The 41,195-nt window shown below is 46.3% G+C and carries 43 protein-coding genes and 1 tRNA gene; 26 read left to right on the top strand and 18 right to left on the bottom strand.

Translation table 11 applies throughout. The annotated features are described in order from the left end of the window. A partial coding sequence (locus AAC052_RS26845; RefSeq protein WP_339816217.1) for a Rho termination factor N-terminal domain-containing protein occupies window positions 1-886 on the bottom strand: 886 nt, incomplete at its 3' end. Window positions 887-1,150: 264 nt separating this feature from the next. On the opposite strand from AAC052_RS26845, the gene serS reads away from it, so the two are divergent. The 3 genes from serS (at window position 1,151) to AAC052_RS26860 (ending at window position 5,190) form a co-directional block, all read left to right on the top strand. After that, the gene (serS, locus tag AAC052_RS26850) at window positions 1,151-2,425 is read left to right on the top strand and encodes a serine--tRNA ligase (RefSeq protein ID WP_317489423.1); all 1,275 of its coding nucleotides are present in this window, start codon (window positions 1,151-1,153) and stop codon (window positions 2,423-2,425) included. A 62-nt stretch (window positions 2,426-2,487) separates the two neighbouring features. Continuing rightward, window positions 2,488-4,626 carry a prolyl oligopeptidase family serine peptidase gene (locus AAC052_RS26855; RefSeq protein WP_339816218.1) on the top strand — a complete coding sequence of 713 codons (2,139 nt, stop codon included), beginning with the start codon at window positions 2,488-2,490 and terminating at the stop codon, window positions 4,624-4,626. Between the two features lie 114 nt (window positions 4,627-4,740). Beyond that, window positions 4,741-5,190 carry a GNAT family N-acetyltransferase gene (locus tag AAC052_RS26860; RefSeq protein WP_339816219.1) on the top strand — a complete coding sequence of 150 codons (450 nt, stop codon included), beginning with the start codon at window positions 4,741-4,743 and terminating at the stop codon, window positions 5,188-5,190. 7 nt (window positions 5,191-5,197) lie between these two features. Here the strand turns inward: AAC052_RS26860 and AAC052_RS26865 are convergent, their stop codons facing one another. The 3 genes from AAC052_RS26865 to AAC052_RS26875 form a co-directional block, all read right to left on the bottom strand. Then, window positions 5,198-6,766 (bottom strand): serine hydrolase, encoded by a 1,569-nt coding sequence (locus tag AAC052_RS26865; RefSeq protein ID WP_339816220.1) that lies wholly within the window; start codon window positions 6,764-6,766, stop codon window positions 5,198-5,200. A gap of 62 nt (window positions 6,767-6,828) precedes the next feature. After that, on the bottom strand, window positions 6,829-7,908 hold the full coding sequence (locus AAC052_RS26870; RefSeq protein WP_339816221.1) for a winged helix DNA-binding domain-containing protein: 1,080 nt from the start codon (window positions 7,906-7,908) through the stop codon (window positions 6,829-6,831). Window positions 7,909-7,927: 19 nt separating this feature from the next. After that, entirely contained in the window at window positions 7,928-8,233 is a 306-nt protein-coding gene (locus AAC052_RS26875; protein WP_317489418.1) for a DUF4286 family protein, read from the bottom strand. Between the two features lie 106 nt (window positions 8,234-8,339). On the opposite strand from AAC052_RS26875, the gene AAC052_RS26880 reads away from it, so the two are divergent. From AAC052_RS26880 to AAC052_RS26925, 10 genes are all read left to right on the top strand, one after another. Then, on the top strand, window positions 8,340-8,963 hold the full coding sequence (locus AAC052_RS26880; RefSeq protein ID WP_339816222.1) for a carotenoid biosynthesis protein: 624 nt from the start codon (window positions 8,340-8,342) through the stop codon (window positions 8,961-8,963). A 98-nt stretch (window positions 8,964-9,061) separates the two neighbouring features. After that, window positions 9,062-9,955 carry a MerR family transcriptional regulator gene (locus AAC052_RS26885; protein ID WP_339816223.1) on the top strand — a complete coding sequence of 298 codons (894 nt, stop codon included), beginning with the start codon at window positions 9,062-9,064 and terminating at the stop codon, window positions 9,953-9,955. Window positions 9,956-10,167: 212 nt separating this feature from the next. Then, a complete protein-coding gene (locus tag AAC052_RS26890) occupies window positions 10,168-10,680 on the top strand; it encodes an RNA polymerase sigma factor (protein ID WP_151996237.1) in 513 nt (170 codons plus the stop codon). 3 nt (window positions 10,681-10,683) lie between these two features. Next, complete coding sequence (gene crtI, locus AAC052_RS26895; protein WP_339816224.1) at window positions 10,684-12,162, top strand: phytoene desaturase family protein; 1,479 nt, start codon at window positions 10,684-10,686, stop codon at window positions 12,160-12,162. A gap of 10 nt (window positions 12,163-12,172) precedes the next feature. Continuing rightward, complete coding sequence (locus AAC052_RS26900; RefSeq protein WP_317489414.1) at window positions 12,173-13,015, top strand: phytoene/squalene synthase family protein; 843 nt, start codon at window positions 12,173-12,175, stop codon at window positions 13,013-13,015. Continuing rightward, window positions 13,015-13,710 (top strand): lycopene cyclase domain-containing protein, encoded by a 696-nt coding sequence (locus AAC052_RS26905; RefSeq protein WP_339816225.1) that lies wholly within the window; start codon window positions 13,015-13,017, stop codon window positions 13,708-13,710. The genes AAC052_RS26900 and AAC052_RS26905 overlap by 1 nt, the downstream gene beginning before the upstream one ends. A gap of 21 nt (window positions 13,711-13,731) precedes the next feature. Beyond that, entirely contained in the window at window positions 13,732-14,577 is an 846-nt protein-coding gene (locus tag AAC052_RS26910; protein WP_339816226.1) for a 4-hydroxy-3-methylbut-2-enyl diphosphate reductase, read from the top strand. Between the two features lie 25 nt (window positions 14,578-14,602). Then, window positions 14,603-15,067: a beta-carotene hydroxylase gene (locus AAC052_RS26915; RefSeq protein ID WP_339816227.1), complete on the top strand. Its 465-nt coding sequence runs from the start codon at window positions 14,603-14,605 to the stop codon at window positions 15,065-15,067. A gap of 184 nt (window positions 15,068-15,251) precedes the next feature. Continuing rightward, entirely contained in the window at window positions 15,252-15,851 is a 600-nt protein-coding gene (locus tag AAC052_RS26920; RefSeq protein WP_339816228.1) for a redoxin domain-containing protein, read from the top strand. A 330-nt stretch (window positions 15,852-16,181) separates the two neighbouring features. Next, window positions 16,182-16,709, top strand: coding sequence for a DUF4190 domain-containing protein (locus AAC052_RS26925; RefSeq protein ID WP_339816229.1), 528 nt, complete (start codon window positions 16,182-16,184; stop codon window positions 16,707-16,709). Window positions 16,710-16,751: 42 nt separating this feature from the next. On the opposite strand, the gene AAC052_RS26930 is transcribed toward AAC052_RS26925, so the two are convergent. Together AAC052_RS26930 and AAC052_RS26935 are read right to left on the bottom strand one after the other, a co-directional pair. Further along, window positions 16,752-19,118, bottom strand: a complete 2,367-nt coding sequence (locus tag AAC052_RS26930) for an FtsX-like permease family protein (RefSeq protein ID WP_339816230.1) — start codon at window positions 19,116-19,118, stop codon at window positions 16,752-16,754. A 234-nt stretch (window positions 19,119-19,352) separates the two neighbouring features. Continuing rightward, window positions 19,353-19,685 carry a helix-turn-helix transcriptional regulator gene (locus tag AAC052_RS26935; RefSeq protein WP_317489406.1) on the bottom strand — a complete coding sequence of 111 codons (333 nt, stop codon included), beginning with the start codon at window positions 19,683-19,685 and terminating at the stop codon, window positions 19,353-19,355. Between the two features lie 129 nt (window positions 19,686-19,814). Between AAC052_RS26935 and AAC052_RS26940 the strand changes: the two genes are divergently transcribed. Next, a complete protein-coding gene (locus tag AAC052_RS26940) occupies window positions 19,815-20,585 on the top strand; it encodes a DUF1223 domain-containing protein (protein WP_339816231.1) in 771 nt (256 codons plus the stop codon). 15 nt (window positions 20,586-20,600) lie between these two features. Here the strand turns inward: AAC052_RS26940 and AAC052_RS26945 are convergent, their stop codons facing one another. Further along, on the bottom strand, window positions 20,601-21,860 hold the full coding sequence (locus AAC052_RS26945) for a dipeptidase (protein ID WP_339816232.1): 1,260 nt from the start codon (window positions 21,858-21,860) through the stop codon (window positions 20,601-20,603). A 276-nt stretch (window positions 21,861-22,136) separates the two neighbouring features. On the opposite strand from AAC052_RS26945, the gene AAC052_RS26950 reads away from it, so the two are divergent. The 6 genes from AAC052_RS26950 (at window position 22,137) to AAC052_RS26975 (ending at window position 25,306) form a co-directional block, all read left to right on the top strand. Then, window positions 22,137-22,406 (top strand): cytochrome b5 domain-containing protein, encoded by a 270-nt coding sequence (locus AAC052_RS26950; RefSeq protein ID WP_339816233.1) that lies wholly within the window; start codon window positions 22,137-22,139, stop codon window positions 22,404-22,406. Then, on the top strand, window positions 22,403-23,266 hold the full coding sequence (locus tag AAC052_RS26955) for a BadF/BadG/BcrA/BcrD ATPase family protein (RefSeq protein ID WP_339816234.1): 864 nt from the start codon (window positions 22,403-22,405) through the stop codon (window positions 23,264-23,266). Before AAC052_RS26950 ends, AAC052_RS26955 begins: the two co-directional genes overlap by 4 nt. After that, complete coding sequence (gene murQ / locus AAC052_RS26960) at window positions 23,263-24,072, top strand: N-acetylmuramic acid 6-phosphate etherase (protein ID WP_339816235.1); 810 nt, start codon at window positions 23,263-23,265, stop codon at window positions 24,070-24,072. Before AAC052_RS26955 ends, murQ begins: the two co-directional genes overlap by 4 nt. Next, window positions 24,065-24,634 (top strand): hypothetical protein, encoded by a 570-nt coding sequence (locus tag AAC052_RS26965; protein ID WP_339816236.1) that lies wholly within the window; start codon window positions 24,065-24,067, stop codon window positions 24,632-24,634. The genes murQ and AAC052_RS26965 overlap by 8 nt, the downstream gene beginning before the upstream one ends. Window positions 24,635-24,708: 74 nt before the next feature. Beyond that, window positions 24,709-24,945, top strand: a complete 237-nt coding sequence (locus AAC052_RS26970) for a DUF433 domain-containing protein (protein WP_317492390.1) — start codon at window positions 24,709-24,711, stop codon at window positions 24,943-24,945. A gap of 1 nt (window position 24,946) precedes the next feature. Next, window positions 24,947-25,306, top strand: coding sequence for a DUF5615 family PIN-like protein (locus AAC052_RS26975; protein ID WP_317489399.1), 360 nt, complete (start codon window positions 24,947-24,949; stop codon window positions 25,304-25,306). A gap of 144 nt (window positions 25,307-25,450) precedes the next feature. Here AAC052_RS26975 and AAC052_RS26980 read toward each other — a convergent pair whose 3' ends face one another. The 5 genes from AAC052_RS26980 to AAC052_RS27000 form a co-directional block, all read right to left on the bottom strand. Beyond that, the gene (locus AAC052_RS26980) at window positions 25,451-26,149 is read right to left on the bottom strand and encodes a DUF2490 domain-containing protein (protein ID WP_317489398.1); all 699 of its coding nucleotides are present in this window, start codon (window positions 26,147-26,149) and stop codon (window positions 25,451-25,453) included. Window positions 26,150-26,234: 85 nt separating this feature from the next. Next, window positions 26,235-26,849 carry a SprT-like domain-containing protein gene (locus tag AAC052_RS26985; RefSeq protein WP_317489397.1) on the bottom strand — a complete coding sequence of 205 codons (615 nt, stop codon included), beginning with the start codon at window positions 26,847-26,849 and terminating at the stop codon, window positions 26,235-26,237. 6 nt (window positions 26,850-26,855) lie between these two features. Beyond that, window positions 26,856-27,209, bottom strand: a complete 354-nt coding sequence (locus AAC052_RS26990; RefSeq protein WP_317489396.1) for a hypothetical protein — start codon at window positions 27,207-27,209, stop codon at window positions 26,856-26,858. A 14-nt stretch (window positions 27,210-27,223) separates the two neighbouring features. Next, window positions 27,224-28,534 carry a ribosome biogenesis GTPase Der gene (gene der, locus AAC052_RS26995; RefSeq protein WP_151996218.1) on the bottom strand — a complete coding sequence of 437 codons (1,311 nt, stop codon included), beginning with the start codon at window positions 28,532-28,534 and terminating at the stop codon, window positions 27,224-27,226. A gap of 173 nt (window positions 28,535-28,707) precedes the next feature. After that, window positions 28,708-28,780: transfer RNA gene (locus AAC052_RS27000), tRNA-Met, on the bottom strand. A 77-nt stretch (window positions 28,781-28,857) separates the two neighbouring features. Here AAC052_RS27000 and era point away from each other — a divergent pair. From era to AAC052_RS27030, 6 genes are all read left to right on the top strand, one after another. After that, a complete protein-coding gene (era, locus tag AAC052_RS27005; protein WP_339816237.1) occupies window positions 28,858-29,772 on the top strand; it encodes a GTPase Era in 915 nt (304 codons plus the stop codon). 203 nt (window positions 29,773-29,975) lie between these two features. Beyond that, window positions 29,976-30,800 carry a hypothetical protein gene (locus AAC052_RS27010; protein WP_339816238.1) on the top strand — a complete coding sequence of 275 codons (825 nt, stop codon included), beginning with the start codon at window positions 29,976-29,978 and terminating at the stop codon, window positions 30,798-30,800. A gap of 2 nt (window positions 30,801-30,802) precedes the next feature. Further along, window positions 30,803-31,621 (top strand): hypothetical protein, encoded by an 819-nt coding sequence (locus AAC052_RS27015; protein WP_339816239.1) that lies wholly within the window; start codon window positions 30,803-30,805, stop codon window positions 31,619-31,621. Continuing rightward, window positions 31,618-32,445, top strand: a complete 828-nt coding sequence (locus AAC052_RS27020) for a hypothetical protein (RefSeq protein WP_339816240.1) — start codon at window positions 31,618-31,620, stop codon at window positions 32,443-32,445. Before AAC052_RS27015 ends, AAC052_RS27020 begins: the two co-directional genes overlap by 4 nt. A gap of 78 nt (window positions 32,446-32,523) precedes the next feature. Further along, complete coding sequence (locus AAC052_RS27025) at window positions 32,524-33,417, top strand: bile acid:sodium symporter family protein (RefSeq protein WP_339816241.1); 894 nt, start codon at window positions 32,524-32,526, stop codon at window positions 33,415-33,417. 15 nt (window positions 33,418-33,432) lie between these two features. After that, entirely contained in the window at window positions 33,433-34,443 is a 1,011-nt protein-coding gene (locus AAC052_RS27030) for a 1-acyl-sn-glycerol-3-phosphate acyltransferase (protein WP_339816242.1), read from the top strand. Here the strand turns inward: AAC052_RS27030 and AAC052_RS27035 are convergent. From AAC052_RS27035 to AAC052_RS27060, 6 genes are all read right to left on the bottom strand, one after another. Next, window positions 34,440-35,612: an AIR synthase related protein gene (locus AAC052_RS27035; protein ID WP_339816243.1), complete on the bottom strand. Its 1,173-nt coding sequence runs from the start codon at window positions 35,610-35,612 to the stop codon at window positions 34,440-34,442. The genes AAC052_RS27030 and AAC052_RS27035 overlap by 4 nt on opposite strands. Before the next feature lie 87 nt (window positions 35,613-35,699). Then, a complete protein-coding gene (locus AAC052_RS27040; RefSeq protein WP_339816244.1) occupies window positions 35,700-36,248 on the bottom strand; it encodes a 2'-5' RNA ligase family protein in 549 nt (182 codons plus the stop codon). Beyond that, window positions 36,248-38,266, bottom strand: a complete 2,019-nt coding sequence (locus AAC052_RS27045) for an OmpA family protein (protein ID WP_339816245.1) — start codon at window positions 38,264-38,266, stop codon at window positions 36,248-36,250. Before AAC052_RS27045 ends, AAC052_RS27040 begins: the two co-directional genes overlap by 1 nt. Before the next feature lie 55 nt (window positions 38,267-38,321). Further along, window positions 38,322-38,825 carry a hypothetical protein gene (locus tag AAC052_RS27050; RefSeq protein ID WP_339816246.1) on the bottom strand — a complete coding sequence of 168 codons (504 nt, stop codon included), beginning with the start codon at window positions 38,823-38,825 and terminating at the stop codon, window positions 38,322-38,324. 99 nt (window positions 38,826-38,924) lie between these two features. Beyond that, window positions 38,925-39,722: a (Fe-S)-binding protein gene (locus AAC052_RS27055; protein WP_317489385.1), complete on the bottom strand. Its 798-nt coding sequence runs from the start codon at window positions 39,720-39,722 to the stop codon at window positions 38,925-38,927. 3 nt (window positions 39,723-39,725) lie between these two features. Then, on the bottom strand, window positions 39,726-41,060 hold the full coding sequence (locus AAC052_RS27060) for a (Fe-S)-binding protein (protein WP_339816247.1): 1,335 nt from the start codon (window positions 41,058-41,060) through the stop codon (window positions 39,726-39,728). Between the last annotated feature and the right edge of the window lie 135 nt (window positions 41,061-41,195).

A 41,195-nucleotide genomic window follows, 5' to 3' on the forward strand; every position in this document is an offset into this window, starting at 1 on the left:
GGTATTCGAAAGAAACCCTGTCACGTATTTCTTCAGTTGTTTTACCGTTAACGGTTTCTACTCTTAGTAAGGCGAAATACTTTTCTCCTTCTTTTGGAGGCCTGATTTGTCCCTTCACCGAATCACCAGTTTTTAAGCCAAATAGCTTAATTTGAGACGGCGACACATATATATCATCAGGGCTAGCCAGGTAGTTGTAGTCTGGAGAGCGAAGGAAGCCATAGCCGTCCTGCATGATTTCCAGCACACCTTCGTTAACGATAATACCGTCAAACTCTTTGATATTGGTGTTATAATTTCTTTTGGGCTTAAATGGAGCACGCTGCTCTTTTTGATCGCCTTTGTCTTCTCTGCCAGGTTGGTCACCTCTGTCTTCACGATTTCTCGTGTCTTCTCTAAGTTCGCCTCTCGAGTCGTTAGATATTTCTTTTTCTACCTTCTTGCCTTCTTCTACCACTTCTTTCGCTGATGTGTCATCGTCGTCAGTTTCAAGATTGAAAGACTGAAGGAGTTCATCAGCACTGCTTACCTCTCTCTTCTTTGGACGGTCATCCGATTTGCCTTCAGCAGGCTTAGCTGCGTCCTTTGCTACCACATTCTCCCTGCGAATCTTCGGTTTGTTGTTAGGCCTTCTATCGTCCTCCCTTGGCGGGCGAGCGGGCTTCGGTTTGTCCTCCGGGGCCGGGGCTGCGGCTACCGGGGTAGCGGCCTTATCTGACTTCTTTATTTTGGAAACTTCCTCTTCTGGCATCACAGCCTGGTGATCGAGGATTTTGTAGACTAATTCTTGTTTTGCAGCTTTTTTGTAGTTGGGAACTCCAAGTTTTTCTGCGATGTCTTTTAATTCTGAAAGAAGACGGACATTAAGGTCGTCAATGCTGTACATAAACTATGAATTGAGATAGTAATATTCTAAATGAAGTGGTTACAAAAAAAAGGTCGAGATTCTATTCCGTTAAAACAAAATTGATAATGAGAAACGGCCTGAGGTTTGTCGGAAAATGACGCCGCAATTATATGCTAAGCATTCATTAATAACAAGTAATTGCTGAAAAAAGACCGCTGGAGACACAAGAGAATTTAAGCGGGAACCAGCCTGAATATTTCTTTGTAAATCTCTTACTTTTGCAAACTTAACTAATTAGGCATAATGTTACAAGTTTCTGAAATACGTGCTAATAAAGAAAAGGTTCTGACAGGCCTCAAGAAAAGGGGGCTGAAAGAGGTAGACGACAAGATCGACGAGGTGCTGGCCCTGGACGACAAGCGGAAATCTCTGAAAACTGAGATGGATGTAGCTCTGGCAGAAGCCAACCAACTGGCCAAGCAAATCGGGCAGTTGATGCAAAGCGGCCAAAAAGAAGCTGCTGAGAAGATCAAATCGCAGACATCGGAGCTTAAAGAAACTTCCAAGAAATTAGGCAGTGACCTGGAGTCTACTGAAGAGCTGCTTACAAATAAACTCTATGAGCTTCCCAACGTGCCGCACGAAAGCGTGCCGGAAGGACGAACAGCCGAAGACAACGAAGTGGTGTTTCAGGTAGGCACGTTACCCAAGCTGCCCGAAAGCGCCAAGCCACATTGGGATCTCATTAAGGAGTATGACATCATCGACTTTGACCTTGGCATAAAAATAACCGGGGCCGGCTTCCCTGTTTACAAGAAACAAGGGGCCAGAATTGTGCGTGCTATGATCAACTACTTCATTGATCAGGCATTAGACGCAGGGTATCTCGAAATGAGGCCCCCCATCGTGGTCAACAAAGAATCAGGCTACGGAACGGGCCAGCTACCGGACAAAGAAGGGCAGATGTACCACGCCACCGCCGATGACTTGTACCTTATCCCAACGGCGGAGGTGCCCATTACCAACCTCTACCGGGACGTAATTCTGGCTGATGACGAACTACCTGTGAAGAATGTGGCTTACACGCCCTGCTTCAGGAGAGAGGCGGGCAGCTGGGGTGCACATGTGCGTGGCCTAAACAGGCTCCACCAGTTTGATAAGGTGGAGATAGTACAGGTAACCACCCCTGAGGCGTCGTACAAAGCACTCGACGGAATGAAGAACCACGTTGAGCGGCTTATCAAAAACCTTGAGCTCCCTTACCGCATTTTGAAGCTATGTGGAGGCGATATGGGCTTCACCTCTGCGCTTACCTTCGACTTCGAAGTATACTCTGCGGCACAGAAAAAATGGTTGGAGGTGAGCTCTGTGTCCAACTTTGAGACTTACCAGGCCAACAGGCTCAAGCTGAGACGCAAGGTGGACAAGAAGACGGAACTGCTTCACACCCTGAACGGAAGTGCGCTGGCCCTGCCAAGGATACTGGCAGCCATGCTGGAAAACAACCAGACCCCCGATGGGATCAAGATTCCGAAGGTGCTGGTTCCCTACACAGGATTCAATATGATCAAGAAATAATTTAACGCATAAGCCTGAAACAAACCTTTCAGGCTTTTTTTATCTCTTTAACCCATTCAACCATGAGAAAATTATCCATTCTTGTCGTTTTAGCCGGCCTTGTCAGCCATTGCTCACAACCTCCAAAAGAAGAGGCCATCATTTACCCAACCACCGAAAAGGTAGCACATGTTGATGAGTACTTCGGCACCAAAGTAGAGGATCCCTACCGATGGCTGGAAAACGACACGTCGGCAGCCACCGCTCAATGGGTGGAAGCGGAAAACAAAGTGACCTTTGGCTACCTGAACAATATCGACTTTAGGGAGGCAGTGAAAGAGAGGCTTACAAAGCTTTGGGACTATGAGAAAGTGTACGCCCCATTTAAACGTGGCGACTACTATTATTTCTATAAAAATGATGGGCTTCAAAATCAGAACGTGCTTTACCGGGTGAAAAATCTTGGAGATGAACACGAAGAGTTTTTGAATCCCAATACATTCTCTGCCGATGGCACCGTGTCGCTTGCAGGCCTGAGCTTTTCTAAAGACGGTTCACTTGCCGGTATGCTGCTGTCAGATGGCGGCTCTGACTGGAGAAAGGGTGTGCTTTTTAATACCACCACGAAAGAGCTAGTTGGAGACACTTTGAGAGACTTAAAGTTCACAGGCTTTTCATGGAAAGGCAACGAAGGTGTCTATTATAGCAGCTACGACAAACCTAAAGATGGCAGCGTGCTTTCAGGTAAGACACAGCACCATAAACTTTACTTCCACAAGCTCGGCGAGCCTCAGGCAAGCGACAAGCTGATTCTGGGTGGAGCCGAATTCCCCAGACGCTACGTGGGAGCTAACCTGACGGAAGACGAGCGCTTCCTGGTTATCTCCGCTTCTGTTAGCACAACCGGCAATGAGCTCTACATTCAGGATTTAACGGTTCCGAACAGCCCGATAAAGCCAATTGTAGACAATGTGGATAAAGACCACTATGTAATTGACAACGACGGAGAGACCTTATTTATCTTCACTAACCTGGACGCTCCTAACAACAGGATTGTGAAGACCTCGTTTGCTGACCCGACGCCAGCCACCTGGGTAAATGTAATTCCTGAAACCAAAAACGTGCTCAGCGCCAGCACTGCCGGGGAGAAGATTTTTGCTGAATATCTGGTGGATGCCAAGTCCGAAATCAAACAATATAACCGGAAAGGCGAACTGGAAAGGGACGTCGAGCTGCCAGGTATTGGAAGCATTTACGGCTTTGGAGGCGAAGAAAGTGACACCGACATCTATTACACGTTTACCTCATTCACTTATCCAAGTTCGATCTTCTCCTATAACATTGCCTCAGGAAAATCCACCCTGTATCAGCAACCAAAGGTCGACTTCAACCCTGAAGATTACACCACCGAGCAGGTTTTCTATAGCAGCAAGGATGGCACGAAAATCCCCATGTTTATCACTTATAAGAACGGACTTGAAAAAAATGGTAAGAACCCCACCTACCTCTACAGCTATGGCGGGTTCAATATCAGCATGACGCCTGGCTTCAGTGTTTCCAGGATTGTGTGGTTGGAAAATGGTGGCATCTATGCGCAGCCCAGCATTCGTGGCGGTGGTGAGTACGGCGAAGAATGGCACCTTGCTGGCACCAAGATGAAAAAACAAAATGTGTTTGATGACTTCATAGGTGCTGCCGAGTATCTGATCAAAGAAGGTTATACCAGCAGCGACTACCTGGCTATTGCCGGTGGCTCCAACGGAGGCCTTCTGGTGGGCGCCACTATGACACAACGCCCGGAACTATTTAAGGTGGCGCTCCCTGCAGTAGGCGTTATGGACATGCTTCGCTATCACACTTTCACGGCTGGTGCCGGTTGGGCTTACGACTACGGGACTTCAGAGGAATCAGAAGAGATGTTCAAGTACATTCTGGGCTATTCGCCTGTGCATAATGTGAAAGAAGGTGTAAAGTATCCTGCGACCCTGGTTACCACAGCTGATCATGACGACAGGGTGGTGCCTGCTCACTCATTTAAGTTTGCCGCTCAGCTACAAGCCAAGCAGGCCGGCGACAATCCGGTGTTGATTCGAATTGAAACCAGAGCAGGTCATGGGGCCGGAAAGCCAACTTCCAAAATTATAGAAGAGGCCGCTGATCTCTACTCTTTTACCTGGTACAACATGGGTGTTGTGCCTGAAGTGGCCAAAAAAGCGATGTAAATAGCCGCTGGCTTGATGTATTAAATGAAAGGGGCATTTTGGCCCCTTTTTTATTTCATTGAGATGAGGATGTCTATACATTTAAGGTAACAAAGAGAATCATACCGTTTAACCATGGAAGTTAACATACGTGAAGGCATCGCTGAAGACCTACCGCAGGTGCTGAAGCTTGTAAAAGAGCTGGCGGAATACGAGAAGGCGCTTCATGAAGTCAACAACAGCGTTGATAAAATGGAAGAAGACGGCTTCGGCGAGCATCCGGTCTTCGGCTTTTTTGTGGCGGAGAAAGGCGCAACCATTATCGGCATTGCCTTGTACTATTACCGCTACTCAACCTGGAAAGGCAAGAGGATTTATCTGGAGGACATCGTGGTGACCCAGTCGGAAAGGGGAAGTGGAATTGGTAAGCAGCTATTTGATGCCTCTATCCGAAAAGGAAAGGAAACCAATTGCACAGGCATGATGTGGCAGGTTCTTGATTGGAACGAACCTGCCATCAATTTCTACAAAAAATACGGCGCAAGGTTTGACAACGGCTGGCTCAACTGTCACCTCGATTTTTAGCAATCACTTATTCTACCAGCTCTCCCTCTATCACCGGAGGCTTCATGGTGGGCGCAAAGCTCCATTTGAAATCAAGCATGACATCTTCACCTTCAAAAGTACAGGTGATTGTCTCTGTATGGGGGCTTTCAATATATCGCAGGGTTAACTCCAGCACATTCTCTTCTTTCCAGGAATAAGCCGCAGCAACTTTGAATGGAGGCAGGCCTTTCAGCGCATTTTTTGCTCTGGCTACCAGGTAGGGGCCTGGTCTTTTGGTTTGCGAATACTTCCACTCTCCCCAGCCAATAGGAATCTTATAGGTGTCATTTTTATACTTCAAAGCCACATCACTTCCAGCCGACCCAAACTGGAAACTTATGCTCTCCATATTTCTTCCATTGGAATCAAGCTTAAATACTTTGCCTGACAGGGCTCCTTCCATAGTGGATGCCAAGTCGGCTGATGGGAGTTGCAGTGAAAGAGAGGCGATTTTTCTCTCAAGAGATGCCACCGCTGCGGCATCAACGGGCAACTCATCGTCGGCCATAGCTGGAAGCAACTGGTCCCAAACCATATTTAAAATCCCCTGCATATCAGATGTTTCCGACGTAATGGCAATGACTGCGTCCCGATCCGGCATCACGATGATGTATTGACCAAAAGCACCGTCGCCCCGAAAGGCATTATTGCGGCAGCGCCAAAACTGGTAGCAATAGCCCTGCAGCCAGTCACTCTTTGCTTTGGTTTCTGCCGGAAGCTCCGGCGACTGCTGTATTTTGAAAGAAGTTGCTTCAGCTATCCACTCCTCTGAAAGGACTTGCTCCCCGTTCCACTTACCTTTTTGGAGCAAAAGCTGTCCAAATTTAGCCATGTCCTCCGTCTTCAGCCTTAGCCCCCAGCCACCTGTGTTGTTGCCTACGGGGTCAGTCTCCCAATCGATCCCTTGAATATGCAAAGGATCGAACAGCCTTGGTTTCAAATAGTCGATGACTTTTTGCCCTGTTACTTTAGTAACAATAGCCGACAACATGTAAGTAGCCATCGAATTGTAGAGAAATTTTGTTCCCGGCTTGTTGATGATGGGCGTGTAAAGGAATGACTTTACCCAGAGGCTGTCGCCAGGTATGGTGGCCGACGGGTCTGGATCCTGCCCCACCGACATGGTGAGCAGGTCTTTGACCGTGAGGGCAGCCATGAAGTCGCTCACGCTATCAGTAACATATTCGGGGAAAAACGAAATAACCGAGTCATTGACAGTCAGCAGTTTTTCCGTGACAGCAAACCCAATGGCTGTTGAGGTAAAGCTTTTACTTGTAGAGTACATGGTGTGCGGCAGCTCTGGGCCATAGGGACTCCACCAGCTCTCGGCGATCACTTTTCCATGTCGCAGAAACATGAAACTGTGGAATTCGTGCTTGCTGGTGTCAGCTGATTCAAGAAAAGCCTGAATGCTGGAGGAGGGTACGCCCTCAGCTTCCGGAACGCCTCTTGGAAGGTCAATAACTTTTTCTTCTACAGGCTTTTCGCAGGCGGCAAGAAAAAGAAAAAAGAGGTATACCCCATAAAGGGCCTTCATGTTGAACTGCTTGATCATAGCGGAAGTGGCATTGAGTGGATTTACCTAATAAAACTACTACTACTTCCTTTGATTAGCAATTATAGATGACTAATGACCATTTTCTTGTTCAGGAACTTGGCATAACGTTGGGCGGCTACCTCTATTAATTTGAGGGTAGATTTCGAAACGGCTTCAAACAGCTTTGTTTCAATAAAAACAGTTTCCTTTTTTATCGCTCTTTTCCACGTACCCTTCACTTGTCCACTCACCGCAATGACTGGCGAGAAAATGCCATTATTTGATATGGCCTTGCTATTGTGGACAGAGGGAAGGGCGGCGGTTCGATCCTTGTAGCTGATGTAATACTCATCGTAAGACGGCAATAAAAAGACTGACTTTGTTTTTTCGACGGCCTCCACTGTATCTGAATCGAACCAATAAACCTGCTCATCAAACTTTTCGGAGCCCAACTGATGTCTTACCATTTCCAGGGCCCTCCTGGCCTCTCCAGCCCGAAGTCCAGACCACCAGCAAAAATCCGCTTCCGTAGCAGGTCCGTGGCTTTTGAAGTAGGTTAGGGCAAGCCTCGCCAGGGACTCCTCTTTGCTAAGCAACACCTTCTTTGGCACTCTTTGGTCAAGCAGGGCATAGGTATGTTTCCCTCTTTGTGATACGCCGCTACAAATTACCTGCTCCAGTTCCGCCCACATCAGAAGATGGGAAGACCGGTTTTCCTTTAAACTTATCCCTTCTTCTTCAAACCCAGCCAAAAGATCTTGCCGGGTCATATGCTGACCGACTTCGAGCTTTTGTTCTATCAGTCTGTTACTTTTAGAAAGTATCTGTGGTGTTAGTCCCAACTCTTTCTGTCGTGATTTTGCCGCAACTTTAATGTTTTGTGCGGTGAGCTCCAGCATCCAGTAAATGTCTTCCGGCGCTACAAGATGCCAGGTTGGTCTGAGGGCATGGGTTCTTAAAATACTGCCTTCGTCGAGCGCCTTTGTAATATCTTGTTCAGTGGCCCCGGAAAGTCTGGAGCCAACCGCCCACTTAATAAAATAAGGATCCTGAGCCTGCATAGCTCCCATCCAACTCACGAGCTGCGTTGCTGACTCAAACCGATTTCGGGTTATCCGCTGATTAGCCAGTCTAGCCATCGTTATGAAGGAATTGTCCATGACCCTACGGCTGAAGAGTTTAGTCCACCTGCTCCATCAGCGTTCGAAAAGCTACGTGTTTGTTTTTATACCTTTCCATGTGAGCTTGTACCAGCGCCGGGGCATAGGTTTCAAGATATTCGTTTACTTGCTTCACAGAGGCAGCAAAAAATTGCACACTGTATGTGGCACTCCCGTCTCCTTCATCGTGAAGGAGCTTAAATATTTTGCTTTCAACAAACATTCCGGTAGCCATAACCTTTGGAATATGAATGGACTTTATCCAATGCAGCCATTCGTCTTCAACTACTGATTCTATATTAACCGTGACGTTGTATAATACCATAAATTCAGCCCTTTGGCAGGGGGTAGACTGTTGAACAAGTTGGCAAATTCTGTACTATTTTCAAACCAAACAAGCAGCGGCAAGTTTACCTTTCTAACTTTGAATAATGAGCAGTAAAAACAAGGCGGCACTGGTAATTGTGGTACTTCATGTGGTTGGCACTATTGGTATGCTGCTACCAGAGTGGGCACCTTTGATGAGGCAACTGACACCTCTCAACCTTTTGATAGTGGCTGCGCTTGTGATCATTTTTCAGCAAAGCAAAACCCCTTCCTTCTACGCCTATGCATTGCTGTGTTTTTTAATCGCCTTTTTTAGTGAGGTAATTGGCGTACAAACAGGCTGGCCATTCGGAAGTTACGAATACGGAGCCACTTTAGGGCCCAAGCTCTTCGGCGTGCCTTTGCTTATCGGCACCAACTGGCTGATACTGGTAGTATGTACAGCTTCCCTTACACGCTCCATCAACAACAAGTGGCTGGCATCACTGGCTGGTGCATTGCTGATGGTGGGATTGGATATGTTGCTGGAGCCGGTAGCTATCATGTCGGACTACTGGAGCTGGCAGGGGTCGGGCATTCCAATTCAAAACTATATTAGCTGGGGAGCGCTTGCCTTTGTGCTCCATAGCATACTTCACCATTTTGGTTTTGAAAACAAAAATGAGCTGGACAAATACGTTATTTTGTCTCAGGCATCTTTCTTTGCGCTCGTTGGCTACCTGGGCTAACAAAGTTTTTCAAACATTTTAGTTGAGCATTAAGTTTGTCTCATCATAAACCGATTATAAGATCACGTGTAAATTAGAGTGCGATAACGTTTAAGTAAGTGAGCAACTATTCAATCAAAGACCTCGAGCATTTATCTGGTATCAAAGCCCACACCATCCGGATTTGGGAGCAACGGTACAATTTTATCAAGCCCAGCCGCTCAGATACCAATATAAGAAGTTACGACGACCTCGATTTGAAGCTTATTCTCAATGTTTCTCTATTGAAAGACAATGGATTCAAAATTTCTCACATAGCTGACATGAGTTCTCAGGAAATAGCCGAGGAAGTTTTGGCCCTTACCGACAAACACCTGCGTTTCCCTGAGCAAATCCATGCACTTACTTTAGCGATGATTGATATGGACGAAGACAGATTCGAAAAAATCATGTCGTCTAACATTCTAAAGCTAGGGTTTGAAAAAACCATGCTTAATATCGTCTATCCTTTTCTCTCCAAAATCGGCGTCCTTTGGCAAACCGGAAGTATCAATCCAGCCCAGGAACACTTTATTTCGAACCTGATTCGGCAAAAGCTGATAGTTGCCATTGACGGACAATATTCGTCGGACCCTTCAAATGCAAGAAAATATCTCCTTTATCTTCCGGAAGGTGAGCTTCATGAGTTGAGCCTTCTTTTTGCCGACTATGTGATCAGGTCAAGGCACAATAAGAGCATTTACCTTGGGCAGTCGCTACCTCTTCAGGATCTGGTGTCAGTTTATAACCTGCACAAGCCCGAATTTATCCTTTCTATTCTCACATCGGTTCCTGGTATCGACCAGGTGCAACGTTATGTAAACAAGCTTTCGGGCCTATTCCCCGAATCAACTATCCTTTTGTCCGGGTACCAGGTAATAGGACAGGATATACAGGCCCCTGATAATGTGGTCATTTTTACACGCTCCGAGCAGATCACGAGTTTTGTTGAAGAACACAGCACCGAGGCTTAGTATTCTCAAAGGCATCTATCTCCTTTCTTTCGAAGAAACCTGAATACACTTTTATCGATAAGTGATAAGCCGCATGCCTTGCTCAGGTTAGCTCACGGGGTCATTCAGTCTCGCAAAGTCATTTTGTTTAACAATAACAAAATTAAATTAAACAAAACATTGTAGTTTGTTTAATAGTTTGTAGTTTTGATTAAACAAAATAGCTGACCGATATGACTGCTTTAGAATTCAATTACACTCTCAAAGAAATGTCAGGATCATTGAAACCATTCGCACTGAAGCTGACCAGGGATATGGAAGATGCGAATGACCTCATTCAGGAAACAATGTTGAAGGCATTCAAAAACCGTGAAAAATTTGCCCCCGGCACCAATATCAAGGCATGGCTATACACAATCATGAAGAACACCTTCATTACCAACTACCAAAGAATGGTAAGAAGGAACACCTTTATTGACACTACTGACAATCTGCACTACATCAATTCATCCGGGAGCAGTGTGCAAAACGATGCCTATTCCAGCTTTACAATGGAGGACATTGAACAAGCGCTGAACAACGTAGATGATGTGTACAAGAGTCCATTCATGATGTATTTCCGGGGATTCAAGTACCACGAGATTGCAGACAAGCTTCAAATACCGATTGGCACCGTTAAAAACCGTATCCACATTGCCCGCAAAGAATTAAAGGCTAAATTGACTCCTTACGCTCACAGCTTCTAATTTATGCCAGCACTGGATATTTGCGTTATCGGCTCAGGTTTTGCAGGGCTATCAGCAGCCACTTGCCTGGCTGATCAGGGCCACAATGTCATTTTACTGGAAAAAAATAAAACGATTGGAGGCAGGGCAAGGAAGCTTGAAGCCGAGGGCTTCATGTTTGACATGGGCCCCTCCTGGTATTGGATGCCTGATGTTTTTGAGCGGTATTTTGCGCTTTTCGGCAAGAAGCCCTCTGACTACTATCATTTGAAAAGGCTTGACCCGTCTTACACCGTGGTGTTTGATAAGAATGACCACATGAAGGTGCCTGCCAAAATGAGTGAACTAGAGGCTCTTTTTGAATCACTTGAAAAGGGTGCCGGAAAAAAATTGCAAGCCTTTCTTTCACAGGCTGAATACAAATACGAAGTTGGTATTAACGACCTTGTGTACAAACCGAGCCGCTCATTGCTCGAGTTTATTGACCCACGACTCTTAAAAGGCCTGGTGAAGATGGATGTGTTTCAAAGTATGTACAGTCACGTCCGAAAATTCTTCACCAACGACAAGCTGATCCGGCTGATGGAGTTCCCTGTGCTCTTTCTTGGCGCTATACCGGAAAACACACCGGCGTTGTACAGCCTGATGAACTATGCCGACATGTCGCTGGGCACGTGGTATCCGGAGGGAGGCATGTATAAAGTGATTGAGGCAATGGTTAGCCTGGCAGAGGATAAAGGTGTGAAGATCCTGACTGACCATGAAGTGGAGAAAATAGTGGCAAAGAATGGGAAAGCTGAAAGTGTGCTTACCGCCAAAGGTGCCTTCAAAGCTGATGTGGTGGTGGCCGGTGCCGACTACCACCATGTAGACCAGCACCTGCTCGACTACGAATACAGAAATTATACCCCAAAGTACTGGGAGAAAAGAACCATGGCTCCTTCCAGCCTTTTGTTCTATATCGGGCTGAACAAGAAACTAGAAAATATTACCCATCACATGCTGTTCTTCGACCAGGATTTTGGCCCTCATGCGAAAGAAATTTATGAAACACCTGCTTGGCCAAGCAATCCTTTATTCTACTTGTCTGCCACTTCGGTAACAGACAATACCGTGGCACCCAAAGACTGCGAAAACCTTATTCTACTCATCCCGGTAGCACCTGGGCTGAAAGACGATGAGGCAACGAGAGAAAAATATTATAACATCATCATGGACAGGCTGGAAATCTTAATCGGGCAGAAGGTGAAAAACCATGTGATTTTTAAACAAAGCTATGCGCACAATGATTTCATAAAGGATTACCATGCTTTCAGAGGAAATGCCTATGGTCTTGCTAATACGCTGAAACAAACGGCGATTTTGAAGCCTTCGTTGAAAAACCGGCATCTAAAAAATTTATATTACACTGGGCAATTAACAGTGCCGGGCCCGGGTGTGCCCCCTACGCTTATTTCAGGCCAGGTGGTAGCCAATGAAATAAAAAAAGACTTTGTCAGATAATAGTAACACTATGAACCACATAGATCTTTTTGACAGCACCGCATTAAAAGTAAGCCAGCTTGTTACAGAGCGCTACAGCACGTCTTTTACCCTTGGGATTAAGACGCTGCACAAAAAATTCAGAGATCCAGTGTTTGCTATTTATGGGTTTGTCAGGTATGCCGACGAAATCGTAGATACGTTTCATGACCACAATAAAAAGGCGCTGCTGGAAAGATTTAGAAAAGACACCTACGATGCTATTGACGAGAAGCTAAGTTTCAATCCGATACTACATTCATTTCAATCCGTTGTCAATCAATACAAGATAGAGAACGAACTCATCGACGCCTTTCTGCGCAGCATGGAAATGGACATTATCCAGAATGAATACAATGAAAGTGGTTACCAGGAGTATATATACGGCTCGGCAGAGGTAGTTGGACTCATGTGTCTGAGAGTATTTTGCGAAGGGGACGACGAGCAATTCCGGTCGTTGAAAGCGCCTGCCCGAAGACTGGGGGCGGCTTTCCAAAAGGTGAATTTTCTAAGAGACATCAAAAGCGATTTTAAGGACAGGGGGCGTACCTATTTTCCAGGTGTAGACTTCAATAATTTCTCACAAATCAGCAAAGCTCAGATTGAATCCGACATTCAGCAGGACTTCGACGCTGCCTACGAAGGCATCAAAAGGCTGCCCAAAGGGGCACGGCTTGGCGTGTACCTGGCCTACGTATACTACCTGACACTTTTCAGCAAGATTAAGAGGCTGCCGGTTGCCAGAATAATGACTGAAAGGATCAGGATACCTGACTCGAAGAAGATCATTTTGCTGTTCCAAACCTACCTAAAGCATAGTTTAAACAGCTTCTGATGTCACTCTATCTTTGGCTACATATTGCCACGATCTCATTTCCCCTCGTCAGGTCATTCGAACCAAGAATTGCCTATGCCTCCAGATGGAAGGCATTATTTCCCGGCATTATTCTAACTGCCGGTTTCTTTATTGTTTGGGACGTCATCTTCACAAAAGGTGGTGTCTGGGGCTTCAACGCCGATTACCTCACCGGGCTGTTTTTATTTCATCTTCCGATTGAAGAGTGGCTCTTCTTTTTCACCGTCCCATTCGCATCAATATTTATTTATGATTGCGTCATTTATTTTGACAAAGGAAATAGGCTAAATGTAAAACTAAGTTGGCTGGCGACTCTGCTGGGTTGCCTCTTGATAATTCTGGCCGCCCTCAACATTCACAGAGACTACACATTCTACAGTTTTCTGTTCGCTGGGCTGCTGTTGCTTGCTCAGGGGCTTTTATTAAAACCTGCCTACCTGGGGCATTTCTTTGTAGCATACCTCATCCATCTTATCCCCTTTCTGTTGGTCAATGGTATCCTCACCGGGGGAGTGACTGAAGCGCCTATTGTTTGGTACAACAATGCAGAAAATATAGGCATACGAATTTGGACGATACCCGTTGAAGACACGGTTTATGCGCTGCTGCTGTTGCTCATGAACATTACATATTATGAATTCTTTAAATCGAGATTTGGTCTCAAACATAATTGAAGTTAGATGGTTAAATAAAGTATGCTGAACCTACGTGTAAATATCGATCCTCATTCTGGCTTCTGCTTTGGAGTGGTGTATGCCATTGAAATGGCGGAAGACATTCTGGAAGAGGAAGGCCGGTTGTTTTGCCTCGGCGATATTGTACACAACGACGAGGAAGTGAAACGGCTTGAAAAGAAAGGCCTGAAGATTATCAATCACGACGAGTTAGGCGACATCAGGGACGCCAAAGTGTTGATCAGGGCACATGGTGAGCCGCCATCAACCTATTCTTTGGCCGTTGACAACAACCTGGAGCTGATAGATGCGTCGTGCCCAGTGGTGCTCAAGCTTCAAAACAGGATCAAGAATTCTTTCGACAAAAAGGAAACGATTTACATCTATGGCAAGCCTGGTCACGCCGAAGTAGTCGGGCTGCTTGGCCAGACCAACAATCAGGCTGTGGTTTTTCAGGACATTGCTGAACTGGACATCCCTTCGCTGCCAAGGGAGTTGACCCTGTATAGCCAGACTACCAAAAGCACTGACAAGTTCTATGAAATCACCCGTTTGCTCACCGAAGCAGGTATAAGAGTGAACCCTAATGACACCATTTGCCGACAGGTATCGAATAGAGATAAAGAACTGAGGGACTTCGCCCGGCATTTTGACAAGATTGTGTTTGTGTCAGGTACAAAGTCGTCGAACGGCAAAGTGCTTTATCAGGTATGCAAAAATACCAACCCCGATACCTACTTTATCAGCAACGCTGCTGAGTTGGAGAAACAATGGTTTAAGCCTGGTGACACGGTTGGCATTTGCGGTGCCACCTCCACACCCATGTGGCTGATGGAGTCGGTAAGGGACGAGTTGCTGACCTATTGATTACCTTTGTAGTGAAATTCTTGAAATGATCTGGTTGCTCTACACCTTTCTTGTCATTGGCACTTTCTTCTTTATGGAAGCAATGGCCTGGTTTACCCATAAATACATTATGCATGGGATTTTATGGACTTGGCACCGGTCACACCACAAAGTGCACGACCATGCCCTGGAGCGCAACGACCTTTTTGCATTGGTTTTTAGTATTCCCTCTGTCGCTTGTATCGTACTGGGATCAGAAATTCCAGAGATACGCTGGCTGATGTTCGTTGGCTTTGGCATTCTGGCTTACGGGCTTTTCTACTTTATTTTCCATGATGTGATTGTGCATAGGCGGATCAAAATCAAGTACAAAGCCAAAAGCAAATACATGAAGCGGATCATGAATGCCCACCACGTGCACCATGAAGTGCACACCAAGGAAGGAGCCAGAGCTTTTGGTTTCTTGTATGCGCCAAAGAAGTACGAGAAGGAAAAAGGGAAAACGTCCTGAAAATCCTCTTTCCTTCTGTTTCAAAATCCCATTTTATCCATTCTTCACATCCATCTCTGACTACTTCCCGAGGGCTAGGCCAAGCGTAAAAATCGAAGCTCTTCTAAAGGCTTAGTTGATTAACTAAATAATTAGTTACTTTCTATTTTATTTGCTACATTTAACTTCACCAATTGTGATATTGATGCGAATATTAATACTAACAGCTCTACTATTAGTCGTACTCGGCAAGGTAAAAGCACAAGACTATGTGATCTTTGAAGAAGAAGACACTATTATTTATTCGTTACTTAATAAACCAGCGCCCAACTTTCAAGGATACAACCTGAAAGATAGTCTCATTAACTTCGGAAGCTATGAAGGGCAGAAAATCTTGTTGCATTTTTGGAGTAAGTATTGCGGATCGTGTCTGAAGGAAGTGCGAGATTTAAACAGACTGGCTACGGAGTTTGGCAATGACGTTAAGATCCTTAGTGTCCTTGAAGAAGGTAAAGCTGAGGTAACCAACGCAGAGGGGAATTTCTTCAACGTAGAACTCAACTCTACCGGTTACTATCAGTTTGCTGACAGCATTCACCATACAAAATTGATCGACTTTGAAATTCTCCCAAATGGCGCTCGAATTCGTGAGATGTTCAAAGTGCCAAAAATGTTCCCGTCAACGCTGGTAATAGATAGTGAGTTCATTATAAAGGAGTTCTCAGATGGCTATCTATTGGATGCAATGAATCCAAAGGAAGGAAACTATTTGCACTTGCTTGAGATGCTAAAGAAGGCTGAGTAAGTATCAACAAATTTAATATAGTGGAACAAACGTCTTTTGCCTGCCAAATAAGGCATATTACTCCATTTCTACTTTTTGGGGTTTTATTACCTAAGTGCAAGCCCAGAAGCTATTACCGGCTCTCTCCTACACTTGCCGGGCACCTAAGAACAACTTTACACTTCCGCATTAAACAGTTTGAAAAAACGAGCTTCGTATGGCGCCAAAAGTGACGGACTATTTACTATTTTGGCTGCAAAATAAATATGCTCAATGAGGCAAGTAGTAGCTGGTTTGCTTTTCTTAGTGATTTTGACCCAATGTAAAGTCCCTAAACCGTATCAATTTCAATTGCCTTTTTCAAAAAAATCTGAAAAAAGTCATTCAAATGATTTTATCCCGGGTGCTGAGGAAGAAGATCCATTTTTTGATACGTTGACCTACTTCGAAAAAGAGCAGGAAAAAGAAGCGCTATATTCTCCGGAGTTCAAAGCCAAAAATCTAAATCTGGGCCTCGCCGGAATGCCATCTGATTCATCCATTGTTCCTATTGACCCTGAAATTCTCAAAAGCGACACATCTCAATTGTCTCCAAAGAACAGCGCTATTCAAAAAACCAGTGGATTGGCACAAATCAGCTTCTTCTCTGCGCTGGCGACCATCGCACTGTTCCTTTTACCTATTTCGTACCCCGCTCTTGCTTCTTTTTTGTTCTTGGCAACAGCCGCCTCAGCCCTAACCACCGGACTGATTGCCATTCAGCGCATTAGAAAGAAGAACCAAAGTGGCTATGGCATGGCTCTGTTTGGAATGAGCATCGGCACCCTTGTACTGTCGATAGTCGGCCTGCTTGCTTTCTATGGTTATGTCTTGAATTAGTAGCCGTTTGGTGATCATTTGCTGATCTGCAACTTAGTCCATTTATTCATCCCTCAAGGCAAGCACCGGGTTTTCCTTCGCCGCTCTTAACACAATGAGGCCAACGCTGATCAGGGCAAACAACAAAACGAGTCCACCAGCAGCCACGAATATTGCCGGATCCAAAGCTATATGGTAAGCAAAGCCCTGTAGAAAGTTGTCCATCAGGTAATACGATGCGGGAATCGCAATGACGAAAGCTATCGCCACAAGTAGTAAATAACCCTTCGTTAACGACACCGCCAACTCGCTCAGCGATGCACCCATTACTTTTCTGATACTGATTTCCTTTCGTTTTCGCCGGATCATGAACGAGGCCACACTAAACAGGCCAAGCGATGCGATGATCAATGCCAGTATTGAGAAAAGTGCGGCAGAAAACCCGATGCGCTCCTGCTCGGCATACATGGCAGCAAACTCCTGGTCAACAAAAAAGTAGTCGAGCCCTTCGTAAGACTGCAACTCCCGCCAGTCGGCCTCCACCCTTGCGAGCACCTCCTGGGTTTTACCTGGCTCAAACCGAATGACTACAAAGTTGAAAAAGTCCTGAATGGGGTAGTGCATAAGCGGTTCGATATCATTTTTTAGTGACTGATAATGAAAATCCTCTGTTACGCCAACCACTTTTACAAGTGTACAACCCGCTTCGCCGCCATCACAAAGGTACTTCCCTTCTATCGACTCCCAGCCCAAAGCCTCCATCGCCTTCTTATTGATGACTGCTGCATTGGAGTCGCTGGCCAGGATTCTGTCGAAGCTCCGGCCTTCCACAAATTTCACTCCGAGAGTCTCAAAGTAGTTGTCGGCTACGTAGGCCTGCTTCATGTGTAGGCCGTTTTGAGTATCATCTTTATCCGTCAACCGATTGTAATTATCCCAGTATCGTCCGGGTACATTGTATCCAAAGCTGACAGAGCCAACACCCGGCACAGCCTTATAATCGTCCTGCCAGAGCTTGATTCGTTTCAGCACTTTCTCCGAATCACTAAAGTTTTCGGAATTAACTGAGATAGCCAGCAACTGGCCATCAGCAAAATTGAGGTCTTGCTCTTTCATAAATTGAATTTGCTTCCAAACCACCAGTGTTCCTGCCATCATAAAAATTGAAGCGGCGAACTGGAAAACCAACAAAGACTTTCGCACGACATCGCCAGATTTCCCCACGGAACCCGCTCCGTTCAGGCCTTCCTTCGGTTTAATGGAAGTGGCATAAAAAGATGGGAACAATCCACTGAGGAGCCCCACGCAAAAGACAAACATCAGAGAGACACCAATGAGATTGAAATAGTCCAGTGTGGTAAGCTGTAGTTCTATTGAGAACCTTTCTTCAAGGCCCGGCAGCATCAGGTAAACGACCAGCCAGGCTAATGCAGCCGCTAAAAAATTCACCATGAGCGACTCAATGATAAACTGCGATATGAGCTGCCGTCTATTTGAGCCAAGCACCTTTCTTATCGTTACTTCTCTGATCCTGACAAGCGCCTGTGCCGTGGCCATGTTGATAAAATTGACCGAGGCTATCGAGACGATTATGACTGCCACTATAGCGAGCAGGTTAACAATTGACGCATTGTCTGTATCCACCGTTCGGTAGGCCGCCAGCGGCAACAAGGCAATGGCAATATCCTGTTGTTTGTTCGCAAAATTATCTGCCACAATTTTCGCTAGTTTGTCATCAATCTTTTCTGGTGTTACACCACTTTCCAACATCGCAAAGGCCGGCATGAAGGTGTTGTACCAGTTGGCCATCTCAGGATCCCTCAGCCATTCAGGCCTGTTGTCCCATCCTGTGAGCACATCAAACTGCATGCTGCTGTTTGATGGCAAATCTTCCAAAACCGCTCCGACCAACCAGGTTTTTTTTGACTGGCTTTCCTGAACCTGCCTGCCTACTGCGGGCTCAAAACCAAACAATTTTTTTGCGACCGTCTCAGTAATTGCCAACTGATCCTTTGTCGACAGCGTCTGTTGAAAATCTCCTTCTTTGACTTTAAAGTCAAACATCAACGCAAAATCAGGATCGACAAGTTTGATGACTTCATGAACTCTTCCATTGTTGGTTTCGAGCCACGGACTGTCCCAGCCGCCGTACCGTGTAGACAGTACTACTTCGGGCAAGCCTTCTTTTAATTTGGGAGCCAAGGGCACTTTGCTTTGAAAGTAGGGCTTGCCACCCGCTTCGCTCTCACCCACTACATACAGCTGGGCACTGTTCGCATGGAAGTTGTCGAACGAGCGCTCAAACCTGACAACCAAAAACAGCAGCACCGAAGCAGCGATACCCAGCGAAAGGCCCAAAAGGTTGATCAGTGTATAAGCACGGTACTTCCTCAGATTCCTGAAACTGACTTTCAAATGATCCTGTATCATAAAAAATGGATTTACTGATGAGGGAATAAATGACTTTAAAAGTTTCGGTCGGATGAGTAGGGCGATCTCCCAAATGAAGAGCCATTTCAAGTTTTTCGGGGAATTTTCCAGAGCCTTTTGCTCATATATTTCCAAAAGATCCCCTTCAATCTCTTCCAGAAAATCTGCTTTACAAATTGCCCTAAAAAATCGCATCGGTAAACGAGGCGGAACAAATTGGGGGGATCTCATGGCTTACGTAAATTTTAAAACTATCGAAGGTATCTCAGACCACAGCTGGGCACGGATGTCTTTGATCTCCTGCAAAGCTTTTTGGGCAGACGCCGTAATTTTGTAATACTTCTTCCGCTTGCCTCCACGCACATTGGAGGTTTCGCCCCATGCGGAATCGAGATAGCCTTTTTCCTCCAGTCTCTTTAGTGCTGTTTGCAACGCCCCCACGCTGGTACCATAACCCAGTCTCCTCTCCAGCTCATTCTTAATCGACACACCATAGGCGTCGTTATGCAATACAGCGATCGTCAGCAACACAATTTCCTCAAACTCCCCCAGCTGTGTTTTCTTCATAGTCTATATTTTTCCAAAATGTAGAGGTTATCATATTAAATTCCTAATTGAAGAGGTTATAAAAGTTTCTTGAGCCCGATTGTCAGCCCCCTTACAGCATGCGAGGCCTCTGCGTTGTACCTTTACAGCATGAAAAAGTGGACAGTTGCCATAGGCGTTGTGCTAGCGACGGGGCTCGCTGCTTTTCTAAGCCCGAAGCCTTTCATTGAAAAAAAGGCTCTAATTTCGACGCCCAACGACGGAGCTTTTGCCCTACTTGAGCTATTTACCTCACAAGGCTGCTCGAGCTGTCCGGCCGCCGACCATCTTCTTAATTCAATTATTGAACAGGCCGCTATCAACGGTGATCCCGTCTTTGGCTTGTCTTTTCACGTAAGTTACTGGGACTACCTGGGCTGGAAAGATCCATATGCAAGTTTGGCCTACAACGTTCGGCAGGGCAACTATGTCAACCAACTAAAGGCTGGCAATGCTTACACCCCCCAAATGGTGGTCAATGGAAAAGTTGAATTTGTAGGCTCTTCCAGAAAGGAAGCGGATAGCGCCATCAAAGCTGCCTTGGCTAAACCCGCCGGTTACTCGCTAAAAGCTTCAGTCTTTGACAACGGCGGCGAGCTCCTGATAAAATATGCCCTGGACAAAGCTCCCAACCAGGCATTGATCAATATCGCCCTGGTAAAAAAGGAGGTACAAAACCATGTTGCAAGGGGAGAGAACAAAGGACGAACACTGACCCACAAAAACGTTGTTGTGGAGTTTCAAACAGTGATGTCAGAAGCAGCTGGAGAAGTTTCACTTTTGTTGCCAAACGGGTTTGAACCCAATGACAATTCCGTAGTTGTCTATCTCCAAAATAAAAATGACCTGGCCATCATTGCTGCTTGCCAGGTCATCTTATAACTTCTTTTGGAGGTGTTAGGCGCCCTTCAGTTCTTTGGATTTATCAAGCACTGCGTTCCAAACTCTGAACACGTTTTGGTAACAAATCTTGGCAATATCCTCTTCGGTGTAGCCCCGCTTCAAAAGCTCGTAGATCAGGTTAGGAAACTCAGAAACATCTTTCAGCCCAGTTGGTAGCGAGTCGCCCACACCGTCATAGTCCGAACCCAGACCAACATGGTCAATCCCGGCTATCTCTACCACATGGTCAATGTGGTCAGCCACCACACCTACCGTAGCAAACAGGTTGATGGCAGAATCAGCCACATATTGCTTCATATAGGCCTGCGCAGTAGAATCTCTGTAGCTCAATCCGTTTTCAGCCAGCCAGTTGGTCATGTGCTCCCGCACCTTTTCGCTTTTTTCCCTTACTTCGCCGGAAAGGAAGCTCGACCCGAAGTTGATTTGGATCACCCCCCCATTCTCGCCCAGCATCTTGATCATTTCATCCGACATATTGCGCTCGAAGCCCGGCGTGAAATACCGGCAAGATGAGTGAGAGGCGATAGCGGGCACGTCAGTCAGTGCCATCACATCATAAAATGTGCTGTCGGACACATGTGATATGTCCACCATGATGCCCTGCTTGTTCATTTCTTTCACAACCTCCTCACCAAATGGACTCAGGCCGTTCCAGGTGTAAGTGGTATCGTAGCTGGAGTCGCAAATCTGGTTGTCTTTACCGTGGGTAAGTGTGATATAGTTGATCCCTCTATCAGCGAAGTACGCCACATTGGCCAGGTCTTCCATTAAGGGAGCTCCGTTTTCCATGCCCATCGGTAGCGATATCAAACCAGCTTTAAAGTTCTCTTCAATTGCCGCTGGCGTCTTGGCTAACGCAAACTTGTCGGGATAAGTAGTTGTCAGCTTTTCCACCATATCAATCAGTGAATCGGCCAGGTTTTTGGCTTCCTGCGTCACACCGTAGCTCGACGGAATGTAAATCGACATCATAGGCGCATCCAGGCCACCTTCCTTTGCCCGCACGTAATCGAAGTTGCCCTCCGGCGTGCGAACCGACACGTCCATAATTTCCTTTTTCAGGATGAAGCCTGCCACCTTCATTCGATAGGGCAAATCCACGTGGCCGTCAGTCAGTATAAATTTATGAGCAAGTGTGTCTGCGTATGCTCTCAGCTCGTCGTCCGACATAGCCGAAACATCCTTCTTTTCTTCCTTTGGAGTACTGCAGGCCGCTAATACAGCAATTAAAAGGCAGTAGACTAGTTTTTTCATTGTTTTAGGTTTAGTTGAGTCATGAAATTAAGAGCAAATGGCAAAGAAACCAATAGTTTGTTGTAGAGAACGAAGTAAAATAGCGCTCGCTCCGCTATTTCATTTAATAAAATGAGAAAATGATTAATAATAGTATAATAATTGAACCGGAGTGAATGTGGCACTTCGAATTAATTAACTTGCCTGAAAGTGGAACCTTGCGCCCAAATCTGTAGTTGGGTCATGAGGTTGAAAAAATCAAAAACAGCCTAAAATTGAATTGTGTGCGCACACAATATGGATAATTCAAATTTATTGCCGATATTTACAGCCAATCAGTTGGCGCTTCGCAACGGTCAGGACAGGGAGGAAGTTTGGATTGCCTACAAGGGATTCATTTATGATGTGAGTCTCTCCAGGCAATGGCGAACAGGACTTCACTACGAACACTGGGCGGGCCAAGATCTTACCGGTGAATTACCCGATGCGCCACACACTGATTCAGTTTTTGATAAATTCAAATGCATTGGGCGCTTGTCCGGGCATGAAAACACCCTTACACAATGATTCTAATTGCAGACAGTGGGGCAACAAAAATAGAATGGCGTTTGATCACGGAAGACGGTCAAATCAAACAGGCAAGCTCTGAAGGATACAATCCTTACGTGCAGGAAGATGAGGATCTTCGAAAAGGAGTGCAGGAACATGTGCTTCAAGTGGTGGGAGCGCACAAAATAACTGAGCTGGCGTTTTATGGTGCTGGCTGCGGAAGCGTAGAAAAAAACAAAAAAGTAGCTGAAGTTCTCAGGCCATTTTTCCCGGAAGCCTCCATTGAAGTCAACAACGATCTCCTGGCAGCCGCCCGTGCGCTTTGTGGTAATGAGCCAGGCATTGCCTGCATTTTGGGCACAGGGTCTAACTCCTGCTATTACGACGGTGAAAAAATTGCTGCGCAAGTACCCTCGCTCGGCTATGTGCTCGGCGATGAGGGCAGCGGTGCCAATATGGGCAGAAAACTGCTGATAGCCGCTGTAAGAAACAGGCTCCCTATATCCCTTCAGGAGGCCTTTGATAAAAGGTTCGGTTTGACAGAAGAAGATGTGCTGGAAAACGTATACAAAAAAAAGTACCCTTCCCGATTCCTGGCCAGTTTCATGAAATTCCTTATGCATCATATTAAGGAGCCGTATGTGTACAAGCTAGTGTATGATTCATTCACCGAGTTTTTCACAGAGATAGTCATGTCTTACAAAGGCCACGACAAACTTCCCGTACACTTCACCGGCTCGGTGGCCTTCTATTACGGCAACATCCTGCGCCAGGCAGCAAGCGATCAGGGCATCACCGTCAAAAATATCATTGAGGGCCCAATAGCAGGCCTGACGCTTTATCATCAGGAGAAAACCTTTGGAACAAGTAAAGTATGAGCACCACCGAAAGCAGTTCATATTACAATCACCTGGAACAAATGTCTGTTCTGGAGCTGCTGACCAACATCAACAAGGAAGACCAAACAGTTCCTTTGGCGGTTCAAAAAGCATTGCCACAAATGGAGGCACTGATCTCTCAGATTGTGCCCCGCATGAAAGATGGTGGCAGACTGTTTTACATTGGTGCCGGCACCAGCGGCAGGCTGGCGATTGTGGACGCCTCCGAATGCCCGCCTACTTACGGTGTGTCTCCCAATGTTGTAGTCGGTATTATGGCCGGTGGTGATATCGCCATCAGAAAATCAGTAGAACATGCTGAGGACGATCCCGATCAGGCGTGGAAAGACCTTGAGGCGTACAAGCCAACATCAAAAGACACGCTTATAGGAGTTGCAGCATCTGGCAGAACGCCCTATGTAATCGGGGGTGTGTCGGAAGCAAAGAAAAACGGATTGCTCACGGGCTGCATTACCTGCAACGCTGGCACTAAGCTGGCCGAAGCAGTAGAATACCCTATCGAGGCGGTGGTAGGACCGGAGTTTGTTACTGGTAGCACCCGCATGAAGTCAGGCACAGCGCAAAAGCTAGTGCTTAACATGATCAGCACCACGGTGATGATACAGCTGGGCCATGTGAAAGGCAACAAAATGGTGGACATGCAGCTCAGCAATGAGAAGCTGGTGCAACGGGGCGTGCGCATGGTGATGGATGAGCTGAAAATCGAAGAACCGCTAGCTGCGAAGCTCCTGCAAAAATATGGTTCAGTGAGAGGAGCAGTCGACAATTACCCCTCGCATGCATGAACTAGAGCCTTTCTACCGGTGGCTTACGTATTACGACCCTTCCACGGATCCCAACTCCCCTTTTGAAGGAAAAGAATACAACTACGACGTTTACTCCGAAACTGTGTACGGCTACTACCTGGCCCCCGGCTGGGATTATATGGGATCCGAAACGCTGTACATGAAAATCCTCTACGCCGACTACGAAGAGGGTTATGTAGTCTTCGAGTTTATTGGGGAGTGGAACGACGCCCTCCACAACGATATCATGCATCTGAAGCGGAACATCGTTGAGCACTTCGAGCTTTATGGTATCAATAAGTTCATCCTCATCGGTGAAAACGTGCTCAACTTCCACGGTTCCGACGATTCCTATTACGAAGAATGGTTTGAAGAGGTGGAAGACGGCTGGATTGCCATGGTAGGCTTTCGGGATTTTGTGCTTGATGAAATGAAAAACTTCAATATCGATTCCTACGTCAACTTCGGCGGAACCCTACAGATCGACAACTGGAGAACCCTGACACCGAAAATCTTCTATCAATTGGTGGCACAGCAGATTCAGCGGAGGATTGGGGAGTAGTGGCCTGCTACGCAACGCTACATCATAACGTAAAATCCAGAACTTTATGTAAATTGATCATTGTTATTAGTAGCATGGAGAAATCGCTTTTACATAGAATTACACTGAATCCAGAGGTTTGTGGTGGCAAACCGACAATCAGAAACATGCGGTTTTCCGTCACAGACTTGTTGAGTCTGTTGGCTTCGGGCATGACCCACGAAGAAATACTTAAGGACTATCCATATTTGGAGGAAGATGATATCAAGGCATGTCTTGAGTATGCCGTAAAGATTTCCGACCCAAGAACAATCATTCCAGTAGTACAGTGACATGCATTGTTTTCTTGTCGACACGCAATTGCCCCCGCTATTGTCTGAGTTGCTGAACGAAAGAGGTTTCGATTCAAAGCACACCGCTGCCGACTTCCCAAATGGTCAATTTATGAACGACAGGAGTATTCTGGATATCGCAATAGAGGAAAATAGAATTGTCATCACAAAGGACAAAGACTTCAAGAACAATTACTTGCTGCAAGGCGCTCCTCCAAAAGTGTTATTTATCCAACTCGGAAATTCTCCCAATAGAGAATTGCTCAGCTATTTCAGGAAAAATTTAGCCCACATTAAATCTCTGCTCGACGACGGTCATTATTTTATTACGCTGGGAAAGGACAATATCGCTGCTTACTAAATCGAGAAAGCACATACAAAATAGACAAGTATCAGTTTCAACGACCCTTCAAATTGCCAACTGGAGAACCCTGACACCGAAAGTCTTCTACCAATTGGTGGAACAGCAGATTCAGCGGAGGATTGGGGAGTGAATCAAAAGCAATTATATCTTGTGATGAAGGCTGATCTGTACTTGTGTTTTTTGCCAGTTGTCGGTAGTTTGTTGCATAATGCCAACCTGAACTCTTGGGCCTGCCTTAAGGTGGTAGCCAATAGCCCCATAGGTTCTATTTCTATCAAAAAGCTCTACTGACCGACCGTTTCCTATCTCTCTTTGGCCATTAATAAAGAGCTCGTTGTATAGTGCCAAATAGATGGTCTTGGGTTCCATCTCTGCTTTGTTCAAGGGAATATTGAGAAATAAATTGTATCGGTATCGTGTACGGAAATCCTGCCCCTCCACAAAGCGTTGCTCGTACCTAAGGCGGTGGTTTAGAAAGATTCGATCACCTATTTTGGAAGGAAAGAGAGCTTCCTGATAAATTCTATGTTCAGCAGAAGTAGTTTGCTCAGGGCCATAAACTCCTGTATGGATACTAGCATAACCAGCTGTAAGAGTGATATTGGCCGATTTTGGCGACCATGTTAGCCCTCCACGAAGCAGCAGCTGCTCCAAATCGCCTATCATGTCCCAGTTCCTGTACTGCAAGTCTCCCTGTAGCCCCCACTGACTTTCGCCAAAGGTTGTATTAACAAAATACATATACCACGCACCAAGCTCATCTTCGTTTACCTGCGCCTGGCTGGTGCCAAACATCACAAATAGGGCACAAATGATAGCTGACCTAATAATTCTCATCATACTAGTAAATGTTGTTCTCGCAAAGCGGTGGCTCGGTTCGACTTTACTAAATAACCTAATAAAATTCTCGTTAACCAACCATTTTTCAAGGGGCGGTGTAAGCAATCCTTTCCACCCTCGCTACTTCCGAAATCAAATACTTTCGCCCCGTCTTCATTTCCAGGCAAATGGACCGAGTACGTTTCTTCCCTTCTTTTTTGAAGTGCCTTGATTCAAGCAGGAATTCTTCTCCAATGACAAGCTCTGCCAGCAATATGCCGCTTTTGTGCACATCGTACCTGGAAAGGGCCATCATGAGGACAGGGTCGGAGCAGGAAGCGGCCTTGGGGTTGGCCAGGTGGCGGCGGAGCTTCAGTCCCAGCTCATCAGGAAATGCTCCCGCTTCTACGATGGGGAACAGCACTTCCTTAAAAGTGTTTTTCCACTCAGCACCATGAGGGGCTATTCGCCGGCCATACTTTTCAAAAGCTTGCAGGTGGGCCACCTCGTGCAGATAGGTAACCGTAAAAGCATAGGGGTTGAGGTCTTGATTGACTGTAATAATGGGCTTCTTGCCCTTATTAAAGCGGAAGTCGCCGAGCTTGGTGGAGCGGCCTTTGACCACCTTTAGTGTGAATCCATGCTTCACCCAAAGGTCAAAGCAATACCGGGAAGCCTTTGGCGGCAGGTATTTTTCGAAAACTGCAAACTGTGACTGCAAGCGGGCTTAAGGTAAGTCTTCTAAGTCTTTTTCAATGGTGATCTTCACATCCTTCAAATCACGGTGGATGCTTCGCAGCTCTTTTCTGATTTGCTCTCTTATCTTCCGCACATCCCTGTCGGACACGTCTACTTTGATCACGATATCGTCGAGACCATCCTCCAGATCGATCCTGATCTCCTCCACATCATCCATGGCATCGTCGAGCGATTCCTCCACGTCGTTGAGGGCTTCGTTGATGATGTCCTCAATTTCGTTGGTGCTGGCTTCTACAGTTATACTGAACCGATTGTCATCACGTCGGTCGCTGCATGAGCTGATCATGAAAGCGACAAAAAGTATTGCTAACAACTTTTTCATAGGATAAAACTACCCTATTTCTGTCTGAAAAACAACGTGATGGGTGAACCGGTAAAGCCAAAGTGACCACGCAATTTATTTATCAAATACCGCTGATAGGATTCTTTGATGTACTGCGGGTTGCTACAGAAAAAGGCGAATGAAGGCGTCTTTGTCGGAAGCTGCGTGATGTATTTGATGTTGATAATTTTGCTTTTGACAGACGGCGGAGGGAATTTTTCTATTTCCTTCAACATAATATCATTCAGCTTGGAGGTCGGAACCTTTTTTATTCGGTTCTCGTGGATTTCCATGGCCAGCTCAATCGCCTGAAAAATTCTCTTCTTGGTTACTACAGACGTGAATATAATGGGCACATAAGCCATATCGCCAAGCTTTTCTATCATGGCTTTTGTAAACTTGTCGGCGGTTTTCTCGTCCTTCTCTACCAGGTCCCACTTGTTCACCATGATCATGATGCCCTTTTTGTACTTGTGGGCCAGGTTGATAATGCTCATATCCTGCGCTTCCAGGCCAAGTGTTGCATCGATCATGACAATACTCACATCACTGTCCTGAAGGGCCTGAATGGATCGCAGCACAGAGAAGAATTCAATGTCTTCCTTCACCTTGGCTTTCTTCCGAATACCAGCGGTATCTGTCAGAATAAAGTCCTTGTTAAAAAGGGTATAGCGGGTGTCGATAGCATCACGGGTGGTGCCAGCCACGTTAGTTACGATGGTTCTGTCCTTGCCCACCAGCATATTTAGGAATGAAGATTTGCCCACATTGGGCCTTCCAAGAATAGCGATCCGGGGAATGTCTTTGCCCGGGTCTTCGTCCCCATCTTCCTCAAAATGCTTTACTACTTCATCAAGCAGTTCTCCAGTGCCCGAACCGCTATTGGAAGAAATAGGAAACATATGTTCGCCCAGCCCCAACTCGTAAAATTCATTGGCAGCAAATATTCGTTCGGTATTATCAGCCTTGTTGGCCACAAGCAGTACAGGCTTGTTTACACTCCTCACCACGTTGGCAAAGTCCCTGTCCCATGGAGTAACTCCCTCGCCGCAGTCGACCATAAATAGAATGACCGACGCTTCTTCGAGCGCTTCTACCACCTGCTCTCTGATGGCAGATTCGAAAATATCATCCGACCCCACCACATATCCGCCGGTATCAATCACCGTAAAATATTTACCAATCCACTCGGCATAGCCGTAGTGGCGATCCCTGGTTACGCCAGGTTCGTTGTCCATAATGGCCTTTTTCTTCTCAATCAGTCTGTTGAAGAAAGTGGATTTGCCCACGTTGGGCCTGCCTACAATTGCTACGATATTTGCCACTGGAAAATAAAAGATTAGTAATAATGAATGAGGAAATCAGCCACGATGGCTCCGCTGAAAACAAATACTATTGGTAAAATTCGTCATAATAATTCAGAAAAGCTCCTCTGGCTTTTTCGCTACCATAACAACGCATAACAAAAAGGCCTCAGCGTGCGCTGAGGCCTTGTTAGTAGCGGGGACAGGACTCGAACCTGTGGCCTTCGGGTTATGAGCCCGACGAGCTACCAACTGCTCCACCCCGCGATATGTTTGTTAAAGGGCTACAAATGTAAGGCAGCTTTTAAGCAAAAACAAGTACCTTTACAGAATAATTCAAAAGAATGTCAAAAAAATCTACTGAACCGCCATCTCCAGCGTTCCGCTCGGGATTTGTGTCTATCATCGGCAAACCCAACGTCGGCAAATCTACCCTCATGAACGCCCTCATTGGTGAGCGCCTCTCCATCATCACTGCAAAGGCCCAAACTACCCGCCACCGCATTTTTGGCATTCTGACAGGCAAAGATTTTCAGATTGTGTACTCCGACACACCCGGGGTAATGAAGCCTCAGTATGAATTGCAGGAGGCAATGATGCGTTTTGTGTACCAGTCGCTGGAAGATGCAGATGTGATTCTTTTTGTTGTCGAGCTGGGCGACAAAATGGATGGCGACAACGTCGAAATTCTGGAGCTCCTGAGGAAGAGCGGTGTACCGGCCCTTTTTGTGATCAACAAAATCGACAAGTCAAAAGGCAGCCAGCTGGAGGACAAAGTAACCTACTTCAAAGAGTTCTCGGGTGATATTCCTATTCTCTGCATCTCCGCCCTCGACAAGACCAATCTGGAGCCACTGTTTGACCAGATATTAGAAAAGCTGCCTGTCCATCCGCCCTATTTTCCTGACGATGAAATGACAGACCGAACCGAGCGGTTTTTTGCCTCAGAGATCATCAGAGAGAAAATATTTCTGAACTATAAAAAGGAGGTGCCTTATAGCTGCGAAGTAATCATTGCTTCATTCAAAGAGGAAGAAAAAATTATCCGGGTGATGGCGGAGATTTTTGTTGAGCGAGCCACGCAAAGGGCGATCATTATTGGTCATGGGGGGCTAGCGCTGAAAAAAGTGGGTATAGAGGCGAGGAAGGACATGGAAGCATTCTTCGGCAAGCAGGTTCACCTCGAAACCTATGTGAGGGTTGAAAAAGACTGGCGGCAAAATAAGCTCAAATTGAAAAGGTTTGGCTATGTGGATTGAATCCCAGCCAAAAAACGACTTCTCCCCCATGCATTTGAGCTACCGAAGGTCAGTCATAATTCACCAAAAATAGATTCCCAAAAATCTTTCTCTCCTACCAACAAACAGAAAAAGATTGCCCTTATCCAACATAATAAAACTATCAACTTTTCCATTTTATAAATTATTCCTATTTTAAGCACTTGCTCAAACAGGAATAACCAATGCTATCCAGAAAAAATAGCCTCATATCGGGTATTATAATATTTATATATTTTTTCCCACAAACATTCTACGGGCAGGAAGTTAATATAGGGAACGCCTTGAGCTCTGAAAATGCGCTTTTGAATATTGGGTCAGACAAGGGCATATTACTTCCCCGGCTTACTTCCGGACAGCGGACAGCAATACCCAGCCCCGCCAATGGATTGATTGTATACGACATCGAACAACACTGCTATTACTATTATAACGGCCGCAGCGGCTGGGAGGCAATGAAGCCGGTGCCTACGGGAACAATTACGATGTGGTATGGGGATATTTCTACCTACTTTCCCGGAGGCGTGGGGGTTAAGCACATGGCAGGGTGGGCGATTTGCGACGGTAACAATGAAAGACCAAATCTGGGAGGCAAATTCGTAGCAGGCTACTCAGGGTCAGGAGACTATGCGACTATTAATGGCACGCCTGGAGGATCTGGAACAGTTGGCCTTGGAGTAGATAACTTGCCAAGCCACACTCACACCATTACTGACCCAGGTCACAACCATGCCGTCACACTGCCTGCAAACACAAGTCATACGCACACTATCAGCTACAGCTCAAGCAGCTTTGGAGCAACTTTCGGTCGGGCAGACGATCATCTCTCCACAATCGCCTACAGAGACGGTGGTACTACTGTTGACTATGACGTCACTACTGGCAACGGCTCCTTCACCGCATCAATGGATCCCGCCAGTGCAAATATCTCTCTGCAAAACAATGGATCGGGTGCTGCCTTCGACAACCGCCCACCTTTCTATGTTCTTGTTTACATCATGAAATTATAGCCATGAAGTTTCCAGCTAAAATTAATCTGATATTTGTGTTTGCCTGTCTCCTGGCCAACTACACCAACGCCCAACAAGGCGCAGCCATAGGAACGACTAACCCGGAGCCGTCGGCCGCCTTTCAGGTAGGAGAAAGGATTTCCAATATCAATAAAGGAGTGCTCATACCACGAACTACTACATCAATTGTTGACCCCACCGATGGTCTGCTTATCTATAACACATCCTCCGGATTCCTTGCCTACTCCCAGGGGGGCGTTTGGACAGATATCACTCCCGTGCCTTCCGGCACCGTAATCATGTGGGGAGGAGATGTCTCAAGCTTGCCAGATGGTTGGGTCCTCTGCGATGGAAACAAGTATGATCTCAAAGGCCAGTTGGACTCAAATGGCATCCCAACACCCAACCTAAGAAGCCAATTTATAGCAGGCTATTCTGGCGGCGGAGACTATGCCACGCTGAACTCCGTCACCGCAGGTGGGGCATTTCACACACTTACGGAGGCCGAAATGCCTTCACATTCACACGCCATCTCATCTGATCACAAACACAGCATAGGTTTTACTCCAGGTGCTCACGATCACGATTTCTCTGTCAGCGACGCCGAAAAGAGCACCGGCGCTATCGCAGGCGCCAGCACTGCACCTGTTGCCGGGTTTCACTATCTCCCGGTAGCTAACCCCAAATCAACTTCGAAGGTAGGAACGGCCATTGGCGTTAGCGGTTCGACCACAGGGATTTCCGTAGGGGAAACCGGCTCAAGTCAAGCCATCGACAATAGACCCCCGTATTATGTATTGGCCTTTATAATGAAGCTATGAAAAAGAGAATTCAACCTCATCGATGGCTACGTGCCGTTGCCTTCATTTTTATAAGTTTCTCCTCAAAGGCACAGGAATCAACAGACTTTCTTTTTATAGGCACTGGGCCAACCCCGCCTTACGAAAAGGCCGTCGTTGTCATTGATGTTCAGGAAAAAAACAAAGGTGTACTATTGCCCAACTACGCTGCCGGAACCAACGACGGCACCAACCATAGAAGCCACCCGTTAGCGGCCGAAGCAGGAATGATGTACTACGACTCTAACGGAAATAACGTGAGTGTATACAATAGCACCAATGGTGTTTGGAATTCATTGGGTTTTCTCCCGGTCAAAAGCATCGTGATGTGGAGCGGTGACCCAAGCGCCCTTCCCGCTGGCTGGTATCTCTGCGATGGTGAACATGGCACTCCCGATTTAAGAGGCAGGTTTATTGTGGGGCTGAACCCAGGTGGTTCAGACTATCCTTCCAAGGGCCCGGGTGGGGGCTCTGACTACATAATGATTAACGAGGCCATGCTGCCGAAGCATTCGCATGGGGTAAACGACCTTGGTCATACGCATGCGGCTACGTTGTCTCATGACCATGCCTATTCTGTCACAGAATACCGCTCCATTATCCCGAACACAAATAAAAGCATGGTGGGGCCGGGGGGCTCTCCAAGCAACACGAGTTCGGTCACCACAAGCTCAGCTTCATTTACCGGCACATTTTCTGTCTCCTCAATCGGTGTAGGAGCATCCGCTGGTGCCACCGGGGGAGGCCAACAATACGACAACCGGCCACCTTATCTTGTGCTAGCCTTTATTATGCGTGTAAACTAGCAAGCAAAAAAAGCTGAATTTGACTCATCAGCCGAACAAACATTTTTCTTCCTATCTTTCGCTTTCCTTAAATACGACATGGAAGCGATCGATAGTGTGCATCTTAATTTTAGTCAGGGATCTGCCTGGGGTCTTAACTTTCTGCTGGCCTTCATCATGTTCAGCGTGGCTATTGAGCTTTCGGTGGGAGATTTTAAAAAAATCGCCCAATACCCGAAAGCGGCCGTTGTAGGTATCATCTCACAGTTCCTCATCCTTCCTCTTCTGACTTTTCTTCTCATACTGGCGTGGGAACCGGCCCCAAGTATTGCTCTGGGCATGATCATGGTAGCGGCCTGCCCTGGCGGCAATGTCTCCAATTTTTTCTCTTTCATGGCCAAAGGCAATGTGGCGCTGTCCGTCACCCTTACAGCCTTTTCGACTGTAGGGGCTATTCTTTTCACCCCGATCAACCTGTCTTTCTGGGCCAGTCAATACGAGCCAACCGCCAGATTGCTGACCAAAGTGGATCTTTCAGTTTTAGATGTGTTTACCGCTGTATTCATTATACTAGGCGTGCCACTTCTCGTTGGCATGACGGCAAAACATAAAGCCCCCGAATGGTGCCTGAAATATGGCAATGTATTTCGTAAGGTTTCACTGGGGATCTTTGCACTATTCGTTGTTGGAGCACTTACCGCTAACTACGAAATATTTTATAAACACATTTATCTGGTTGTCATCCTGGTATTGATCCATAATGCGCTTGCTCTGGGCGGAGGCTATGCCCTGGCCAGATTATCCGGTTTGACTTCCACAGATCGTCGGACGATTGCTATTGAAACAGGAATCCAAAATTCAGGCTTGGGACTTTTGCTCATATTTACTTTTTTTGATGGCTTGGGAGGCATGGCGCTGATTGCCGCCTGGTGGGGCATCTGGCACATGGTATCCGGGATGACAGTCAGTTACCTGTGGTCCCGTTCCAATTAAACTTTAACGATATTCATGCTTTATTTCATTTTTCGGCCAATTGTTAGGGTCGCTCTATGGTTTTTTTACGGCCATTTCAAGGTTTCCGGCCTCGAAAATTTACCAAGGAATGCTCCTGTTATACTTGCCCCTAATCATCAGAATTCCTTTTTAGATGCTATTCTGCCGGCCTGTTTTCAGCCCCGGTCACTTCATTTCCTCACCCGCTCTGACGTTTTCAAAAAAGGACTGATACAAAAAATTCTTTTTGGCTTTCATATGTGGCCTGTCTACAGGCAGCGTGATGGCAAGGACACACTAGGAAAAAATGAAGAAGTGTTTAAGAACTGTAGCCAGCTCCTGAGGAGTAATGGATGTCTGCTACTGTTTCCGGAAGGCGACCAGATCTGCGCACACAACCTTAGGTCACTTAAAAAAGGAATGGCTCGCATCGCCTTTCAAACCGCCGAAGAGTCCAACTTTGAAAAGGAAATTTATATTGTACCAGTGGGGTTGAATTACGAGCATTACTGGAATTTCAATACGGCGTTTCAGATGCGGTTCGGCAAACCAATAAAAGTGCTCGATTTTAAGAAAGACTATCAAGAGAGCGAACAAAAAGGACTCCTGTCACTTACCAAAGCGGTGAGTGAGGGTATGGAGCAGGAGATCATCCAGATTGGCAGCCGGGCCAATGAACATTTTTGGTTCGAAGAGGCGGGCCTTTCAGGGGTGGATTTAACGTCACCTGAATTTTTCAGAAACATAGACGTCGACTCAAGACCTGCGCCAAAGCCAAAGAAAAGAAAAATCAACGCCGTTGCACGTGCTTTACACTGGCCCGTGCTTACACTCCTTGCTGGTTTTTTGAAAAGTAAAATCAAAGACAACAAGTTTCTTGGTGCCGTAAAGTTCGGAATGGGCATGGTCTTCTTCCCGATATATTACCTGATTGTATTCACCGCCGCTGTAGCCCTTTCCGGCAGTTGGTGGCTGGGAGCCGGATTAGTTGTTTTTATGATTCTATCCCTGAAGATAAAAAGCTAAGCTTTGCTGTACTCAAAAGTGCCATATGCGCTGGAAATCGTCACAAGCGGGCTAGCCGAGGCCTTCACTTCACCTATGATTTGCGCATCAACTCCGAAACTGTTGGCAATTTGAATCATGTTCTCCGCTGAACCAGCATCGGTATATATTTCCATCCGATGCCCCATATTGAACACTTTGTACATCTCCTTCCAATCCGTACCACTTTCTTCCTGAATGATCCTGAATAAAGGCGGAACATCAAACATGTTGTTTTTTACCACATGATTCTCAGTGATAAAGTGGAGTACTTTGGTTTGTGCTCCCCCACTGCAATGGACAATTCCATCAATCGCTGCCCGGTGGTGTTTAAAAACCTCCATCATCACAGGTGCGTATGTCCTTGTGGGCGAAAGTACCAACTTCCCCATATCCAACGGCACGCCCGCTACCCTGTCAGTCAGCTTGTATTTCCCTGAGTACACCAGGCCTCGTGCTACTGCAGCATCATAACTTTCAGGATACTTGTCCGCATAGGCCTTTTCAAAAACATCGTGACGTGCAGAGGTGAGTCCGTTGCTGCCCATGCCTCCATTGTACTCAGTTTCATAGGTAGCCTGACCGTAAGACGTCAGTCCAACAATCACATTACCCGGCTTTATCCCGTCTGTTGTGATAACGTCCGAGCGCTTCATTCTGGCAATTACCGTGCTGTCTACTATGATGGTTCGAACCAGGTCGCCAACGTCGGCAGTCTCTCCTCCGGTCAGTGCTATATTCACACCATGGTCTCTCAATAGCTGCAGAACTTCCTCCGTCCCGTTGATGATGGCTGAGATGACCTCTCCCGGCACTTTGTGCTTATTACGCCCAATTGTCGAGGAAAGAAGAATATTGTCCGTGGCGCCCACGCAGAGCAGGTCGTCGGTATTCATTATGACAGCATCCTGAGCAATACCCTTCCAAACACTCAGGTCGCCTGTTTCCTTCCAATAAAGATAGGCAAGAGATGACTTGGTGCCGGCGCCATCAGCATGCATGATATTGCACCATTCAGCGTCATTGCCCAGCATGTCGGGCACAATCTTGCAAAATGCTTTGGGAAAAAGACCTTTGTCAAGTTTCGAAATTGCCTGGTGCACGTCTTCCTTATCGGCCGACACACCTCTTTGCAGGTAGCGCTCGTTCATCCGACAAAAATAAGCGACCCACAAGAATTGTTCGCCCTCTTTAGCCAATTAATTGAAAACATGAGAAAGACGGCCTTTGGATTATGATCAGATAGCAAACTCTCGCAAAAGGATGTTCTTCCTCGTTTCAGGGTCTTCTTTGTAGACAACAATTTTCCGGCATTCAAAAGCATCGGGAACAGACGCACTGGCAAGGAACTTAATCGCCTTGTCGTAGTTGTCGCCCTTGATGTAATTGCCAATGGTAATGTGGTGCCTCAGGTATTTTTCAAAATCTTCGTGCTGAGGTTTCTCTCCCAACAAATAATCTTTGAAGGCCTGGTGAAGACTATTGGTTAATACCCTTAGAGGAAGTGACTTCTCCACATCCACAAAAATAAATCCCCTGCCGGGCGCTGTAATTTTATTCAGCGAAATATCGAACGGAAGAGCTCCTGTCAACACCTTTTCGACGGCCTGCACAAGCGGCTCAAGGTGGCCCGGTTCAACTCTTAGATAAATGAGGGAAATGTGTGGTTCATAATCCCAATAAAAATAATTGCCTATTTTCTCCCTGAGCTGGAACTTGAGTTTTTGGATATGAGAATAGACAGGCTCCGTGGGGAGCAAAAATACCTTTACAGTGTCGAACGCCATTATTCTTGTTCTCCTCCATTTCCCCGTTTAAAATACTTGTCAAACTCATCATCCTGCAGCGATCCCGGCTGGTCTTCGTCTTCTATGATGAACTTTGACTTGTCGTATTTTGTCACTTTAAATTCGGTGCGGCGGTTGACCTGATGCTCCTCCTCAGTTTGTGCTTCTTTGATGATCAACTGAGTTTCTCCATAACCTCGGGCCACCATGCGGGAGGCGTTTATCCCCTGCGAAACAAGGTATCTAACCGCTGATCTTGCCCTTCTATCAGAAAGGTCAAGGTTGTAATCATCAGGAGCCCGATCATCTGTATGAGAAGCAAGCTCAATTTCAATCTCGGGGTTATCTCTCATGAGTTGCGCCAGCTTGTCAAGTTCCAAGGCAGCATCGGCCCTGATGTCGTCCTTGTCCAGATCGTAGTAGATATTTTCCAACACAATCGGCTTCTGCATAATAATTTTCTCGAGCCGGATTTTTGTTTCAAAAGTTACGTTAGTAATCAGCTCAGTAAGTGTGCTTCTGTCAGGCGTTTTGCCTACAGTGCTAAAGTCGATCCTTGTGGTGAAGTAGTCTGGCTTTTCGGCTACCAGATAATAGTTTTCTTCCCCAAAAACCTGAAAATTGAAGGAGCCATCGTCACCGGTGAAGGTTTCGCTAATCAGCTTATCATCCTTTTCATCCAGAAGCCTCACTTTGGTATTGCCTAGAATCTCATCTGTTCCTGTAACCCCTGGTGTGACTGTTGTGCCTGCCAAATGGAAATTGATAATTTTCAGATTAGGGTCGTCATTGACAAAGGTATAGATGTCGTCATCGCCCTTTCCGCCAGGTCGATTTGAAGAAAAGAAGCCTCTGGTAGGGTTAAAAAGGAATAAACCAAAATCGTCTCCTTCCGAGTTGACTGGTGCCCCAAGGTTGTCAACCCTCATAGCTCCTCCCTGCCTCTTCGCCACAAAAATATCCATGCTACCAAGCCCAGGATGTCCGTTGGAGGAAAAATAGAGTGACCCGTCTTCCGCCATATAAGGAAATGCTTCGTCACCCGCTGTGTTGATTTCCGGCCCCAGGTTTCTGATGTCCACCCATCTGCCCCGGTTGTTTAACGTGGCCGAATAGATGTCACTGCCACCCAGTCCGCCGGGCCTGTCCGATGCCCAAAATAGCGTGGTGCCATCGGGGCTCATTGCAGGGCTGCTGTCCCACGACGAAGGCTCGTTGACGTTGACCGGCCTTGGGGTAGACCAGCGACCGTTTCGGTAGCGAGTAAAAAACAAATTAATTTGTTCGGCATCACTGCTTTTTCCCGTGTTGCCTTTGGCGAAAATCATGGTGTAGCCATCAGGCGAAAAAGCAACAGATCCTTCGTTTACTCCCGGGTCGTTAATAATTGGATCCAGTGCTTTGAGCGAAGTAAGGTCAACAACCGCTCCTCTTGTTTTCACACTGTAAATATCCGTAAAACCTGTGCCAGTGGCCTTGTATACTTTTCCGCCATCTCTGTTGGAGGTGAAATACAAATCGCCCTTATTGTACACTGGGCTATATTCCGCAGCTGGCGTATTTACCGTTTCAAGGTTTTTTACCCTGTAGTACGACTCTCTGTCTTTTAAAAGATCAAGCTTCTCAAGGCTGGCCAGGTCATCTTCCGCAAGCTTCTTGATAGATGGCGTTGAGGCTTTCAGCAAATAGTCGTTTAACGCATCTTTAGCATCCTCATATTTCCCTACAGCTTTCAGGGACTGAGCATATTCAAACCAGGCCATTTCGTCATCGATGCCATTCTGAATAGCCGCCCGGTAATAGGGCATCCCCTGTCCAATTTTGTTAGACTTCTTGTAAGCTTCTGCAAGCCGATAATTTAGATCCGGATCCCGTGGGTTTTTCTTCACCAGTGTTTGATACTGGTTGATAGCAACGTCATATTCCGCATTGGCGTATGACTTTTCTGCTTTTTTGGAAACACTGCATCCAGCCAGAAAAAACAATCCCAATACTAGTCCCAAACAGGTGTTTCTCATAACAACTACTATTAAACGAGGTACAACCTTCAAACACTCAATTTAACGAATGTCCCTATTGAAAGGTATGCGTAGTTTTAAAATAACGTTTCAACCAGGTGTCTCCAGCCGGCACCACCCAATTCGTTTTCAGGTCTTGCTTTGTACTTATCAGTGTGTTGAATACCCGAGAATCGGCCTCTAGCTCACCTCCCGCTACCTTTGGCTTTATTTCTTGCAGCTTAACCCTTTCCAGAGATTGACCGTTTTTAAAAATCACAGTGTCTCTTGTAAAAAAGTCTACTTTAAGTTTTTCCTGAAGCACCTGGAGTTCGTGAACTGACGTATCAATACTGCAACCTGAAGCGCCAGAAGACGATTCGTCGACTGCGATGATGACAAATACTTTATTTTCTATGATGAAAGAACTCGTAAGCGGCTGGTTATGGGCCTTCCAAGAATCAAGAAATGATGTAAGCGAACCGGAAAGCCATTCCACTTCTTCGTCGGTAAGGAATCTATTGCATTGGTACACCCACAGCCTGCTGGTGTCCTCCATTTGATCAAAAGGAATAAACATGCCTTATAATTTTTAGTAAATATAAAAGCCCGGGGCTATATGAACTAATCGAGCCGTTGCTATTACTAATAATTACAATAAAACTAAAGTTCCAATCACCTACGAATTTGACAGGTCAGCATTTGATGCCAGAATAAGCTCTGCCAGATCAAGCACCCTCACCTGGCTTTCCTTTTCCTTGTTCTTCACCCCATCCGACAGCATAGTCATGCAGAACGGACAAGCGGCGGCTATTACCTCCGCACCGGTTGACAGCGCCTCCTCCGTTCGTTCAATATTAATTTCCTTGTTCCCTTTTTCAGCGTCCTTAAACATTTGCGCTCCTCCGGCACCGCAGCAAAGGCCGGTGGTCCTGCATCTCTTCATTTCTACCAGGTCAGCATCAAGAGCGGAAATCACCTCTCTAGGCGCTTCATACACCTGATTGGCCCGACCAAGATAACAGCTGTCGTGATAAGTAATCTTTTTGCCCTTAAAGGCCCCGCCAGCTACTTTCACTCTGCCTTCACTGATAAGTTGCTGAAGGTAAGTAGAGTGGTGGATCACCTCGTAATCGCCACCAAGGCTGGGGTATTCATTCTTCAACGTATTGAAACAGTGAGGGCAGGCCGTCACTATCTTTTTTATTTCATAGCCATTGAGCACCTGAATGTTGGCCATGGCCTGCATTTGAAACAAAAACTCATTTCCCGCACGCTTAGCCGGATCACCTGTGCATGCCTCCTCCTGGCCCAGAACTGCAAATTTTATCCCGGCATGGTTTAGGATTTTAACAAAGGCGGTTGTCACTCTCTTGTAACGGTCATCAAAAGATCCGGCACAGCCTACCCAAAACAACACTTCGGGAGACTCTCCTTTTGCGGCCATTTCGGCCATGGTTGCTATCTTATACTCCATTGCTTAGTCGTTTGAAGGTTCTTGTTTCAGCTCGTCGGCCCACTTGAACCGGTCGGAGGGAGGAAACTTCCAGGGGGCAAAATTATTCTCGATATTTGAAAACATCGTATTCCAGGATGCTGGCGAGCCCGATTCTTCCATGGCTACATACTGGCGCATCTGTACGATGATATTCAAAGGGTCAATATTAACCGGACAGGCTTCAGTGCAGGCATTGCATGTGGTGCAAGCGTTAATCTCTTCTTTGGAGATATGGTCACCCAGAAGCGACTTGCCATCTGTCCCAGGCTCGCCACCTTTAGCAAGAAAGCTCCCGTACTCTTCCACCCGATCCCTCGTGTCCATCATGATTTTACGGGGTGAAAGCTTTTTACCGGTTATGTTGGCTGGGCATTCAGAGGTGCAACGACCACATTCGGTACAAGCGTAGGCGTCCATCAGATTCTTCCAGCTCAAGTCGACCACGTCTTTAGCGCCAAATCTCCCTACCTCAGCTGGTGGTGCGGCCTGGTCCGACTGAATGCCGAGCATCATCTTCACCTCATTGGTTACCGTTTCCATATTCTCAAACTTCCCTTTCGCATTCAGGTTGGAGTACCATGTGTTCGGGAACGCCATGAAAATGTGCAGGTGCTTTGAGTAAGTAACATAAATAGCGAAACCAAGAATGCCAATGATGTGAAACCACCAGGCAAATCGCTCAACAACTACCAACGTGCCGGTGCTCAGTCCATTGAATAATGGAATAAGCACAGAGCTGATGTAGAGGTTGCCTGTTTGATGATAGGCTTCCGGCATTTGCTCTTGCAGCAGCTGATCGGTGGCATTCATAGTAAGAATGGCTAGCATCAGGATGCTTTCGATTACCAAAATAAGATTGCCGTCCAGTGCCGGCCACCCCTTCATTTCGGGCTTTGTGAATCTTGGCACTCTCAAAATATTTCTCCTTATCAAAAAGACAACACAAGCAACTAAAACTGCCAGCGCAAGAAATTCGAAAAAATTAATTGCCCCACCATAAATGCTGCCGAGCAAAGGAGCAAACAGCCTGTGCGTTCCCAATATACCGTCGAGCACAAACTCCAGCACCTCCAGATTGATAATGAGAAAGCCCGCATAAATAAAGAAGTGAAAAAAGGCAGGAATAAAACGTTTAAACATTTTCCTTTGACCGAAAGCCACAAGCAGCATGGTTTTCCATCTTTCACTCTTGCGATCAGATCTGTCAATGGATCTTCCCAATAAAATATTTTTTCTTATCTGTCGTATTCGACCGAAAAGCATAAAGCCCGCAACGGCCAGAATAGCTAAAAAAGCAATTTGCGGAAGGTAGGTCATGTTCTTTGTCGCTAGTTTCCTTTATTTTTCAAAATGTTTTTGGATCAAATCATTTAATCCATACTTTTGCATTCTCATTTCTGAGGGTGCTGTAGCTCAGTTGGTAGAGCATCGGACTGAAAATCCGTGAGTCGG

It is taken from the genome of uncultured Imperialibacter sp. (assembly GCF_963974565.1).
Classification (GTDB): domain Bacteria; phylum Bacteroidota; class Bacteroidia; order Cytophagales; family Cyclobacteriaceae; genus Imperialibacter; species Imperialibacter roseus.

Excerpts from the sequence above, each read along its gene's own strand:
- serS (WP_317489423.1), top strand. The coding sequence starts at position 1,151 with ATGTTACAAGTTTCTGAAATACGTGCTAATAAAGAAAAGGTTCTGACA.
- AAC052_RS26855 (WP_339816218.1), top strand. The coding sequence starts at position 2,488 with ATGAGAAAATTATCCATTCTTGTCGTTTTAGCCGGCCTTGTCAGCCAT.
- AAC052_RS26860 (WP_339816219.1), top strand. The coding sequence starts at position 4,741 with ATGGAAGTTAACATACGTGAAGGCATCGCTGAAGACCTACCGCAGGTG.
- AAC052_RS26865 (WP_339816220.1), bottom strand. The coding sequence starts at position 6,766 with ATGATCAAGCAGTTCAACATGAAGGCCCTTTATGGGGTATACCTCTTT.
- AAC052_RS26870 (WP_339816221.1), bottom strand. The coding sequence starts at position 7,908 with ATGGACAATTCCTTCATAACGATGGCTAGACTGGCTAATCAGCGGATA.
- AAC052_RS26875 (WP_317489418.1), bottom strand. The coding sequence starts at position 8,233 with ATGGTATTATACAACGTCACGGTTAATATAGAATCAGTAGTTGAAGAC.
- AAC052_RS26880 (WP_339816222.1), top strand. The coding sequence starts at position 8,340 with ATGAGCAGTAAAAACAAGGCGGCACTGGTAATTGTGGTACTTCATGTG.
- AAC052_RS26890 (WP_151996237.1), top strand. The coding sequence starts at position 10,168 with ATGACTGCTTTAGAATTCAATTACACTCTCAAAGAAATGTCAGGATCA.
- crtI (WP_339816224.1), top strand. The coding sequence starts at position 10,684 with ATGCCAGCACTGGATATTTGCGTTATCGGCTCAGGTTTTGCAGGGCTA.
- AAC052_RS26900 (WP_317489414.1), top strand. The coding sequence starts at position 12,173 with ATGAACCACATAGATCTTTTTGACAGCACCGCATTAAAAGTAAGCCAG.
- AAC052_RS26905 (WP_339816225.1), top strand. The coding sequence starts at position 13,015 with ATGTCACTCTATCTTTGGCTACATATTGCCACGATCTCATTTCCCCTC.
- AAC052_RS26910 (WP_339816226.1), top strand. The coding sequence starts at position 13,732 with ATGCTGAACCTACGTGTAAATATCGATCCTCATTCTGGCTTCTGCTTT.
- AAC052_RS26915 (WP_339816227.1), top strand. The coding sequence starts at position 14,603 with ATGATCTGGTTGCTCTACACCTTTCTTGTCATTGGCACTTTCTTCTTT.
- AAC052_RS26920 (WP_339816228.1), top strand. The coding sequence starts at position 15,252 with ATGCGAATATTAATACTAACAGCTCTACTATTAGTCGTACTCGGCAAG.
- AAC052_RS26930 (WP_339816230.1), bottom strand. The coding sequence starts at position 19,118 with ATGATACAGGATCATTTGAAAGTCAGTTTCAGGAATCTGAGGAAGTAC.
- AAC052_RS26935 (WP_317489406.1), bottom strand. The coding sequence starts at position 19,685 with ATGAAGAAAACACAGCTGGGGGAGTTTGAGGAAATTGTGTTGCTGACG.
- AAC052_RS26940 (WP_339816231.1), top strand. The coding sequence starts at position 19,815 with ATGAAAAAGTGGACAGTTGCCATAGGCGTTGTGCTAGCGACGGGGCTC.
- AAC052_RS26945 (WP_339816232.1), bottom strand. The coding sequence starts at position 21,860 with ATGAAAAAACTAGTCTACTGCCTTTTAATTGCTGTATTAGCGGCCTGC.
- AAC052_RS26950 (WP_339816233.1), top strand. The coding sequence starts at position 22,137 with ATGGATAATTCAAATTTATTGCCGATATTTACAGCCAATCAGTTGGCG.
- AAC052_RS26955 (WP_339816234.1), top strand. The coding sequence starts at position 22,403 with ATGATTCTAATTGCAGACAGTGGGGCAACAAAAATAGAATGGCGTTTG.
- murQ (WP_339816235.1), top strand. The coding sequence starts at position 23,263 with ATGAGCACCACCGAAAGCAGTTCATATTACAATCACCTGGAACAAATG.
- AAC052_RS26965 (WP_339816236.1), top strand. The coding sequence starts at position 24,065 with ATGCATGAACTAGAGCCTTTCTACCGGTGGCTTACGTATTACGACCCT.
- AAC052_RS26970 (WP_317492390.1), top strand. The coding sequence starts at position 24,709 with ATGGAGAAATCGCTTTTACATAGAATTACACTGAATCCAGAGGTTTGT.
- AAC052_RS26975 (WP_317489399.1), top strand. The coding sequence starts at position 24,947 with ATGCATTGTTTTCTTGTCGACACGCAATTGCCCCCGCTATTGTCTGAG.
- AAC052_RS26980 (WP_317489398.1), bottom strand. The coding sequence starts at position 26,149 with ATGATGAGAATTATTAGGTCAGCTATCATTTGTGCCCTATTTGTGATG.
- AAC052_RS26990 (WP_317489396.1), bottom strand. The coding sequence starts at position 27,209 with ATGAAAAAGTTGTTAGCAATACTTTTTGTCGCTTTCATGATCAGCTCA.
- era (WP_339816237.1), top strand. The coding sequence starts at position 28,858 with ATGTCAAAAAAATCTACTGAACCGCCATCTCCAGCGTTCCGCTCGGGA.
- AAC052_RS27010 (WP_339816238.1), top strand. The coding sequence starts at position 29,976 with ATGCTATCCAGAAAAAATAGCCTCATATCGGGTATTATAATATTTATA.
- AAC052_RS27015 (WP_339816239.1), top strand. The coding sequence starts at position 30,803 with ATGAAGTTTCCAGCTAAAATTAATCTGATATTTGTGTTTGCCTGTCTC.
- AAC052_RS27020 (WP_339816240.1), top strand. The coding sequence starts at position 31,618 with ATGAAAAAGAGAATTCAACCTCATCGATGGCTACGTGCCGTTGCCTTC.
- AAC052_RS27025 (WP_339816241.1), top strand. The coding sequence starts at position 32,524 with ATGGAAGCGATCGATAGTGTGCATCTTAATTTTAGTCAGGGATCTGCC.
- AAC052_RS27030 (WP_339816242.1), top strand. The coding sequence starts at position 33,433 with ATGCTTTATTTCATTTTTCGGCCAATTGTTAGGGTCGCTCTATGGTTT.
- AAC052_RS27035 (WP_339816243.1), bottom strand. The coding sequence starts at position 35,612 with ATGAACGAGCGCTACCTGCAAAGAGGTGTGTCGGCCGATAAGGAAGAC.
- AAC052_RS27040 (WP_339816244.1), bottom strand. The coding sequence starts at position 36,248 with ATGGCGTTCGACACTGTAAAGGTATTTTTGCTCCCCACGGAGCCTGTC.
- AAC052_RS27045 (WP_339816245.1), bottom strand. The coding sequence starts at position 38,266 with ATGAGAAACACCTGTTTGGGACTAGTATTGGGATTGTTTTTTCTGGCT.
- AAC052_RS27050 (WP_339816246.1), bottom strand. The coding sequence starts at position 38,825 with ATGTTTATTCCTTTTGATCAAATGGAGGACACCAGCAGGCTGTGGGTG.
- AAC052_RS27055 (WP_317489385.1), bottom strand. The coding sequence starts at position 39,722 with ATGGAGTATAAGATAGCAACCATGGCCGAAATGGCCGCAAAAGGAGAG.
- AAC052_RS27060 (WP_339816247.1), bottom strand. The coding sequence starts at position 41,060 with ATGACCTACCTTCCGCAAATTGCTTTTTTAGCTATTCTGGCCGTTGCG.